Annotated in this window: 56 protein-coding genes and 4 tRNA genes (1 of these 60 running past the window's edge); 6 read left to right on the forward strand and 54 right to left on the reverse strand. The window is 39.8% G+C overall.

Annotated elements, in window-relative coordinates:
* The first annotated feature begins 372 nt into the window (after positions 1–372).
* A complete protein-coding gene (locus tag ACSYSF_RS05025; RefSeq protein ID WP_489868430.1) occupies positions 373–1,602 on the forward strand; it encodes a multidrug efflux MFS transporter in 1,230 nt (409 codons plus the stop codon).
* An 88-nt stretch (positions 1,603–1,690) separates the two neighbouring features.
* On the opposite strand, the gene ACSYSF_RS05030 is transcribed toward ACSYSF_RS05025, so the two are convergent.
* The 4 genes from ACSYSF_RS05030 to uvrC all read right to left on the reverse strand — a co-directional run bounded on the left by ACSYSF_RS05030 (position 1,691) and on the right by uvrC (position 6,367).
* The gene (locus ACSYSF_RS05030; RefSeq protein ID WP_489868431.1) at positions 1,691–2,314 is read right to left on the reverse strand and encodes a DUF1361 domain-containing protein; all 624 of its coding nucleotides are present in this window, start codon (positions 2,312–2,314) and stop codon (positions 1,691–1,693) included.
* A 72-nt stretch (positions 2,315–2,386) separates the two neighbouring features.
* Positions 2,387–3,088: a YigZ family protein gene (locus ACSYSF_RS05035; protein WP_489868432.1), complete on the reverse strand. Its 702-nt coding sequence runs from the start codon at positions 3,086–3,088 to the stop codon at positions 2,387–2,389.
* An 85-nt stretch (positions 3,089–3,173) separates the two neighbouring features.
* On the reverse strand, positions 3,174–4,484 hold the full coding sequence (obgE, locus tag ACSYSF_RS05040) for a GTPase ObgE (protein ID WP_489868433.1): 1,311 nt from the start codon (positions 4,482–4,484) through the stop codon (positions 3,174–3,176).
* A gap of 89 nt (positions 4,485–4,573) precedes the next feature.
* Positions 4,574–6,367 (reverse strand): excinuclease ABC subunit UvrC, encoded by a 1,794-nt coding sequence (uvrC, locus tag ACSYSF_RS05045; RefSeq protein WP_489868434.1) that lies wholly within the window; start codon positions 6,365–6,367, stop codon positions 4,574–4,576.
* Positions 6,368–6,487: 120 nt separating this feature from the next.
* On the opposite strand from uvrC, the gene ACSYSF_RS05050 reads away from it, so the two are divergent.
* On the forward strand, positions 6,488–6,613 hold the full coding sequence (locus tag ACSYSF_RS05050) for a hypothetical protein (protein WP_489868435.1): 126 nt from the start codon (positions 6,488–6,490) through the stop codon (positions 6,611–6,613).
* Positions 6,614–6,732: 119 nt separating this feature from the next.
* On the opposite strand, the gene ACSYSF_RS05055 is transcribed toward ACSYSF_RS05050, so the two are convergent.
* The 23 genes from ACSYSF_RS05055 to coaBC form a co-directional block, all read right to left on the reverse strand.
* Positions 6,733–7,977, reverse strand: coding sequence for an ABC transporter permease (locus ACSYSF_RS05055; RefSeq protein ID WP_489868436.1), 1,245 nt, complete (start codon positions 7,975–7,977; stop codon positions 6,733–6,735).
* On the reverse strand, positions 7,970–8,875 hold the full coding sequence (locus tag ACSYSF_RS05060; protein ID WP_489868437.1) for an ABC transporter ATP-binding protein: 906 nt from the start codon (positions 8,873–8,875) through the stop codon (positions 7,970–7,972). Before ACSYSF_RS05060 ends, ACSYSF_RS05055 begins: the two co-directional genes overlap by 8 nt.
* 126 nt (positions 8,876–9,001) lie before the next feature.
* Positions 9,002–11,824, reverse strand: a complete 2,823-nt coding sequence (locus tag ACSYSF_RS05065; protein ID WP_489868438.1) for an FtsK/SpoIIIE family DNA translocase — start codon at positions 11,822–11,824, stop codon at positions 9,002–9,004.
* 42 nt (positions 11,825–11,866) lie between these two features.
* Positions 11,867–12,382: a tRNA (cytidine(34)-2'-O)-methyltransferase gene (locus ACSYSF_RS05070; protein WP_489868439.1), complete on the reverse strand. Its 516-nt coding sequence runs from the start codon at positions 12,380–12,382 to the stop codon at positions 11,867–11,869.
* 124 nt (positions 12,383–12,506) lie between these two features.
* Positions 12,507–13,649 carry an AI-2E family transporter gene (locus ACSYSF_RS05075; protein ID WP_489868440.1) on the reverse strand — a complete coding sequence of 381 codons (1,143 nt, stop codon included), beginning with the start codon at positions 13,647–13,649 and terminating at the stop codon, positions 12,507–12,509.
* Between the two features lie 91 nt (positions 13,650–13,740).
* A complete protein-coding gene (locus ACSYSF_RS05080) occupies positions 13,741–14,769 on the reverse strand; it encodes a lactonase family protein (protein WP_489868441.1) in 1,029 nt (342 codons plus the stop codon).
* Positions 14,770–14,920: 151 nt separating this feature from the next.
* Positions 14,921–17,005 (reverse strand): glycine--tRNA ligase subunit beta, encoded by a 2,085-nt coding sequence (glyS, locus tag ACSYSF_RS05085; RefSeq protein WP_489868442.1) that lies wholly within the window; start codon positions 17,003–17,005, stop codon positions 14,921–14,923.
* A 1-nt stretch (position 17,006) separates the two neighbouring features.
* Positions 17,007–17,933, reverse strand: a complete 927-nt coding sequence (gene glyQ, locus ACSYSF_RS05090; protein ID WP_489868443.1) for a glycine--tRNA ligase subunit alpha — start codon at positions 17,931–17,933, stop codon at positions 17,007–17,009.
* A 367-nt stretch (positions 17,934–18,300) separates the two neighbouring features.
* Positions 18,301–19,881, reverse strand: a complete 1,581-nt coding sequence (locus tag ACSYSF_RS05095) for an amidase family protein (protein WP_489868444.1) — start codon at positions 19,879–19,881, stop codon at positions 18,301–18,303.
* 172 nt (positions 19,882–20,053) lie between these two features.
* Complete coding sequence (recO, locus tag ACSYSF_RS05100) at positions 20,054–20,839, reverse strand: DNA repair protein RecO (RefSeq protein WP_489868445.1); 786 nt, start codon at positions 20,837–20,839, stop codon at positions 20,054–20,056.
* 70 nt (positions 20,840–20,909) lie between these two features.
* Positions 20,910–21,818 carry a GTPase Era gene (era, locus tag ACSYSF_RS05105; RefSeq protein WP_489868446.1) on the reverse strand — a complete coding sequence of 303 codons (909 nt, stop codon included), beginning with the start codon at positions 21,816–21,818 and terminating at the stop codon, positions 20,910–20,912.
* 24 nt (positions 21,819–21,842) lie between these two features.
* A complete protein-coding gene (locus tag ACSYSF_RS05110; RefSeq protein WP_489868447.1) occupies positions 21,843–22,256 on the reverse strand; it encodes a diacylglycerol kinase family protein in 414 nt (137 codons plus the stop codon).
* On the reverse strand, positions 22,240–22,722 hold the full coding sequence (gene ybeY / locus ACSYSF_RS05115; RefSeq protein ID WP_489868448.1) for an rRNA maturation RNase YbeY: 483 nt from the start codon (positions 22,720–22,722) through the stop codon (positions 22,240–22,242). The genes ACSYSF_RS05110 and ybeY overlap by 17 nt, the downstream gene beginning before the upstream one ends.
* A gap of 2 nt (positions 22,723–22,724) precedes the next feature.
* Complete coding sequence (locus ACSYSF_RS05120; RefSeq protein ID WP_489868449.1) at positions 22,725–23,720, reverse strand: PhoH family protein; 996 nt, start codon at positions 23,718–23,720, stop codon at positions 22,725–22,727.
* A 90-nt stretch (positions 23,721–23,810) separates the two neighbouring features.
* Complete coding sequence (locus ACSYSF_RS05125) at positions 23,811–24,251, reverse strand: GatB/YqeY domain-containing protein (RefSeq protein ID WP_489868450.1); 441 nt, start codon at positions 24,249–24,251, stop codon at positions 23,811–23,813.
* A gap of 82 nt (positions 24,252–24,333) precedes the next feature.
* Complete coding sequence (gene rpsU, locus ACSYSF_RS05130; protein WP_002828392.1) at positions 24,334–24,519, reverse strand: 30S ribosomal protein S21; 186 nt, start codon at positions 24,517–24,519, stop codon at positions 24,334–24,336.
* A 121-nt stretch (positions 24,520–24,640) separates the two neighbouring features.
* Positions 24,641–25,522 (reverse strand): YitT family protein, encoded by an 882-nt coding sequence (locus ACSYSF_RS05135; RefSeq protein ID WP_489868451.1) that lies wholly within the window; start codon positions 25,520–25,522, stop codon positions 24,641–24,643.
* Positions 25,523–25,667: 145 nt separating this feature from the next.
* Positions 25,668–27,473, reverse strand: a complete 1,806-nt coding sequence (gene aspS, locus ACSYSF_RS05140) for an aspartate--tRNA ligase (protein WP_489868452.1) — start codon at positions 27,471–27,473, stop codon at positions 25,668–25,670.
* 1 nt (position 27,474) lies between these two features.
* Positions 27,475–28,779, reverse strand: coding sequence for a histidine--tRNA ligase (hisS, locus tag ACSYSF_RS05145; RefSeq protein WP_489868453.1), 1,305 nt, complete (start codon positions 28,777–28,779; stop codon positions 27,475–27,477).
* 291 nt (positions 28,780–29,070) lie between these two features.
* Positions 29,071–29,955 carry an N-acetylmuramoyl-L-alanine amidase family protein gene (locus ACSYSF_RS05150; RefSeq protein ID WP_489868454.1) on the reverse strand — a complete coding sequence of 295 codons (885 nt, stop codon included), beginning with the start codon at positions 29,953–29,955 and terminating at the stop codon, positions 29,071–29,073.
* 114 nt (positions 29,956–30,069) lie between these two features.
* Entirely contained in the window at positions 30,070–30,510 is a 441-nt protein-coding gene (locus tag ACSYSF_RS05155; protein WP_489868455.1) for a nucleoside 2-deoxyribosyltransferase, read from the reverse strand.
* A 128-nt stretch (positions 30,511–30,638) separates the two neighbouring features.
* Positions 30,639–31,805 (reverse strand): hydroxymethylglutaryl-CoA synthase, encoded by a 1,167-nt coding sequence (locus ACSYSF_RS05160; RefSeq protein ID WP_489868456.1) that lies wholly within the window; start codon positions 31,803–31,805, stop codon positions 30,639–30,641.
* A 15-nt stretch (positions 31,806–31,820) separates the two neighbouring features.
* Complete coding sequence (coaBC, locus tag ACSYSF_RS05165) at positions 31,821–33,023, reverse strand: bifunctional phosphopantothenoylcysteine decarboxylase/phosphopantothenate--cysteine ligase CoaBC (RefSeq protein ID WP_491737219.1); 1,203 nt, start codon at positions 33,021–33,023, stop codon at positions 31,821–31,823.
* A gap of 199 nt (positions 33,024–33,222) precedes the next feature.
* Between coaBC and ACSYSF_RS05170 the strand changes: the two genes are divergently transcribed.
* The 4 genes from ACSYSF_RS05170 to ACSYSF_RS05185 all read left to right on the forward strand — a co-directional run bounded on the left by ACSYSF_RS05170 (position 33,223) and on the right by ACSYSF_RS05185 (position 33,671).
* A tRNA-Glu gene (locus ACSYSF_RS05170) sits at positions 33,223–33,294 on the forward strand.
* A gap of 28 nt (positions 33,295–33,322) precedes the next feature.
* A tRNA-Glu gene (locus tag ACSYSF_RS05175) sits at positions 33,323–33,394 on the forward strand.
* 29 nt (positions 33,395–33,423) lie between these two features.
* Positions 33,424–33,495: transfer RNA gene (locus tag ACSYSF_RS05180), tRNA-Glu, on the forward strand.
* 87 nt (positions 33,496–33,582) lie between these two features.
* A tRNA-Ser gene (locus tag ACSYSF_RS05185) sits at positions 33,583–33,671 on the forward strand.
* A 270-nt stretch (positions 33,672–33,941) separates the two neighbouring features.
* Here the strand turns inward: ACSYSF_RS05185 and ACSYSF_RS05190 are convergent.
* The 27 genes from ACSYSF_RS05190 to ACSYSF_RS05320 form a co-directional block, all read right to left on the reverse strand.
* Positions 33,942–35,048 carry a GH25 family lysozyme gene (locus tag ACSYSF_RS05190; RefSeq protein WP_489868458.1) on the reverse strand — a complete coding sequence of 369 codons (1,107 nt, stop codon included), beginning with the start codon at positions 35,046–35,048 and terminating at the stop codon, positions 33,942–33,944.
* Between the two features lies 1 nt (position 35,049).
* Positions 35,050–35,367, reverse strand: coding sequence for a phage holin family protein (locus ACSYSF_RS05195; protein WP_489866924.1), 318 nt, complete (start codon positions 35,365–35,367; stop codon positions 35,050–35,052).
* Positions 35,360–35,812, reverse strand: a complete 453-nt coding sequence (locus tag ACSYSF_RS05200) for a hypothetical protein (protein ID WP_489866925.1) — start codon at positions 35,810–35,812, stop codon at positions 35,360–35,362. The genes ACSYSF_RS05195 and ACSYSF_RS05200 overlap by 8 nt, the downstream gene beginning before the upstream one ends.
* Positions 35,813–35,820: 8 nt before the next feature.
* Positions 35,821–36,126, reverse strand: a complete 306-nt coding sequence (locus tag ACSYSF_RS05205) for a hypothetical protein (protein ID WP_489866926.1) — start codon at positions 36,124–36,126, stop codon at positions 35,821–35,823.
* Between the two features lie 2 nt (positions 36,127–36,128).
* Positions 36,129–36,257 carry a hypothetical protein gene (locus ACSYSF_RS05210; protein ID WP_489866927.1) on the reverse strand — a complete coding sequence of 43 codons (129 nt, stop codon included), beginning with the start codon at positions 36,255–36,257 and terminating at the stop codon, positions 36,129–36,131.
* A complete protein-coding gene (locus ACSYSF_RS05215; protein ID WP_489866928.1) occupies positions 36,235–40,518 on the reverse strand; it encodes a phage tail spike protein in 4,284 nt (1,427 codons plus the stop codon). Before ACSYSF_RS05215 ends, ACSYSF_RS05210 begins: the two co-directional genes overlap by 23 nt.
* On the reverse strand, positions 40,515–41,243 hold the full coding sequence (locus ACSYSF_RS05220) for a hypothetical protein (RefSeq protein ID WP_489866929.1): 729 nt from the start codon (positions 41,241–41,243) through the stop codon (positions 40,515–40,517). Before ACSYSF_RS05220 ends, ACSYSF_RS05215 begins: the two co-directional genes overlap by 4 nt.
* Before the next feature lie 16 nt (positions 41,244–41,259).
* Positions 41,260–46,053, reverse strand: coding sequence for a tape measure protein (locus ACSYSF_RS05225; RefSeq protein WP_489866930.1), 4,794 nt, complete (start codon positions 46,051–46,053; stop codon positions 41,260–41,262).
* 14 nt (positions 46,054–46,067) lie between these two features.
* The gene (locus tag ACSYSF_RS05230; RefSeq protein ID WP_489866931.1) at positions 46,068–46,229 is read right to left on the reverse strand and encodes a hypothetical protein; all 162 of its coding nucleotides are present in this window, start codon (positions 46,227–46,229) and stop codon (positions 46,068–46,070) included.
* A 20-nt stretch (positions 46,230–46,249) separates the two neighbouring features.
* Positions 46,250–46,618, reverse strand: a complete 369-nt coding sequence (locus tag ACSYSF_RS05235) for a phage tail tube assembly chaperone (protein ID WP_489866932.1) — start codon at positions 46,616–46,618, stop codon at positions 46,250–46,252.
* Positions 46,619–46,773: 155 nt separating this feature from the next.
* Positions 46,774–47,379 (reverse strand): phage tail protein, encoded by a 606-nt coding sequence (locus ACSYSF_RS05240; protein WP_489866933.1) that lies wholly within the window; start codon positions 47,377–47,379, stop codon positions 46,774–46,776.
* A gap of 32 nt (positions 47,380–47,411) precedes the next feature.
* Positions 47,412–47,807 (reverse strand): DUF806 family protein, encoded by a 396-nt coding sequence (locus ACSYSF_RS05245; protein ID WP_489866934.1) that lies wholly within the window; start codon positions 47,805–47,807, stop codon positions 47,412–47,414.
* On the reverse strand, positions 47,804–48,280 hold the full coding sequence (locus ACSYSF_RS05250; protein WP_489866935.1) for an HK97 gp10 family phage protein: 477 nt from the start codon (positions 48,278–48,280) through the stop codon (positions 47,804–47,806). The genes ACSYSF_RS05245 and ACSYSF_RS05250 overlap by 4 nt, the downstream gene beginning before the upstream one ends.
* Positions 48,281–48,282: 2 nt before the next feature.
* Positions 48,283–48,612 carry a phage head closure protein gene (locus tag ACSYSF_RS05255; RefSeq protein WP_489866936.1) on the reverse strand — a complete coding sequence of 110 codons (330 nt, stop codon included), beginning with the start codon at positions 48,610–48,612 and terminating at the stop codon, positions 48,283–48,285.
* On the reverse strand, positions 48,605–48,907 hold the full coding sequence (locus ACSYSF_RS05260) for a head-tail connector protein (protein ID WP_489866937.1): 303 nt from the start codon (positions 48,905–48,907) through the stop codon (positions 48,605–48,607). The genes ACSYSF_RS05255 and ACSYSF_RS05260 overlap by 8 nt, the downstream gene beginning before the upstream one ends.
* Before the next feature lie 20 nt (positions 48,908–48,927).
* Positions 48,928–49,620 carry an Ig-like domain-containing protein gene (locus ACSYSF_RS05265; protein WP_489866938.1) on the reverse strand — a complete coding sequence of 231 codons (693 nt, stop codon included), beginning with the start codon at positions 49,618–49,620 and terminating at the stop codon, positions 48,928–48,930.
* A gap of 67 nt (positions 49,621–49,687) precedes the next feature.
* Positions 49,688–51,007, reverse strand: a complete 1,320-nt coding sequence (locus ACSYSF_RS05270) for a phage major capsid protein (protein ID WP_489866939.1) — start codon at positions 51,005–51,007, stop codon at positions 49,688–49,690.
* Between the two features lie 34 nt (positions 51,008–51,041).
* On the reverse strand, positions 51,042–51,617 hold the full coding sequence (locus ACSYSF_RS05275) for an HK97 family phage prohead protease (protein WP_489866940.1): 576 nt from the start codon (positions 51,615–51,617) through the stop codon (positions 51,042–51,044).
* Positions 51,617–52,708 (reverse strand): phage portal protein, encoded by a 1,092-nt coding sequence (locus tag ACSYSF_RS05280; protein WP_489866941.1) that lies wholly within the window; start codon positions 52,706–52,708, stop codon positions 51,617–51,619. Before ACSYSF_RS05280 ends, ACSYSF_RS05275 begins: the two co-directional genes overlap by 1 nt.
* Positions 52,708–52,887, reverse strand: coding sequence for a hypothetical protein (locus ACSYSF_RS05285; RefSeq protein ID WP_489866942.1), 180 nt, complete (start codon positions 52,885–52,887; stop codon positions 52,708–52,710). Before ACSYSF_RS05285 ends, ACSYSF_RS05280 begins: the two co-directional genes overlap by 1 nt.
* Positions 52,888–53,035: 148 nt before the next feature.
* Positions 53,036–53,305, reverse strand: coding sequence for a type II toxin-antitoxin system RelE family toxin (locus ACSYSF_RS05290; RefSeq protein WP_489866943.1), 270 nt, complete (start codon positions 53,303–53,305; stop codon positions 53,036–53,038).
* Complete coding sequence (locus tag ACSYSF_RS05295) at positions 53,305–53,517, reverse strand: DUF6290 family protein (RefSeq protein ID WP_489866944.1); 213 nt, start codon at positions 53,515–53,517, stop codon at positions 53,305–53,307. Before ACSYSF_RS05295 ends, ACSYSF_RS05290 begins: the two co-directional genes overlap by 1 nt.
* 62 nt (positions 53,518–53,579) lie before the next feature.
* Positions 53,580–55,430, reverse strand: a complete 1,851-nt coding sequence (locus ACSYSF_RS05300; RefSeq protein WP_489866945.1) for a terminase large subunit — start codon at positions 55,428–55,430, stop codon at positions 53,580–53,582.
* Positions 55,430–55,900 carry a phage terminase small subunit P27 family gene (locus ACSYSF_RS05305; protein WP_491737220.1) on the reverse strand — a complete coding sequence of 157 codons (471 nt, stop codon included), beginning with the start codon at positions 55,898–55,900 and terminating at the stop codon, positions 55,430–55,432. The genes ACSYSF_RS05300 and ACSYSF_RS05305 overlap by 1 nt, the downstream gene beginning before the upstream one ends.
* 651 nt (positions 55,901–56,551) lie before the next feature.
* Complete coding sequence (locus ACSYSF_RS05310; RefSeq protein ID WP_489866947.1) at positions 56,552–57,070, reverse strand: HNH endonuclease; 519 nt, start codon at positions 57,068–57,070, stop codon at positions 56,552–56,554.
* Positions 57,071–57,082: 12 nt separating this feature from the next.
* On the reverse strand, positions 57,083–57,562 hold the full coding sequence (locus ACSYSF_RS05315) for a hypothetical protein (protein ID WP_489866948.1): 480 nt from the start codon (positions 57,560–57,562) through the stop codon (positions 57,083–57,085).
* Positions 57,563–57,625: 63 nt separating this feature from the next.
* A protein-coding gene (locus ACSYSF_RS05320; RefSeq protein ID WP_489866949.1) for a hypothetical protein crosses the window boundary here: on the reverse strand, positions 57,626–57,671 show its 3' end. Its footprint extends 755 nt past the window's final position; 46 of the gene's 801 nt are visible here — the last part of the coding sequence; its start codon lies beyond the right edge, outside the window; it ends in the stop codon at positions 57,626–57,628.

Consider the following 57,671-nt stretch of genomic DNA (forward strand, 5'->3'; position numbering starts at 1 on the left):
TTATTATTATAACAGAAAAAAAGTACCACTAAATTGATAAATAAATGGATTAGTTTGTATAATTGTGAAATTTCGTACAACAAAATTCACAATTTATTCATAATTTCTAGGTACTATATAAATATCGACTTAAGGTTATAGAAAACGCATATAAATCTTAGTCGTTTCGCCCCCTCATAAGGCGAAGAGTTTTTACTTATTAGTAAATACTCACTTAACATATCTCTTATTAAACCTATAACAAAAAGGAGTTAGTTTCGGCTAACTCCTTTTTGTTTTGTCTAAATAAAAGTCGTAATTCAATACAGTGCAGGAAAAAGATAAAACGAGTAGAATAAAGACCTATAAGAATCCAATTTATAGGAGAACTATATGTTAAAAGAAAAATTAGCACAGTTGCCAACTTGGCGGCGTAATCTTTTCGTCCTCTGGTTTGGTGTCTTTATGACGGGAGTCGGCTTTAGTGAGGTAATGCCCTTCCTCTCCCTATATGTTGATAGTTTAGGAGATTTCACAAAAAATCAGTTAACATTTTATAGTGGTATTACTTTTTCAATCACGTTCCTAATGACTGCTTTAATTTCACCATTTTGGGGAAAGCTTGCCGACAGTCGTGGACGTAAATTAATGTTATTGCGCGCTTCACTAGGAATGGCCATTGTCTTTATTTTAATGGGTGCTGCTCAAAATATTTGGCAATTAATATTTCTACGCGCATTACAAGGTCTATGTGGTGGCTTTATTTCTAATTCCAATGCCATGATTGCTACCCAAACACCCAAAGAAAAATCCGGTTATGCCTTAGGTACCCTAGTAACCGGTGTGACCGGGGGCCAACTGATTGGTCCGTTCATTGGTGGTGTTTTGGCATCTTTAGTTAGTTATCGCTTATCATTTATTATTACGGGTATTATTTTTATATTAGTTTTCTTATTGGTGATTACACTAGTTAAGGAAGAATTTACGCCCGTTGCAAAGGGAAAATCTTTATCACGTAAAGAAGTGTTTAAGCAACTTTCTTACCCTAAATTAACAGTTGGTTTGTTCCTAACAACTTTTATCATCCAAATAGTTAACCAATCAATTAGTCCAATAATCGCATTATTTGTTCGCGAACTAAACAATGGCGCTAGTAGCACCACACTTTGGGCCGGGTTAGTTGCCGCCATGCCTGGAATTGCAACAATGCTGGCAGCACCCCGTTTTGGTCAATTAGGTGATCGGATTGGAACGCACCGTATTATGCTCATTGGTTTTACCTTAGCATTTATTTTTATGTTACCAACTGGTTTTGTAACAGCCGTCTGGCAACTAGCAATTCTGAGATTTATGATTGGAATTTCTGATGCAACAATGCTACCAGCTGTTCAAACCTTACTAACGAAGACAACCCCAGCTGAAGTAACTTCACGTATTTTTGCTTACAACCAATCTTTCCAATCACTTGGATCTGTTGTTGGACCAATTATGGGAACAGTCGTTGCGATGTTCTTTGATTATAGCGGTATCTTTATTGCAAGTGCCCTCTTAATAGTTGTTAATGCTTGTCTCTTTTTCTATCGTACAAAATCATTAAAAGGTGATAAAAATCTCAATTTATAAAACTTAAAGTCTTACGCTAAATACCCCGTAATGACTAGCCAAGTTGCTGATCATTACGGGGTATTTATATTTAAAATGATTGCGTATTTTAATCAGTGTTGATACGTCGCATCATGTGGTACAAAATTAATAGCGCAAATTGCAATGAGCCAAAAGATATAACAAATACCAAACTATGCATCGAAATAGATGTTGAAAGCAAGACCAAAACTTTATGCGGATCGCTAATTAATTCCCACGAATTAATACGTAAAAAGCGTCCCAGATAAATCCCGTACGCTGATACAAACGACAAAATCACATAAAATGCGAAAGTCCAAGCAGGTGGTAGCTTACCACAATACACCCGCCCAATCATGTGAGCTGATGATAAGCCAAATAACAACCCCATTACAACGCCAACCGCTAAAATAGCATAATTAAAAAATTGTGTTTCAGTCATTAAGCCGGTTCCAATTGAAGATAAATGGCTAAAATCAGTCACCATATACATCGCATTTGGAAAGAAAACCAACCACACAATCGTCAAAACTATCTTTAAAAAAGCGTGCTTATTTTGATTATTGATATATCTAATTACTAAAGCTAAGTCAAACGGAATTAACGCTAAAAATAAGTTCCAAATCAAGAAATTATAATTAGTTGGCACAAACCAAATGACTAAAAGCAAACTCAAAACAACTAAGTGTACTCTTAGAATATCCTTTTTCATGTTTTCTTCCAATACTTTTAATTAACTACAACATTTCATTATAGACGTCTCACTGTAAAAAAGGCTTAAACCTTATTTTAACGTCTCGGTTTTTGCACTAACATGCTGTTGATAAGGCACTTCAAACCAATTAATATCACCAACAGAAATCTCCACCTTACCTGCCAGTTCATCAATAACTGCACTTTTAAAAGCATCCATATCTTCATCGGCAATTGCAACTTTAACCGTTACTTCATCCGTATAAACCGTATCTAAAATTTCATATTCATGCTGATTTAACCAGTAAACAAGTGGTTCGTATTGACTATAAGAAACTTGTAAAGTTACCTCGTGACGCTGAATTGATTCAACGAGTCCACTTGCTTCAACACCTCCAACAACAGTCCCCGCATATGCACGTACTAATCCGCCCGCACCTAATTTAATACCACCAAAATATCTAGTGACCACCACGGCGACATCACGAATAGCATTATTTTTAAGAACTTCTAACATGGGCACACCTGCTGTACCGGCTGGTTCTCCATTATCAGAATAACGTTGCACTTCATTACGATTACCAAGCATGTATGCCCAAACATTATGTGTAGCTTTGCGATGCTCCGTGCTAATGTCATCAATAAATGCTTTTGCCTGCTCTTCATTAGCAACCCGGGCAATATTGACAATAAAGCGTGATTTTTTAATCGTTTGTTCCCACGTAATCTTATTATCAGCAATTGTTATATATTTGCCTAATTCGCTCACATGTTCAACCTGGTTTCCTGCCATATTTTTACTTCTCCTTGCATCATGATAAAAAAGCCCATTTTCGAAATATTATCAAAAATGAGCATTTTATACAGTTTTAACTTAACTAATCTTCATATTCAAATTGGAAGTCCAAAATTTGCACGGTATCACCATTTTGGGCACCAGCTTCATGTAAGGCTTCATCAACCCCCATAAATCTAATCTGACGGGCAAAACGCATTAATGATTCAGTGTAATTAGTATTTGTACGCTTAAATAAGCGCTCAATTTCATTACCTGACAAAATCCAAACACCGTCTTCATCGCGACTCAATTCAAATGGTGCTTCACGATCTTCAAATTCATAATTAGCTTGATCAGCATCTTCTTCACTCATACCCTTAGGTAAGAATGCAGGTGTTTCATCTAATAGGTCCGCTGTTCGGCGCAAAAGTGGTTCTATACCATCACGTGATAATGATGAAATTGGCATAATCTCCAAATTCTCTGGCACATTATCATCATTTCGTAATTGATCTTCAAACATCTCCAGTGCTGTTTGCGCATCTGGCATATCCATCTTAGTTGGCACAATAATTTGTGGGCGTTCCAACAAAGCTGGGTCATATGCAGCTAATTCTTTATTAATTTTCAAATAATTATCATATGGATCTTGCTCTGGATCAACACCAGACATATCAATCATATGCAAAATAACACGTGTTCGTTCCACGTGACGTAAGAATTGAATACCTAAACCGACACCTTCTGAGGCACCTTCAATCAACCCAGGCAAATCAGCCATGACAAAATCACGACCATCCTCTAAACGAACCATCCCCAAATTAGGAACCAAAGTTGTAAAGTGATAAGCGGCTACTTTAGGCTTTGCAGCTGTCACTACTGATAACAACGTTGATTTTCCAACAGATGGGAAACCGACAAGACCAACATCAGCTAATACTTTAAGTTCCAAAGCAATGTCTAGTTCTTCACCCGGTTCACCATTTTCAGCGATTTCTGGTGCTGGATTTTTAGAAGACGCAAACCGAATATTACCACGACCACCACGGCCACCTTGAGCAATTACTAAACGTTGACCTTTTTCAGTCAAATCACCAATAACTTGGCCCGTTTCAACATTCGTAATCGTCGTTCCCTGTGGGACACGAATAACTAAATCGTCAGCTGAACGACCAGTCATTCCCTTAGTAGCACCATTGCCACCTACTTGAGCTTTAAAATGACGCTTATAACGGAAATCCATTAGTGTACGAAGTCCTTCATCGACTTCCATGACAACTGAACCACCATGACCACCGTCACCACCAAATGGGCCACCCATATTAATATATTTTTCATGACGGAAAGAAACAGCTCCGTCACCACCTTTTCCTGCTTTAACAAAAATCTTTACTTGGTCGACAAACGCCATCGTTTATGACCTCACTTTCTTTTTAGCTCTTTAGCCAACTGTAAACTGTCGCATTTCATTTTACAGCACTTTCTCATGTTTGACTACCATTAGTCATCATGATGTTGCATGGCTGTTAATGATATTTTGATATTATTAGCAACTTTTTCTGATATACCTAGTTTTTTTAAATCCTCAATTGAGGCTTGAGCCATCTTATTCATTGAACCATACTTAGTCAATAACTTTTGACGCGTTTTCGGACCAACGCCCGCAATGCCATCTAACCTTGAACCGAGTGAACTTTTAGAATGTAATTGACGATGAAAAGTAATCACAAACCGGTGCACTTCATCTTGAATACGCTGCAATAAATAAAATCCCTGCGAATTAGGGTCAAGATGGACATGATCAGCACCTTCCTCCTTTAACAAGTCGGCTGTTTTGTGCTTTTCATTTTTAACCATAGCTGCAACCGGTATTGCTAAACCTAATTCATCTTCAATCACTTCTTTAGCGGCATTTAATTGAATGACCCCGCCGTCCATCAAAATTAAATCTGGTAAATCTGCGTGCTCTTTTAATAACCGTGTATAACGACGCCGAATGACTTCCATCGTTTCGGCGCGTTCATCAGCATGTTGCACACTTTTTGTTTTATATTTACGATACTTATTCTTATTAGGCACACCATCTTCAAAGACAACCATGGCGGATACCATATCCGCTCCTTGAATATGCGAATGGTCAAATGCCTCAATACGGTTAATTTTTTCAATACCTAAAGCATCTGCTATTTCCTGCATAGCACCCGTTGTTTTTGACTCATTCATCTCTAACAAGCGGAATTTTTCATCTAACACAATTTTGGCATTCTTACGTGCTAAATCTAATAAGGCTTTCTTTTCACCACGTTGCGGTGTGCGTACTGGAGTATCAAGTACTGCTGCAATAGATTCTGTATCAACACCATCTGGTACCAAAATTTCTTTTGGCAATACTGAATTTCGTCGATTATAAAACTGGAGTATGAAACGTGCGAGCTCTTCTTCAGGCGAATCAATAATCGCAAACAAGCGCTTTTCACGCTTCATTAAACGAGATTGCCTAATAAAGAAGATTTGTACTGATAGCCAACCTTTGTCCATATAAAAATTAAATATATCGCGTGGTGTCCCATCACGTGATATAATCTTTTGTTTCTCAACAGTTGCTTCAATAAATTTTAACTGATCACGTAAATCTGCAGCTCGTTCATAAGCCATTGATGCAGCCGCTTCAGCCATTTTTTTTTGCAGCATCTTACGAACATCTTTCGTATCACCATCCAAAAAACGTTTAATCCGCTTAATTTGCGCAGTGTATTCTTCCTCAGGCACCTCTTTATAACAAGCGCCCAGGCATTGACCAATATTTGCGTACAAACATGGTCGACCTTGATAACCATTACAGCGTCTTAGTGGATAGACTTTTTGCAAAAAATGTAGTGTCTCCTGAGCAGCATAAACATTCGGATAAGGACCAAAATAATTGGCACCATCCGAAGCAACTTCATTGGCTAACAATATTTGTGGATCACGTTCATTCGTAATTTTAATATAGGGATAACCAGTTCCCCGCTTTAATCGAATATTATAGTACGGTTGGTATTTTTGAATCAGCGTGATTTCTAGTAACAATGATTCTTTTTCTGAACTAGTAACAATAAAATCAAAATCAGCAATATTTGCGACTAATTGTTCAGTTTTACCTGTATGTTCACTTTTAAAATATGAACGCACTCTATTTTTTAAATTTTTTGCTTTACCCACATAAATGATTTTGCCGTTCTTATCTTTCATTTGATAAGATCCTGGTAAATCAGGTAACAGCATTAACTTTTGTTCAATATGTTTTGTTGTCATTTAGTGGCCTTTCCTTTTTTTGCTGGTAAAATCCTCACAGACACCACTATATTTCATTTGACTAATTATGAAGCAAACATGCTATAATTAGGCTAACTATTAATTAGGAGGTTCTTTTTCATGCCATTACAAACAAAAAGAAATGATGAATTAAGTCGTCAAGTAGACGAAGTATTCGACATCCCTGATTTGAACGACAAGGATAAAGATCGTTTTCTTGGAAAAAACAATCAAGAAGAACATTAACAATAATTATTTTAAAGAGGTTGGAACATCATTGTTCTGACCTCTTTTCATTTTAATTTCCTTATTTATCATAACAACCCCGTACCATTTTCTCAATAGCACAGGGTTGCATCATATAACTACATTTTATTTTTAACAAAAAGACCTTTTAAACTAAATAAGGCTGCCTTACCGATATTACCATCGTTATAGGTTAATACGTTTTGCTTGTATACTCGCAACCCGTATCGTGCCAACAAAACCAATGCGATTAGTTCAATCAACAAAGCAATTAGCGCTTCAGTCATACTAGCATATTGTAACCCTAATCGTGCCGGCATCAAAGTTTGGGAAATAAATGGTATATAAGATAAGACATTAATAAATGTATTATGTGGTTGTCCGCTTAAGACAAACGTCAAAATATAACCAACCATGGCTAAATAAGTTACCGGCGAAACGGCTTGTTGGACTTGACTTAGATCATTTACCATTGCTGAAACAATGGCTGTTAGAATCATGTACAAGAAAATACCTACTAGTGCTAATAATCCGGCCATGATAGCAAATTTAATATCAACACCAACCAACAGCTTTTTAATCATTTCAATATACTGATTATCACTAAAGAAAATAGCAGTTACGCCACCAACCACAACATAGACCAAGCCATGCGTGATGGCTAAAGCCGCAACTCCTAATAATTTACCAAAGAATTGAATCCCTGGCGAAGTGACAGCAAGTAGAATTTCCATAATACGTGATGATTTTTCGTTGGCAATTTCTTGTGAAATGATACCAACATACGCCGTTAAAAAGATAAAGATGAAAATACCTAACGCTGCTGACAACATTTGATTAGCTTGATTTGTCGCAACACCACCCTGTGACGATTTACCATCATTATGATAAATACTAGTTTTAAGCTTTGGATCACTCACTAAACTATTTAATTGCGCTGATGTTAGGTGTAACTTTTTAGCCTGTGCCAACATATGATACTGATTAAGCGTAGATCGCAAAGCATCTTCAGAAAGATTTTCAGCATCAGCTGACATTTTCAGTTGATAACCTTCCTCAGTCGTTTCTAAATAACCATCCACTTTGTCTGCTTTCAACGATTTTTGTGCCTGTGCTTTTGAAGGTACATTTTGATACTTGGCACCAATAGCCTCGTTTTGTTTTAAACTTTTGGTTAATGCCTGATTATTGATAACGGCAACTGTTGGTGAAGTGTGACTTTGAGTTGCATTAATCACAAATGTAATCCCAAAAATAACTAATACAATCAATAAAGGTGCTAAAACAATTGACCAAAAGCCAAATGTTTTAAACCGATTAACATACGTTTGTTTAGCAACTAAAAATAATTGATGCTTATTCATAAGTCACCTCTTTCTCAGTTACTTTACGTCTAAATATTTCATCCAAGGTTGGCGGTTGTTGTGAGAAAACCGGTACATAACCATCTTTAGCAACTAACTGAAAAACGGCCTTACCTGCATCAGGATCGTCTAATTTAATATGACGACCAGCACCTTCTGGTTGAATTTTACCAACACCGGGAATCGCATATAATTGTTCATCACTAACTGGTGATTCTAGATATAACTCACTCCGTCCAAATGATTCACGAATGCTGTTTAACTCACCACTTAAGACTGTTTTACCATGTTTCAGCATAATTAATTCATCAGATAACTGTTCAACCCCACTCATATTATGCGAACTAAAAATAATATGAGCACCATTTTGCTTAAGTCGGTCAATCTCATCCATCATTAATTGTGCATTAACTGGATCCAAGCCAGTAAAAGGTTCGTCTAAAATCAATAATGAAGGTTCAGTAATAACTGTCGCAATTAATTGTACTTTTTGGGCGTTTCCTTTTGATAGGCTTTGCACCTTATCAGATATTTTGCCGACCACGTCTAGCTTACTCATCCATTGTTTTAAACGTTGTTTCGCATCTGCTTTTTTCATACCATGCAATTGCGCAAAATAAACCACTTGTTGTTCAATGGTCATTTTTTGATATAAGCCACGCTCTTCGGGTAAGAAACCAATATTTTGTTTATCTTTATTTGTAATTTCATGCCCATTCCAGCTAATACTACCTTGCGTTGGTGGGATAAAATCTAGCATCATTCGAAATGTTGTTGTTTTACCAGCACCATTTTGACCAATCAATCCCATCACATGACCTGGCTTTAGAATCATGTTCATATCATCAACTGCAAGGGTATCACCAAACTTTTTAGTCAAATTTTGTAATTCAATCATTGCAAACTCCTGTCTTAACTTAACAGTCAATGTTTATAGGTTACCACACTTATTACTAACTTTTTAATACTTTAAACAAATAGACTGGAACATTTAAGTTCCAGTCTATTTGTTAGTTAGCGAAAACTATTGCGCATTGCGCTTAAATCGGTCCATCATTTCTGGAGTGAATTTCAATTCACGTGGTTTAGAACCATTTGATGGTCCAATTAATCCACGATCTTCCAACGCATCAATAATGCGACCAGCACGATTGTAACCCATACCAAAATGACGTTGGATTGATGAAGTTGAAGCACCACCAGCTCGTAATATGAACTCGAGTACTTCATCCCATTTTTCATCTAACTCATCACTTCCTGAACCATGACCACCACCGTCCAAGGCTTGAACTTCGGCATCTGAAACAGTCATTGATTCATCATATTGCGCACTACCCTGTTGCTTAATGAAATCAGTTAATGCTTCAACATCTTCATCAGAAATAAACGCACCTTGCACACGTTGTGGGCCATTTGAACCAATTGGCGCAAATAGCATATCACCACGACCAAGGAGCTTTTCAGCACCATTACTATCCAGAATGGTACGTGAATCCACTCCTGATGAAACCGCAAAGGCCATTCGTGAAGGTACATTAGCTTTAATTAATCCGGTAATAATATCAACAGATGGACGCTGTGTTGCAACAATCATATGAATGCCGGCCGCACGTCCTAACTGTGCAATGCGAACAATCGCATTTTCAACATCACCAGATACAGAAGAAGTCATCATCAAATCAGCCAACTCATCAATAATCACAACCAAATATGGTAGCTTCTGCGTAACTTCCCCTTTTTGCGAAGCATCACGTTTCGTGACTAATTTATTATAGCCTTCAATGTTGCGCACACCTTCCTGTGCTAACAACTTGAAACGCCGATCCATTTCAGCCACAACTTTCTTTAAGCCAAGTGCCGCCTTTTTAGGATCAGAAACAACTGGCGTAATTAAGTGTGGAATATCATTGTAAACTGATAATTCAACTTTCTTTGGATCAACTAACATTAACCGTACTTGTGAAGGTTTGGCTTGCAATAAGATTGAAGCCAAAATGCCATTAATCGCCACTGATTTTCCAGATCCAGTTGATCCAGCAATTAGTAGATGAGGCATCTTAGTCAAATCGACCTTAACAACTCCACTCGTAACACCACGACCAATTGGTACAATCAACGGCTTATCCGTATCAATACCAGCTTCTTCAACCATATCACGGAAACCAACCGTTGCCTGTTGGTCATTAGCCACTTCAATTCCAACAACATTTTTTCCTGGAATTGGCGCTTCAATACGTAACGATTTAGCAGCCAAAGCTAGTGCTAAGTCATCTGTTAGATTTTGAATCTTTGAAACTTTCACACCAACGGCTGGTTTAATTTCATATTGGGTAACCGTTGGACCTAGCACAACCTTTTCAACTGATGCATTTATCTTAAAACTCTGCAAAGTTTCGTGTAAGATACGTGCCTTTTCACTTAGCGCATCACGTTCTTTAGATTGATCAGTTGAGCCAATGTGTTGTAATAAATCAGTCGTTGGTAAACGATAATCCTTATCATCAATCATTGTACCTAAACCACTTGCATCAACATCAGGTGTTGGTTCAGTTTGTGTTGATGGTGTAACATGACGATTTTCTTGGTGTGTTTTGGCAGCCGAAACCGCTTTTTGTTGGGTTGGTTCATGAAGCATATCGACATGTGAAAATGATGATTCAGCCGTATTCACCTGATCAAAATTAGGTTCAGGTCCATAATCTTCTTCAGAAACATTTTCACCATAGACAATTGGTTCCACCGGATCAGCTGATTGCACCACACTTTGTGAATCAAAGCGTGACTGACTACTACTATAAGTAGGTGCTGGTTGCTCCTGTCGCTTTGTCTGATTTTGCGACTTGGTCTGATTCTGTTTTAGGGTTTGCCATTCATCTTTTTGTAGTAAGGCTGGGTCGACTGCCACACTTGCCTGCTTTTCTGGTTGTGAGTCAGGGGCAACAATCTCTGGTACCACAAATTGTGTTACTGCTGCTTCTTGATTCTTGTCAGATTCAGCTTCATCACTTGACTTTTTATTAAAATCAACTTTACCTGACGAAGTAGCTTCAGGCTCTGGTTGCTTAGCCTTTTTATCACGAGGGCTAAAAGGATCTTCATTAAAGAAATCCTTCATCGCCTCTTGTTGACGCTCTTTTTGATTACTACGGAACGTTTGAATTGATTCACTAACCTTTTCGTGAGCAGTGGTTGCTTGTGTTTGGACCAAGTCTCCTGCACCTTCTGCCAAAGTAAAGAAATTATCAAATACACTACGTAATGGCAACTTGAACATAATTACTAGACCAACCAATAACAAAATAATGGCAATAAACCATGAACCAAAATTCCCCGTTGCTACAAAGATATATTTATATAAAAATGCCCCAATGACACCACCACCGACTGGTGTCGTCACCGCATGATTATTTAAATCTTGATTAATCAATGTTTGGATTGTGGCAACATAATCACTATGTACATCCATGCGATTAAATAATAAAATCGATCCCATCAAAAGAATACCAACATAAAACAATGTAAATCCAATATAATGGTGCCCTTTAATCCGAGGCGGCCAAACACCATATGCCATCACAACTAAAAATGGTATTAATAAGACGATTAACAAAAATTGATATGAACCGCCAACAATTAGGCGAACTAAATTAGCTATTAATTTACCAACCAAACCAACTTTAAAAATTGCTAAGACAGATAAAATAACGGCAATTAATCCTGAAAACTGTGGTAGTCGTTTAATAAACCAATCTAATGTATCATTGCTCTGCTTCTTTTTACGATTAGTTGTTTTTCGTGGACGTCCTTTAGTTGTCTTTTTCCTAGCTGTACTCTTTTTATATGCCATATGAACCTCCTTTCTTAAAGATTAAATACCAGTATTTACAGTTTATTTAAGTTTATCGTAATCATAATCATGAGTTAAATCAAGATTTGGGAAGTTTTGTTGACGCAAAGCCTCATAAATAATGATTGATGCTGTATTTGATAAATTCAGTGAACGAATATGATCATCATTTTGTGGAATACGCAAAGCTTGATCAGGATGCTCTTTCATAAATGGCTCAGGCAAACCAGTAGTTTCCTTACCAAACAAAAAGTAATAGTCATGATCTGGATTCGTATAATCTGCTTGATGGTATGAACGTTTAGCAAATTTTGAAATCAAAAATAATTCATCCGTTTCTTTTAACGTTGCCATAAAAGCAGGTAAGTTCTTGTGAACGGTAATATCAACATTGTCCCAATAATCTAAACCGGCACGCTTTACGTGTTTATCATCTAATTTAAATCCTAATGGTTCAATCAAGTCCAATTTTGCATTAGTACCTGTTGCAGTTCTCGCAATATTACCTGTATTGGCTGGCATTAATGGTTCAAATAAAACAATGTGATTGGTACTCATAAAATAAATTCTCCTCTTCTTAGGTCATTTTAACCTATAACGTGATTAATGCATACAAAAACAAGTATAGCACGGTCTACAATGAACTTGCGCTATACTTGTTAAAATTTTCAATGTTTTAATACTAAGCGTCTTCTTTAAACAAGCCTGAACTCTCTTGCCACCAACTGTAAAAGCGTGAAACTAATACTTTTAGAATTGCATATCCCGGTACACCAAAAATAACGCCGAGAATACCAAAGATATTACCAGCTGACAAAAGTACTAACAAAACCGTAACCGGATGAATTTTTAGTGAAGATCCCAATAATTTAGGTGACACAACACGACCCTCCAGCGTTTGTTCAATCATAAAGACAATTAATACAGAAACAAGCATCATTGGTGAGATAAAAATACCAACAACGATTGGCGGTACCATTGATAAGAATGAACCTAAGAATGGGATAACATTTAGTAGCCCAGCGATAATTGCAATTAACCAACCATACGGCAAACCAATAATGGTATAACCAATGGCAAACATAATCATCACTGCAAAAGCCACTGAAATTTGACCACGAATGTAGTTTGAAATTTGCTTACTAATTTCCTTCAAAGTTGTTAAAAATGATGCCCGTACTTTTACTGGTATATATTGTGCCATATAATTTGGCATTTTATGACCATCTTTAAGCAAATAAAATAGTACAAATGGAAATGTTACAATCGCAATGACAACCGAAGATACGGTTCCCAAAACTGATGAAACCCCATGTAAACCTTTTTTAGCATATTCACCAGAAGAATTTGCTAGCCAATCGGAAATTTCATCATTAGTCGTATTAAACCATTTATTAATATTATGGAAATTTTTATTAGCTGTAACTTGATCAACCATCCGTACAATTTTATGCCAATATGTTGGCCATTGATTAATCAAGTCCATAACCTGACTACTAATCCATGGAATAAATACGGCCAATCCCCATACGATTAATAGCGCTAAAACAATAAATTGAATGGCTATAATTAATGTTCTAGATACATTAAAGCGGCGTTCAGCCCAGTCAACCATTGGATTAAGCAAGAAATAAAATACACCTGCTATTACAATTGGTGCCCCAACTGCCCTGAAAAATTTGCCAATTGGTTCAAACACGAATGAAATTTTATTCAACATGAACACAATTAGTAGAAATAATAAGATGACTAACATCGTTGAAACGACTTTATTATCTAAAATCCAACGATGAAAGTTTGTTTGACCTTTAGGCTTTTCTTCCATATTTTGCACTCCTTCACCGTTACAAAAAAACACCCTTCAAGGGCCATATATTTGCATATATAACTATTCGGGTGTTAATCATTTATGCATATTAGTCGACAAACAAGACACGAATTGCTTCAGGGACAGCAAAGTCTTTTTGCACAAGTGCTAACTTTCCTGATTCACTATCACGCGTATAAACTGAAACATTGTCCGTATTTTGGTTAGCTGCAATCAAGTAATCTTCTTCTGGATTTAAGGCAAAGTCACGTGGGAAATCACCCTCTGTTGAAATCCATTGAATGTGCTCCACGGCAGCCCCATCATCTTTAACTGCAAAAACAGCGATTGAATTATGGCCACGATTTGAAGTGTAAATAAAGCGACCATCTTTTGATAGATAAATGGCTGCACCACCATTATGAGCATCCCAATCTGATGGAATCATCAAAATTGTTTGCAATAACGTAAATGAACCATCTTCATTATACTTTAGAACTGATAACTCTGAAGATAATTCACCCAATAAGTAAGCGTACTTACCATCAGGACTAAAACGAATATGACGAGGGCCAAATCCTGCTTCAGTTTCAAAAGTAGCAACCAACGTTAGCTTACCTTCATCCGTCACATCAAACGTTAACACCTTATCAGCACCTAAGTCAGCAATCACAACGCGATTATCTGGCGTTAAGTTACTAAAGTGAACGTGAGTCGCCTCTTGTTCTGGACGTGGTCCCTTTCCTTCAGATTGATAAGTATCAACCAAAGTCAAGTTACCGTCTTGATCAATCTTATAAACGTCTAACGTTCCCTTATGGTAGTTTCCTGTATAAACCAATTGGCGTTCTTCATCAACAGCAACATAAGCTGGTGAGGCACCCTCAGTTAGAACTTCCTGTTGTAGCGTTGCTTGACCGTCGGTATAGTCATAAACTGCAATACCACCTTGACCATCAGCTTTATCAACAGCATAAAGTTTGTGTGCCTTACTTAATGCCAAATAAGTTGGTGAACCAACTTCAGCTACTAACTTTGTATTAGCTAATTTGCCCGCTTCAGTATCAAAATCTGCTGAGTAAATACCCTTTGAAACTCGCTTGGTATACGTTCCAAATAAAATATGTTCTAATACCATTAATTTGCCCGCTTTCTTTAATATCAATTTTTAAAATCGCTTTCATTATATCATAATTTACAAAAACAATTAAACCGGCTCACCTTTATGCAAATAAAAAAGGCCACGACAAAATTTGTCGTAGTCCTTTAAAGGAAATTGTCAAACAACGTTACTTTGATTTAACATCCAAAGCCATAAAGTTTGCAACTTTATCTGCTAATGCAGAAATATTTTGCAAACTTGCTAAGCGATTTGCTTTAACGGCTTCATCATCGACCATAACCATGGTCTCATCAAAGAAGGCAGCAATAGCTGGTTGTAGGCTTAGCAAAGCTTGTAGTAAACCATCTGTTGTATAGTCGGTTGCAGCTAATTTTGTTGTTTTCTGGTGCAATTGACTTTCAGCTTCATTTTCAAATAAGGCTTCATCAACTTTTGCATCAGTTGGGTTCTTAGTCGTCAAACGCATAACACGCGTCAATGATTCAACACCCTCACGGAAGTTTGCATCATCAAGATGTGCTAACAAGGCATCTGCTGATGCAAACATTTGTGTTGTATCAGTTAAACTACCTGTCGTAACAGCATTGATTACATCATAACGAACTTTTTGATCTTGCAAAGCTTTAACAACACGGTCTGTTAAGAATGAAATAACATCGCTAACAACATTTGTTAAGTTATCTGCAACTTCTTCAGGCAAACCAAAGTGGTTATCATTAGCCATAACTTCTTTAATTAAGTCATCTAAGATAACATCGATTGGCAAATGCCAGTCGTTGGCATGCAAAATATTAACAACTCCTGAAGCAGCACGACGTAATGCATATGGATCATTTGAACCAGATGGAATCATACCACCGGCAAAGAATGACAATAAGCTATCTAACTTATCAGCCAAAGCTAATACCTTACCCAAGTCTGAGTCTGGCAATTCACCGTCAGCAGAAATTGGCATGTAATGCTCACGAATAGCTTGTGCCACTGATGGTTCTTCACCGAATAGCAAAGCGTACTTCTCACCCATTACACCTTGAAGTTCATCAAATTCACCGACCATTCCTGTCATCAAATCAAACTTATAAATTTCAGCAGCACGTGCTAATTGCGTTTGTTGATCATCACTTAATGAAACATGTTTACCAATAATGGCTGCCAATGCCTTAGTACGTTGAGTATGGCTAGCAACTGAGCCTAACTTGGCATGAAATGAAACAACAGCTAATTTGTTATTATAGAAGTTAATATCATGCTTTTGGTCTTCATGATAGAAGAATTTAGCATCTTCCAAACGTGCGACCAAAACCTTTTCATTTCCTGCAATCACATTTTCTAGGTTTTCAGCATTACCATTACGAACTGAAACAAAGTATGGTAATAATACACCTTTTCCATCAATCACGTGGAAGAAACGTTGGTGTTCACGCATTGAAGTAATCAACACTTCATCAGGCAATTCCAAATACTCTGGATCAAACTTGCCCACAAAAGCTGTTGGATATTCAACAATGTTGTTAACTTCTTCTAATAAATCAGCATCTTTTTCAACGTGCCAATTATTTTCAGCTGCTAATGCGTCAATTTGCGCAACAATCTTAGCCTTACGTGCATCAGCATCAGCTTGAACGTAGACTTTCGCTAGATCATCCTCATAATCAACAGCGGTCGCGATTTCAACTGTTTGACCTAAGAAACGGTGACCGCGAGTTTCACGACCAGACTTAACATCTAAAATATCAAATGGTATAACGACATCATCTAACAATGCCACAATCCAACGAATTGGACGCACATATTCAAATGTATGACGTGCCCACTTCATAGTGGTTGCAAAGGTCATGCTAGTAATAACATCTTTGATACCTGTTAATACGTCAGCAGCTGGCTTACCAGCTTCAAACTTTGTGACATAAATGTACTCATTACCCTTAAATTCTTTAAAAGTAATATCATCAGTTGTCAAACCTTGTCCACGCACAAATCCCTGTGCCGCACGTGAGTAATTACCTTCCTTATCAAAGGCGGCTTTTTTAGCAGGTCCTTTAACTTCTTTAGTTAAATCATCGGCTTTATCAGCAACTTCTGAAATCAAAATTGCCAAGCGACGAGGTGTTGAAAATGGTTTGATATCGCCATATTGTAAACGATTATCCTTCATAAATGCTGCCGCACGTTCAACTAATTGATTAATAGCTGGTGTAACCAAGTGTGCTGGCATTTCTTCCAAACCTATTTCTAGTAAAAAGTTTGCCATGTTAGTTCTCCTCCTCATCAGCTGGCAAATACTTTGCCCGCAAAGCTTCATCCTTTAACAATGGGAAGCCAAGTTTCTTACGTTCATCAATGAAAGCACGAGCAACTGAACGTGCCATGTTACGAATACGTGAAAGATACTTAGCACGTTCTGTAACTGATACTGTTCCCCGTGCATCTAACAAATTAAAGGTATGTGATGACTTTAAAATATAGTCATATGCTGGGTGAACTAAACCATCAGCTAATAACTTCTTTGCCTCAGCTTCATATTCATTAAAGTGACGTAACAACATTTCTGAATCTGATTTTTCAAATGAATAAACAGAATGCTCGTATTCTGGTTCCTTAAAGATATCACCATACAAAACACCATTTCCCCATTCAAGATCATAAACAGTTGGTACATCTTGAATGTATGATGCTAGTCGTTCCAAGCCATAGGTGATTTCTGAAGTCACAGCATCAACTTGAATACCACCAACTTGTTGGAAATAAGTAAATTGTGTTACTTCCATGCCATCAAGCCAGATTTCCCAACCAATACCAGCAGCGCCCATTGAAGGATTTTCCCAGTTATCTTCAACAAATCGAATATCATGAGCTAATGGATCAATCCCTAAAGCTTTTAACGAATTTAAGTATAATTCTTGAATATTATCTGGTGATGGCTTCATAACCACTTGGAATTGGTGGTGTTGATACAAACGATTTGGATTATCTCCATAACGACCATCAGCAGGACGACGTGAAGGTTCAACGTAGGCTGCATGCCATGGTTCTGGTCCATTAGCACGTAGGAAAGTGTATGGACTCATTGTACCGGCACCCTTTTCCGTATCATAAGCCTCCATTAACATGGCACCTTGATCGGCCCAAAACTTTTGCAACGTCAAAATAATATCTTGCACACTCATTTTTGCGCTCATTGTGACAATTTCCTTTCTCTTAACCGGGCAAAAACACAAAAAAGCCCTACATCAACAATATAAAAATCGTTAATGTAGGGACGATAATATCGCGGTTCCACCCTACTTCTAGTATTACTACTAGCAGCTTTTTTCATTTAGTTTATTAACTAATGATGCCCCTTAATTAACATTAGACCATTCTCACATTATCAATGGTTTGCTGTGCTAATGATAAATTAATTCCTTCATTAGTATTCGTAAGCTTTACAATTTATAAGTTTAGCACGCCTTACTAACTTGTCAATATTCATAACAGCTTAAACCGCTTTTTAATGCCAAAATTAAAAAAGCATCCTTTTACAATACAAAAAGAATGCTCATTAGTTTATTCTAAAAACTTTAATTGCTGATGTTCTTCAAACAACTGACCAATTGACAACAACAATTTGTCTTGACCCTTAGCAGCTTCAAATTGCACGCCCAATGGTAACCCATTTTCAGAAACATAAGTTGGCAAACTAATTGCAGGTTCACCAGAAACATTAGCTAGCTGTGTAAATGGTGTTTTTGTCAAACCGTGTAGCCAAGCATTATAAATCAACTCAATCTGATCTTTATGCGCTAATTTATCAATATCACGTAATTGCGTTACATACTCTGGTAGATAAGCTGGATCACTATTTAATGATGCTGTTTCGGCTGTCGTTGGCGTCAAATACAATGGATACTTTTCATGGAAAGCAGACATCTGTTGATCAACCAAATCGTTTTCTGCTGCTACTTCTGCTAACATCGAATCAGGTTGTTTTTTATCTGCCTGATACAAAGCCCAAGTCATTGGTGAAACATCATCAAAGTCCATATCTTGTCCAGTCTTTTCTTTGATCATATCATTAGCACCTGTACCAGTTGGTGTCGACTCAGTATAGTAAGTCATCATTAACTTTTTACCATCAACGGGGGCATCTTTTTCTACTACCGTATATCCTTGATCACGCAAAAAGGCAACCGTCTCCATGACGGCATTAACAGCGTCCTCACTAACTGATGTACCAACAGGTGATTTGATTGAATAGGCAATTGGATATTGCTTCAAATCATTAGGTGCCACTTTAACCAATTCATGACGGTTCTCTTCATTAATCATGCCATCAAAGTAACTTTGTAAATCTCCAATATGCTTAGCATTAGCAAAGTTTACCGATGACGGTACCGTATCATCCCCCACAATAACACCTTGTGTTGGCTTCAAACCAATAACCCCTGTCCAAGATGCTGGTATTCGTAACGAACCACCGGCATCATTACCAGTCGTTAATGGCACAATGCTTTTAGCTAAACTTGCAACGCCGCCACCAGAAGAACCACCAGTATTGTAGTCAAGATTCCATGGGTTATGTGCATCACCATAAAGCATTGATTTTGTAACATTTGTTAAGCCAAGCTCTGGATAATTTGTTTGACCGATAATAATAAATCCCAATGAACGTACTCGTTTAACATAATCTGACGTCTCTGTTGCGAGCTTACCCTTAAGTGGGACTAAGCCACGTGTATTAGATTCACCAGCTAGTTGTTGACCAAGTCCCTTGATTAGGATTGGCACACCATAGAATGGTTGACCAGTATCTTGCAAAGCTGCTGCTTCTCTTAGCGCTTGTTGTTCACGCAAAGAAATAATCGCATTTAATGCCAGATTTTCTTTTTTTACTAAAGCTACCGCATGTTTAACTAATTGGCGACTAGTAACTTTGCCATCACGAACCAACTGTGCTAATTCACTTGCTGAAGCTTTACGATACCGTTCAGCAGAAATCGGCAAATCATCCCCTTCATCAGGTTGCTCAACTGCATTATCCTGTGCTGCTTTTAGTTGTTTTATTAAAAAGATACTACCAAGTACGGTCACTCCTAATAAAGCAGGTAAAATTAGGCGACGTGCACGACCATTATGTGTTTGACTCATTAAGATGCCTCCCCCTTAATAACGCAGAAATAATCATAGATATTAAACATCGACTTCACTTTTAGTGTAAGCGTTCCCAAAACATTAATCAACTAACAACCCATACTAGGTTGTAGTATCCAAAAAAGAAGTAATCTCAATAATATTGAAATTACTTCTAAAATACTTGCCGTCATTTATCATCTGTATGCAAATCTCGTTTTATCATGCGATTTTGCCAACTAGCTAACTGTTGAATGAATGACTTAGCTCGCAAATGAACCCCAACCTGATCATCATATAATTTATCCATAATACGTGCCATTTCTTGTTTAGTATATGGTTTTAGGTTCAATGACCCCAATTGTCTTAAGTCAATTGCTGTTAACTTAGACAACACACGTACAGCACGATTATCAGCATGCATACGATATGGATCAGCTTCCCAATGCTGTTGACAAAGTGTGCCATTATACTTTTCAGAAAAGTCTAATGGTAAATCACGACGACCACATATGGCACACTGCCCCCATGTTAATTGAATACCGAATACTGGTAATAATTGCAATTCAAAATAGTTGGCAATCCCTTGTGGATCCAGCCCTTTTTGTAGTTTTGTAACAGCCTCCGCTACTAAATCGTACCATTTTGTAATGGGCTGATTATCAACAAACGCAGCATCAATTAAGCCAAGAATATACGTCATATACGCATTTAAAACGATATCGGTCATTAAAAATGCAGTTGGTTTGGTTTCTTTAACATCATTAATAAAACTAAGACCGTGCGTATTAATGACGCCTTCAAATGTTGCCATACTTAAAGGTTGCATTTCAGCTGAAAATTGATAACTTTTACTCTTACCAAAGCGCACATAAAACATGCACTTACCAGCTTGCCGGGTTAGCATCTTAACAATTAAATCTTTTTCCTTATGGTCTCGCTGATATATCACAATTGCGTCAAAAACTTCTGTCATTTAATCACCTGTATTAATAGTTTAAGCAAAAGGGGGTTGCGACATAAAAGTCCAACCCCCTTTTCCTTAACTAAATATCTGAATCTTCTTTATAACCATATGATTGCAAAGCTTGTGGCTTATCACGCCAACGGTCTTCCACTTTAACCCATGTTTCAAGGAAAATCTTATCACCCAACAAACGTTCAATGTCCTTACGAGCACGAATTCCGATTTGCTTAATCATTGAACCTTGTTTACCAATGACAATATTCTTTTGACTTGGACGTTCAACAACAATCGTTGCTTGAACGTGCAAATGTTGATCATCTTCGCGTTCAATTTTATCAATAACAACAGCTACAGAGTGTGGCACTTCCTGTCTTGTCAATTCCAAAACTTTTTCACGAATCAATTCACTCATAATAAAGCGCTCAGGGTGATCAGTAATTTGATCAGCTGGGTAATATTGTGGGCCAGCTGACAAATGATCCATAGTAAATTGCAAAAGCTCTGGTACCCCTTCACCTGTTAAAGCAGATACTGGGAAAATTTCTGCAAAATCCATTTGAGCATTATAATCAGCAATTTGTGTCAAAATTTCAGCACGGTTAATCAAATCAACCTTATTGATAATTAGATAAACTGGTGTATTTGACTCTTTTAAGCGATGGATAATAAAATCATCCCCCACACCACGTTCTTGATCAGCATTAACTAACATCCAGACCATATCAGCTTCACGCAAAGCTGACATTGCCGTCTTAACCATGAAGTCACCTAACGCATTATGAGGCTTATGAATACCTGGTGTATCCATAAATACCATTTGTCCCTCATTTGTCGTATAAATACCATGAATTTTATTACGAGTTGTTTGGGCTTTAGGTGACATAATGGCAATTTTTTCACCAATCATCTTATTCATAAGGGTTGATTTACCAACATTTGGGCGCCCAACTAGTGCAATAAAACCAGACTTAAACTCTTCTTCGCTCATTAATATTCTCTCTATCTTTTTATTTTATCTAAATACCATTTGTAAGTTTGGTAATAAGTATGGTTGAAAAATTAGGACACCAATCACAACTGCAAATGCCGCTGCTGCCAATACGCTTCCTGACGCAACATCTTTAGCCACCTTAGCTAATGGATCATATTTTTCACCCACAATTAAATCAACAATTGCCTCAACAATTGTATTCAAAAATTCGGCACTGATCACTGTAAAGACGGCCACTGAAATCCACAACCAATCAGAACGACCTAAATCCACATAAATACCGACAATTAAAACAACACACGCCGCAAAAACATGAAAACGCATATTTCGCTCACGTACTAATAACTCCCCAATTCCAGCCAAAGAATGACCTAAAGCCTGAAAGAAATGAGAATTTTTTTCAACTTGTTTTTGTTTATTATCTTTTGAGTCCATAACTATCTAAAATTTCTCGTTGTAAATCAAACATGATTTTTTCATCTTCTTCACTACGCATGTGGTCATAACCATTAAGGTGCAAGAAACCATGCACTACTAAAAAGCCTAACTCACGTTCATAAGAATGTTCCAAATACTCAGCTTGTTCACCAATTTTATCAACTGAAACAATAATATCACCAATATTCTTAGCAATATCTTCGTCCATTTCTTCATCCATTAACAATGGTAAATCATCACCATCATCTTCAATGGCAAATGAAATAACATCTGTTGGTTTGTCTAAACCACGATACTCACGATTGTATCGTTGAATTTCATCATTGTTGACAAACGTAACTGACATTTCTGTATTATCAGGCAATGAAATATATTTACCTGCATAATCCAAAACGTTATTTACTAACTCAATTTGTTCCTCAGGAACACCTGGTTTTGATTGATCAATTATTGCTAAATCCATGTTTAATCCTTTGTAGTTGTATCTTTTGCTGTTTGCTTCTTTGCGTCATATTCATCATAAGCATTAATAATCGCTCCCACAACCGGATGACGAACAACATCATCAGCGCTGAAATTAACAAACGCAATATGATTAACATCCCCTAGTATGTGTTGTGCTTGTACTAAGCCTGAACGTGTTTTATTAGGCAGATCAATTTGTGAAATATCACCATTTACCAACATTGTTGACCCAAAGCCTAACCTTGTCAAAAACATCTTCATTTGCTGCGGTGTTGTATTTTGCGCTTCATCCAAAATAATAAATGCATTATCCAAAGTACGACCACGCATATAAGCCAACGGTGCAATTTCTATTGTTTCACGATCCATTAATCGCTCAGTATGCTCTTTACCTAAAATAGCATATAGCGCATCATAAATTGGTCGCAAGTATGGATCAACTTTTTCCTTTAAATCACCAGGCAAAAAGCCAAGACTTTCACCGGCTTCAACAGCTGGACGTGTAATGATAATACGTTCAACATCACCACGTTTAAGCGCTGCGACAGCCATAACAACAGCCAAATATGTTTTTCCAGTTCCAGCTGGACCAATTCCAAAAGTCACATCGTTTTGGCGGATTGCATGAATATAACGACGTTGTCCATAATTTTTCACCCTAACAGGTCGACCTTTAGCATCACGTAACAATGTTTCAGTATACATATCTTCAAAATATTCAATTGTACCGCGCTTTGCCATATTAATAGCGGAAATGATGTCAGCTGAACTAATTTTAACTCCGCGTTTTATTAGAGAAGTTAACGCAACAATTACCGCTTGTGCTTGCGTAACATTTTCATCAAGACCTTTTATCGTTAATTGACTGCCCAATACGGATAAATTAACAGTGAGTCCTTCTTCTATCAACCCTAGATTACTATCTTGAGGTCCTACCAAACCAATTTCTTGTTCTGCATTTTCAAAATAATAATTTTTTTCAACTTGATCTGTCAACCGCTAATTTCCTCACATTTCAAAAATTTGATTAGTACATCTACATTATACGCTAATCATCTATGTATCGGGGAAAACCCCGTGTTTAAATTATAGTAAAGACTGAACCTTTTGGCTAACCATTTTACCATCAGCCTTACCTTTAACCTTTGGCATCAAGGCACCCATAACTTTTCCCATGTCAGCTTTACTAGTTGCACCAACTTCAGCAATCGTTTCCTTCACAATTTTCTCGACTTCATCTTCTGATAATTGTTCAGGCATATATTTATTTAAAACATCAATTTGCTTTTGAATACCAGCTGCCAAATCATCACGATCAGCTTCTTTATATGAAGTCATTTCTTCAACACGTTGTTTCATTTCGCGTGACAAAACGGTCATTTCATCTTCTGGTGTCAAATCATGCCCAACATTAATTTGTTCGTTTGACAAAGCTGACTTAACCATACGAATAACACTTAAGGTTTCCTTGTCTTTGGCTTTCATTGCAGCTTTCATGTCTTCTGTTAATTGTGCTATTAGTGTCATCATTCCACTCCTGTTTTTTATTTATTATAACATCAAAAACAAAAACCGGACTATCTACTAGGATAGTCCGGTATAGGTCGTTTTACCGACCCTTCTTGTTCTTGCGCTTACGTGCGGCCTCAGCCTTCAACTTACGTTGTACTGATGGCTTAATGTAAAATTCACGCTTACGGTATTCTTGTAGAGTACCGTCCTTTGATACACCACGCTTAAAGCGACGGAGAGCATCATCAAGAGACTCATTCTTACGAACAACAGTCTTTGCCATAATGTTTACCCTCCCTTCACGTGTGAAGATTTCAACTTATATTTAATATATGTCGCACACTTTGTTCTTTACTATCTTACCAAAAATAGAATAATTGTCAATATTTTCTTTAAATTTGTAGCTATAACTTTGGCTCATAAAAGCCACCAAAGATACGTTCAACACGCCAAAGTGAAGCCCATGCGGATGGATCAGCTCTAAAAATAGCTTCGTGTAATTCGTATTGCTCATACATCGAAATAACCGTAAACAAAATTTCTTTATTATGATGGTTATAACCACCCTCAGCATGGTGAACAATGGTAATCCCACGATGCAATCCGTCTTGAATTTCTTCAATAACTGCATCAGGGTTTTCAGTCACAATCATCACCTGCATTTTTTGCTGTCTTGTATAAACAAGATCAATGACACGTGCATTAACGACTAAACCAATCCCAGTAAATAGCGCATATTGCACGCCGAACATCATACCAGATGCAACTAGAATAAAGAAATTAAACGTTAAATTAACAGCACCCATTTTTGCGCCAGTTTTACGCCGTACCATGATACCAATAACATCTAACCCACCAGTTGAAAGGCCATTACGCAATGCAAACCCAGTACCAAAACCATTCACGGCCCCACCAAAAATTGCCATTGCTAGTGGGTCTTCGGTCCATAATTGCTTTGGTTGTTGAATCCAATTCATTGCAATTGCAGCTAGAAGAATTGCTAATCCTGTAAAAAGAGTAAATCGTTTACCAATTTTAAAATAAGCAAGCAATAATAATGGCATATTCAAAATCACTAACCAAATCCCTACCGGAATACTAATATTGAAAACCCGGCTTATCAAGGTATTTAACAATTGCGCTAATCCTGTAAAGCCGGAAGAATAGATATGTCCCGGTGTCCAAAAGAAGTTCAAGGCTACTGCTGAAGCCAATGCGTAAATCATGGCACTTCCAGCACGTGTTGAATATTGATGATGGTTTAAATACTGTTTTATCTGGTCCATTATTCCTTTTCTTTCATTTTATGCTACAACTAAGTTTATCTTTGTTATTAATACGATAGACAAGTATATCAAAATAAAAAAATAACACAACAAAAAATTGCCTTACAAATATAACAATTTCGTAAGACAATTTAAGGATTATTTTTTATTCTTCAGCCATATTAGGAGCTGTCACGTCAGCATAAACTGGGGCGGTCAACTTCAAATCACCAACAACTTGTGCTTCAGCAACAGGTGTAGGTGCTTCAGTCATTGGCTCAGTTGCCTTAGAATTCTTAGGGAACGCAATAACTTCACGAATGTTATCTTGACCAGCCAACAACATTGCCAAACGATCAAGTCCCAATGCAATTCCACCCATTGGTGGGAAACCATATTCCATACCCTCAAGTAAGAAACCAAATGCTTCATGAGCAGCTTCCTTGGTAAATCCTAATGCAGAAAGCATCTTTTCTTGAACTGACATTTGATGAATACGAATTGATCCTGAACCCAGTTCGTAACCATTTAATACCAAATCATATGACTGTGCGTGTGCTTTATGAGCACCTTCAGTTGTCTCCAGTAATGGCAAGTCTTCTTCATTTGGCATCGTAAATGGATGGTGAGCTGCAATCCAACGCTTTTCTTCTGGTTGGTAATCGAATAGTGGCCAGTTAACAATCCAAGCAAATGCCCATTGACTTTCATCAATTAAATCAAGTTCTTCAGCTGTACGACGACGTAGTGCATCTAGTGTTGCGGCAACAACATTTTCATTATCAGCAGCAAATAGCAACAAGTCACCAGCTTTAGCACCCGTTTCGGCTAACAAAGCTTCTTCTTTTGTCTTTAAGAATTTTGCGATTGGTCCAGTGATACCATCTTCATTGACCTTCAACCAAGCAAGGCCCTTGGCGCCAAAACGCGTCACATATTGTGCCATTTTATCAATATCTTTACGTGAATAGTGATCGGCACCACCTGGGACAACAATTGTCTTGACTTGACCGCCATTTGCAATGGCATTTGCAAAGACACCAAATTCTGAATCAGCCATTAATGATGATAAATCTTGTAGTTCCATGCCAAAACGCATATCAGGTTTATCTGTTCCAAAACGACGCATTGAATCAGCATAGTCTAACACTGGAATATTAGCTGTATCTAAATCATAATCAACTGTTTTCTTCATAATTGCAGCAACCCATTCAGAAACTAAAGCCATAATTTCGTCTTGATTCATAAATGACATTTCAACGTCTAATTGCGTAAATTCTGGTTGACGATCACCACGCAAATCCTCGTCACGGAAAGCACGTGCAACTTGATAGTAGCGATCAAAGCCAGCACCCATCAACAATTGCTTAAATAGTTGTGGTGATTGTGGTAAGGCATAAAAAGAACCTGGATAAACACGTGAAGGTACCAAGTAATCACGCGCACCTTCTGGCGTTGACTTAGCTAAATATGGTGTCTCAATGTCAATAAAACCATGGTCATCTAAGAATTCATGAGTTGCAGCTGTAATTTTTGAACGGATTCGTAAATTACGTTGCATTTCAGGACGGCGCAAATCCAAATAACGGTACTTCAAGCGTAGTTCGTCTGACACGTTAATATCATCTTCAATGTAGAATGGCGTTGTTTTTGACTCTGACAAAATCTTAGCATCCGTCACTTGGACTTCGATTTTACCTGAACGTAAATTATCATTAACAGCTCCTTCACCACGTGATTTAACCGTTCCAACGACTTCGATGACATATTCTGTACGCATATCCTCAGCAACTTTTAGGGCATCTGCATTAAATTCGTTAGAAAAAGCTAACTGCACAATACCTTCACGGTCGCGCAAGTCAACGAAGATTAAGCCACCTAAATCACGGCGCTTTTGTACCCATCCTTGTAAGGTAACTGTTTGTTCTAAATAGTTTTCGTCAATTAATCCCGCATAATTTGTACGTTTCATTTTATTCCCCGTCCTCTTCATCATTCATATATTCCGGCAAGTTTGTATACAACTCAGCTAGTTTCAAAGTTGTTTCTTTACCAGTCTTCATATCTTTAAAATTAGCACTTTGGTCTGCCAATTCACGCTCACCAATTGTAATCATATAACGTGCTTGTAAACGATTAGCTGACTTAAATTGGGCTTTTAACTTACGATTCTCATAGTCACGATCAGCACTGTATCCAAATGAACGAATTGCTTGAATCATTTGCATGGCAGCGACATCAGTACCCTCACCTTGATTGGCAACATATACATCTAATGTACTTGTTGTTGGTAGTGGTGCATTTTCTGATTCTAGTAGCAGCATCAAACGTTCAAGACCAATCCCAAAACCAACACCAGCCATTTCAGGACCACCAAACTGTGAAACTAAGCCATTGTAACGACCACCACCAGTGATTGTCGACCAACCGTGGCCCAAGGCCTTAGCTTGTGTCATAACTTCAAAAATTGTGTGGTTATAATAATCTAATCCACGCACAACAGTAGCATCAACTTCATAGTCAATTCCTAACGCATCAAGATATTGTTGGACTTTTTCCCAATGTTGTTGTGCATCTTCAGTTAGGTAATCCAAAATTGATGGTGCATTTGCAACAATTTCTTGATCCTTGTCATCTTTTGAATCAAGTACACGCAATGGATTCTTTTCTAAACGTTCTTGTGAATCATGTGATAATTCATCAAAGTGTGGCTTCAAAAAGTTAATCAAGGCTTGACGATAATTTTCACGTGATTCTTGATCACCTAATGAATTAATCTTAACTTTCAAATTGGCGATACCTAATGTTTGGAAGAAGTCAACAGCCATCGCAATTACTTCAGCATCAAGGGCTGGTGATTCTGAACCCAAAGCTTCCACACCAATTTGATGGAATTGGCGCATACGACCAGCTTGTGGTCGCTCATAACGGAACATTGGACCAATGTAGAATAACTTATATGGCTTAGCATGTTCAGGTCCATATAGCTTATTTTCAACAAAAGCACGAACGACACCTGCAGTTCCCTCGGGACGTAATGCAATATGGCGATCACCCTTGTCTTTAAAATCATACATTTCTTTTGTCACAACATCTGACGTATCACCGGCTGAACGTGCAAAAATATCAAAATTTTCAAAAATTGGTGTGCGCACTTCTGCATATTGATAATCACTAAACAACAAACGTGCTGTTTCTTCAACATAATGCCATTTAGCTGAATCACCTGGTAATAAATCAGCTGTTCCCTTAGGCTTTTGGAATAATTGTTTTGCCATCTTTTCTTCTCCCATCATTTATAAAAAATAAAAAACGCCCCTAACGATATACAAATATCGTCAAGGGCGCTCACATCAAGCACGGTACCACCTTGGTTTTGGCTAAAACCGTAACGTGGTTCAACGCACAATCACTGTGACCTTAAAAGTGTCCCCTCAATTATCACAACACGGACTTACACCTGACTCCGCTCGCTTAGCTTGTTCCGATTGAGTTTGCTTTCTCATTGGTTTTATTTCAAAATATTATACTTTATTATCTTATAGTTCTAAAATGCCGTCAAGTTAGATTTATTGTGCTTTTTTGACACGCTCTGTCAAATAATTCTGTATACCAACTGGTACAGCTTTAGCAACTTTATTTTGGTATATTGGCGACTTAATATATCTGAAGTCCTTTTTGTTATTCATATATCCACTTTCCAGCAAGATTGCCGGTACCGTATTATCACGAATAACTAAGAAATCACCATACTCAACACCCTTGTTAACCAATGGCAAATTCATCGCTTTATTAACATTCTTCGCCAGAGCATATGACCCATTATTTGGGTGATAATAGTAGGTTGTATATCCAGTTGATTGATTCTTTACAGGAGCAGAATCAAAATGGAATGATAAAAATAAGTCAGCATGATTATCTTCAGCTACTTTTGGAATTTTAGCTAAATAAACTAATTTATCTGTATTTCGTGTCATTATAACTCGGGCACCTTGTTTTTCAAGTTGCTTTTTAACACGTTTGGCTAACTGTAACGTATATGTTTTTTCGTATTTTTTATTAATTGATAACGAACCAACATCACTGCCACCATGACCGGCATCAAGGACAATCGTTGCTTCAGATAGTGGTGTGACCTTTTTAAGTGGTTCTTTTCGTTTTAATAACCAACCGGCTACCCATCCGGTTGACTCATCGTCACGTCGGACTTGATACCAGCCTTCTTTTTTTTCAATAATTTGTAGATGTTCACCCTTTTTTAAAACTGACAAAGGTTTACCATCAATACCATATTGCTGGCGAAGGGTTAAATTAGGAATTTGAACTGTTATTTGTTGTTTATGTAACATCACAATGGTCAATGAAATGGCTGTTGTTAACATGACAATCACGATTATAAGTGGTGCCCAAAACTTCATTAACCATTGCTTCAATACTTGAATTACTTTTTTCACGATTGAACCTCATGTTTTGCTTATATGACCATAATTTTACCCTTTTTTCTAAAAAATAGCGATGCTCAGGTAACAAAAAAATAGCCATTATCTAAATAACAGCTATTTTCCTAATTAAAATGTTTTTCCTGTCCAAATATTAGCAGGTAATTTGTCAAAGTCATATGTGCTAAGTTCTGCAACATCAGTAATAAAAGCATGCGCTGGTGCCGAAATCATCAAATTAATAGCACCTTCCTTTTCCTTTACCAAAATAACAGGTTTATGCATGGCTTCTGAATAACCAATTTCCCATGCTGTACCGGGATCTACATAATCATTATCATAATCAATGACTGCCACAACTACCTCAGCAGAATCCAAATGTTCTTTGTCACCCTTATAAATAGCCGTTGCCCATTCCTGTGAACCAAATTCAAATTCGTCATGAACTTCAGTTCGTGGGCTAAAGAATTCCACCACTGTTTCATTCTTAGTCAAGGCTTTCTCTAATCGTTCAATACGATTGATTTGTTCATCGTCAAAAAATGGACCAGCTAAATATACGCGCTTCATAAATTTATCCTCGTTTATATCATGATATTCTTAACACATGATAATTTTATCGAATAAATAACGAACAATCAATTAAATTTTGAATTATATTTGAATAATTTAAGAACTTAATTAATGAAACATCCGTTTTAATTACAAATATACTGACGTTGTTCGTTTTCTATTCCACTCAACACAAATTGTGCTGGATCCTTTTTAGTATCTAATTCACGATTATCAGCACCCTTTAACTGATTATTGAAAATTTCTTCATATTCTGGAATTGTAACTTGATGACGCTCTGCAAGCAAATCTGGTATTTGCTCATGCACTAGACCACTTTTGAAATGAGGACGTAACGTCAATGAATAGAATTCTCCTTCAGCCCCTGAACCGTATGAGAACATACCAATCCGATCCCCAGCTTGCAAAGTGGTTGAGTTGTCCAATAATGAATATAAACTCAAGTACAATGAGCCTGTATATAAATTACCAATGCGCTTATTATAAACGCGGCTAGCTTCAAATTCAGTCATCAATTGTGCTTGCTTAGCTTCACTAGCTTCGGGCAAAACATCACGTAAAGCCTTTAATCCCATTTTGGTAAATGGCAAATGGAAGGCAAGTGCTTTGAAATCATTTATCGTGCGTTTATTTTTTTGCTTATAACGTGACCAAACAGCTTTGAAAAAATCTTGATAAATGTTAGATGAATATTTACCATCAACACGTGCTGTGTCAGCATATACTGGCCGCCAAAAATCCATCACATCACGTGATAAATATTGACTATCTTGATTAATTTCGGCAATTGCTGGGTTAGCTGAAACCAACATGGTCATGGCCCCACCACCCTGGGTTACTTCACCACTGGTACGTAAACCATAACGAGCAATATCTGAGGCAACAACTAGCACTTTTTCTTGGGGATGCAACGTCACATAATCACGTGCTTGCATCAACGCAAATGTTCCTGCATAACAGGCTTGCTTCATTTCAATCGTTCTAGCATATGGATTAATTCCCAACAATCTTTGCAAATAAACAGCACCTGACTTTGAGTTATCAATACCAGATTCTGTTGCAAATAAAATCATCGTAATGGCTTTACGATCAGAAGCCGTTAACATCTCATCAGCTGCATTAGCTGCCATTGTAACCACATCTTGAGTTGGTGGAATTACAGCTTGTTGCGTTTGCCCGATACCAATTAAGTACTTATCTGGTTCTTCATCACGCACATTTGCCAATTCGACCATATCAATATATTGATTTGGTGAAAAGAAACTCATTTTATCAATTCCAATAACTGTCATTTTAATACCTGCTATCTATTCATTCACTGCTTTACTAATTTTTTGTATAATTTCGCGAGCTACCGCTAATTTACTTTGTAACGGTAGTGTTTCCGGTTCTTTGTTTCTAGTCAAAATGGTTACTTGATTGGTATCATAACCAAAACCAACTTGATTTTTTGAAACGTCATTGGCAACCAACATGTCAGCGTTTTTCTTTACTAGCTTGTTTTGTGCATACTCTAAGAGATGCTGTGTCTCAGCTGCAAAGCCGACTAAATATTGATTTGTCTTTATTGAACCTAATTGAGCTAAAATATCAGGATTTTCAACCAACGTCAACGTTAATTGACCTGAATCTTGTTTTTTAATTTTATTTATTGCTGTTTCAGCCATACGGTAATCAGAAACAGCTGCAGCCATAATCATCACGTCTGCTTGTGGCAAAGCTGCCATCATTTGTTCTGACAACTCTTGGGCTGACTGAATATGAATTGTCTCAATACCAACTGGATCTGGTAAGGTCGTTGTTGCTGAAACTAGCGTAACATGAGCCCCTTGTTCAGCTGCTGCTTGCGCTAAGGCGTATCCCATCTTACCGGATGATCGATTTGAAATATACCTAACCGGATCAATGGGTTCAACTGTACCTCCTGCAGAAATCACAACGTGTTTATTTTTTAAAACACCTTGCTTTTGATATAACGCTAACTCACTATATGCTAAGATATCGGCGGGTTCAGGTAATCTACCCTTCCCGGTGTATCCTTCCGCTAAAAAGCCATCAGCTGGCTCAATGACAATATCACCGTCGGCTTTAAGTTGCGCTAAATTCCTTTGTGCTGCGTGCTGGAAATACATATTTTCATTCATTGCTGGTACAACAATTAATGGTGCGTGTCGAGCAGCTAGTACCGTACTAGCGGCGTCATCCGCAATACCATTAGTTATCTTAGCAATGAGATTTGCAGTTGCTGGAACTACAAAAAAATAATCAGCCCAATCTGCTAACGCAATATGGTCAATCGTTGAACTGGTTTGTTCAGCAAATAAATCAGTTAAAACTGGTTCATTAGTTAAAACAGCTAAAGTTTTAGGTGTGATAAATTCAGTTGCTGCCTGGGTCATCACAACTTTAACCTGCGCATTGGCTTTAATTAGTAAACGCGCAAAAGTTGCCGCTTTGTAAGCCGCAATGCCCCCACTAATTACCAAAACAATATTTTTTCCTGAAAACATTTACTGTTCTCCTTATATTCAAAAATCACAACAGAATAAGTTTACCACTTTTGTTCACTTTATTTTATACCCGTCATTTTAACGATATTCCATATTAATAGCAATATTTCTGTTCTTTTCTCAAATAAAGTATTGCATCTATTTAATTCATCTGGTATATTAATAAACGTTGTTGAAACACAACTTTTATTTAAATCATGGCTCATTGGTCAAGCGGTTAAGACTTCGGTTTTTCACACCGACATCCAGGGTTCGACTCCCTGATGAGCTATTAGTTTCGACTAACATTTTATATTTATGGCTCATTGGTCAAGCGGTTAAGACTTCGGTTTTTCACACCGACATCCAGGGTTCGACTCCCTGATGAGCTATTAGCTTCGGCTAACATTTTTATATTTATGGCTCATTGGTCAAGCGGTTAAGACTTCGGTTTTTCACACCGACATCCAGGGTTCGACTCCCTGATGAGCTATTCATTTAAGAGCTAAGGACTTGTAGGTTCTTAGTTTTTTTATGCTTGAAAGACATATTAAATACCAGTATAATAAATTATTGTTATGGAGCTATGGCAGAGTGGTAATGCAGCGGACTCGAAATCCGCCGAACCGGTGTTGAGCCGGCGCACGGGTTCAAATCCCGTTGGCTCCTTATTAGGTTTTAGCAAATGCCTTTATAAGTGCTGTAATCGTTGTTGTGTCAATGTTTCTTGACCACTTCATTTTTTGGCAAATTATGCCCTTTTTGACTTTTTAGTCATTTATTTGACCCTGTACCAATTAGGTACACTTGTGTTTGCTTATGGCTTTATCTTACCAAATTTTCTTGGCAAAGCACACACTTTTCTACTATTATAATGTCCCTCTTCATTTGGGCACAAAAAAAGACCTTACCCAGTTATTTGAGTAAGGTCAATTTTTTTTACTTATTTAACAGCGCATCGGCATTGTACCAAATCACGCCATATCGTCCTTCAACGATACCCGCACCATTTGAACTAGTGTCATACTGGTCAATTGTGCCATGGTCATAACCAGTCATGAACTTAACTTGGTCACCAACTCTTGTGGCTTGGTAGTTACCACGGGTCACATTATCCAACATGGCAAGTGGGATACCGTTGGTTGTCCAATTAGCATCCTTACCACCAGCCATGTCGTAATTGATGGCTTGCCACATGCCGTTTACATAAGCAATTTTGTCAACACGGAAGCTCTTATAAGCCGTGAACCTGTTACCAGCATTTTTAAACTGATTGATTGCTGAGGTATCTGCCTTACTGGTTACCGTCTGACTTGGGGTCACATTTGGCACAACAGCCGTCTTATCAGTACCCGCTGTAAAGAAATCGTCGTACAATACTGAAACGTCAAATCGACCCAATGAGCTCGCAAAGGTTTGGTTTGAACTCCACTGATAAGCGTGTTCCGTGCTCCAGAGCCCCATTGCCTTTGAGGTATCATACAAATATTGTGCTGGCCAAGCCTTTTCACCTGCTGGGCTCACAACGATACCAGAAGCACCTGTATAAGTCGTGGAACGATACCCACCATAACGGGCAACTTCATTTTCAAATGCCGTTGCAACTGGTTGCATGGCTGAGCCCATTGACAGCTGATTTTGGTTCTCAATATCGACCGCCAATACAGCCCCAACAGGTAAGCCATCCGACTTTGCCATGTTGACAGCGTAATCCGCCTCTTGAATAGCACCAGCAACCGTTGTCGCATGTAAATAGTGATAACCGTTGATGTATAAGCCGGCTTGTTCAGCTGAAGCAATGTTACCCTTTGCCGTGTAATCGTGGTAGCCAACACCCTCACTGATTTTGGTTGTGACAGCTTTCATACCGTATGTGTTTCGCATGTAAGTGAACTCTGGGGCAGTCATTTGCCCATTGTGGTTGGAAACGTCCACCATATCAATACGGGGCGTACTTGCTGAGGCAGTCCCAGCTGAGATGTACCCAATACCAGCAACCGCCAAAAAAGCACCTGCTGTAACAAGTGCCCGCTTTAAAATTTTCATGTTATTTGAGTCCTCTCTTCATCTGCGTTACTGCCCATTCGATGGCGTCGTCAATTTGCTTAGCGGTAAACAGATGTGCCTTATCCAATTTCATCAACTGCTCAGTAATCAATTTGACCGCTTGTGCTTTCTGCTCTGCACCCCCAGAGAACTCGTCTTCTGCCCACACAACTGCTTTATAAGCCATATTGAGCAATTGGGTGGTTGGTGTGTTGCCCTTGTAATGTGCCACCAGTAGCCCAATGACCAACATTAAAAGCGCTGGAGCAATACCCGACTGCCACAACGCTTGTCCGAAACTGATTAAATTATTACTCATGCTCCCTCTCTTCGTGTAATTCTTGTGCTTCCTCGACGAATGATTTACCAGCTGTTTCTTTTATCGGCAAATTGTGCACATGTATGGCAATTACTTCCCCCGTGCCGTTACCCCCAAGCTTACGATAGCTGTTGTACAGATAATCGAAGTTGTTCAGCTCATCGATGGTGATACTCTGCTTCGTGAGCAAATTATTACCCAATACGTCTAACTTATTATGCAAGTCAGCAACCTCTGCCGACTTTAGTGCATCCAACTCCGCTTGTAAGGCAACATGCTGTTCGTGATACGTATCAATCAGGGGCTGATTTGCCTCATCAATTAATTTGGTTAAGCGGTCTTGCTTGTGCTGTTGCCACATCTTAAACAATGGTTTGATAAATGGTAACCCACAGGCTAAAGAAATGATGGTCAGTACCGCAATCGCCTCATTTAAACCATCCATGTGACCCCTTACTTGGCTTCTGTGCCATCGTCCTCAGTTGCTTCTGCATTATCTGCTGTTTCAGTACTTGCCTTAAGTTCAGCCAAAAATGCGTCTGTTTCGCTCCAGACACGGTCTTGGAAGTCCCTTAAAGCTTGGCGGAACTCGGTTGTATGGTCAACAAACACTTGTTCTTGTCCATATGAGATACTGTAACTGATACTTGAAGCACCAAGGGCATCAATTGAGCCCGTGAAACGCACGTAAGTTGTTGATGAGTCCGTATCATCAGTCCTTAATTCGGCACGCAATTCGATTGTCTTTTCAATATCCATTGTTATTTATCCTCGTTTTCCTTGGCTTGTAATTGTTGTTGTAATTCAGCATTTTCAGCTTGTGCCGTCGCAAGCTTAACTTGCAACGTGGCAATTTCCACGGCTAAATTACTGATTATTTTGTCCTTCATTCCTTAACTCCTTTACTTCGTCTGACAGCTCCTGCACTGCCTTGTATAAGATACTCGTGTAGTCATAAAGTGAAACAGCGTTCTCATCTTCGGTTAACATGCGTGGGTCAGCCTCATCGGAAATAACACCGATTTCTTGCTTATCGTTCTTCACGTATGTCCGCACCTTCGTGTTATTAACAATATCAAGGGCGCAATCGGTGAAGGGCTGGATATCGCTTTTAGCTGAACGTGAACTCATGGCGTTGAAACTTGAAGCCCGCATTGGGTAATACGCTTGTAAATCACGACTGGTAACACGCACTTCGCCCCCTTGGTAAGGCGACAAGTACAACATCTTTGAGCCACCATCTTCGTCAATGGCAAGAATTTGGTTGTACTTCAAACGAATACCCAACCCATGCCCCTTATCGGTCGGATTACCATAATAATTCAATGAGCCCTTCATATTTGCTGAGATATGAGAGTCATTGTTACCCAATAACTCCAGTTGGGCACGGTCGTTTGTGCTGTCGTAAAAACCTTTTGCCGATAACTGTAAATGGTTATCTTGCTTGTTGATGACACGACCGGTATCAGTCGTCCCAAGATGACCCGTGTCACCATACAACACTTTCGCATTCAACGTATTGATGTTCGCCGTGATGAAGTTGGCAATATTTCCCGACAATTTAGCAACATCCAAATTGATGATTTGAGCACTACCAACTGAAGCATTACCCATTTGCGCCTGACTGATTGAAGCGTTCTTGATAACAGAGGCATCAATAAATGCTTTACCATTAATCGTGGTATCAGTGTTGATGACCAACTTTTTACCTTGAATGACTGTACCAGAGGTGTCCCCATTGATACCTGAAATAATGCGACCTGCATTATCTGCGATACCCAGCGCCCAATTGTCTTTTGCAAGTTTCAAAACGGTTTGTGTATTCATACCTGAGTAAGAACCAGGCATATAATCTTGTGCTTTTGCGGTAAAAGTCAGCATTGGCTTAGATAAGTAAGCATTCGTGCCCTCTCGACACTGGAACGAAATTCGTACATATTTGGCTTCCTTAGGTACTGCCACATTATCGAATGTCCTGTGCGTCCACACATTGGTGTTCCCATTCCAGTACTTCAAGACATTTAAATCAGTGTCGATGGTGTTATGGTTGGCATCTTTGAAAATCAGCCATAAACTGGTGTAATTCGTGTTGGTAACCGTACGGACGTCCCATGACATTGAAATCACTGTACTGTCATTGTTACCTGGTACGGCAACATCTTGCTCAAAGTATGAATACCATTTTGTTGTGTCATTACCTGCATCAGCTGGGACATTAACACCAACCACCGTATTGCCCTTGTAAAGATAACTGCGGTAGAAGTTGTAATTCTTCCCATTTGCGCCGTTGTTGGCTACATTCCACCCCTCTAAGTCGGGGCTGAAATCGGAGTTAAATAGCTGATTGGGCGTTGACACACTTGCCAATACCGCACTTGCCGATTGCTCAATTGCCGACTTGTAACCACTGGTGACACTGCTTACTTGTGTGCCGACATAATCACGTAATTGGGTGTTAAGTGTACTATCGCCGTTTTTGCGGTCATTAACCTCTTTGGTGATTTGGTTAGTAGTCTGCGTTGATGTGGTAGTGATGTCGTTCTTAACGTCCGTGATTTGGTCTTTAAACAGATTCGTCAACTGCACCCGAGTGGACTCAACCAAGTTGTTATTGTTATAAACACCAGCCGTGTATGAGCCAATTGTTGAACCAAATACAAGCATTGGCTGGAAGAAATAAGCATTCGTGCCCTCTCGTGTTTCAAAACGAACATCAACTTGTTTGGCATCAATTGGGATAGAAATGTTTTCCCATTTCATCACGTTGTACTGATTTAAGTTGGTATCGTTCCAGTTACCCATGGTGTTCTGATTTAATGAAGCTCCGTTTGCATCCTGCCAAATTAACCAGATATGACAATATTGAGCCATCTTACGAGTATTAACTCGCCAAGATAGGGACATCACATCAGTACTCAATCGGGTACTTGGTAACTGAACCGTTTGTGATAACCTCGCAAATGTACTATCAGGCGCATTTGTCGTATCAAACCCAATACCATGCGAACCGTATGAAACATATGACCGATATGGCGCTCTACTACCCGTATCAGCTTGTACATTCCAGCCTTCTAAATCTGGTGTAAATTCACTGTTATTGAACTGGTTGACTTGCCCCATATCATTGAGTTGGTCAGTCACGTTCTTAATTTGTGACTTAAAACTTTGCTCCGTCTGCTCATTAAGTGACGTGTACTCCTTGGTAACGCTGGTAATCTGCGTTGATACTAAATCTTTAAGACTTACTTCAAGATTTTTGTCGCCAGTCTTACGGTCAGCGATTTCAGTGGTAACCTGCTTAGCCGTTTGCGTTTGCTGGGTCTGCAAGTCCTTAATGTCACCATCATTCGAAGTAACTTGCGTTTGTACCCCCTGTGCTGTGGTAATAGCAGTCGTGGCATCCTTTTGCGCCTTATTAGCCTTATCCGTTGCAGAAATAGCTAACGTCTGCCCATCGCTTGCTAAATCTCGCACTGCTTTAAGACCAGTATCGGGGTCATTCACGACTTCGGTAATACCGTCAATATCCTGCGATACTGCTGTTATTTTAGTCGTGTTATCACCAATTAGCTTATCAGCTCGGGCTTCTGCATCGGTCACCAGCTTGGTCGCTTTAGCCTCGATACGTTGCCTATCCTCGGTTGCCTCTGCCAGTTTCGCACTGGTATCGGTGTCAATCTGCTGAATTTGCTTATCGAGGTCATCACGTTCAGTCTTAGCATCTGCCAGCTCTTTATCATACTTTGTGCGGAACTCCTGATACTCTTTTGCCTGCTTGTCATTCAAGTCGTCAGCATATGCTTGGGCTTTTGCAATGGCATCATCAACGGCTTTGGCAATCATTTCTTCCGTTTTGGTTGATACCAACTCCACCCATTCGCCATCTTTGAAGACCATGATGTAAGTGGCATCACCGACTTGCTTAAACCATAAATCACCCTCTTTGGGGTGGCTGGGTTCGTTTGTTTGGTAATAATTCGTGTTCTTACCGTTTGAACTGATAATTGCCGTGGTGGCATCTTGCCGTATCTTATTGATTTGGCTTTCTAATGCATTAAATTGGTTCGCATTGGCATCGGTAAATGATGTCTTACTTGTCCCCACAACAATGCTGGTTACTCGTTCAGTCATGGGGTCGAAATGTAACTCATTAACGACTGCTTGCACATTGATACCAAATTCAGGGACATAAACGGTCACCGTATCCGTTAATTCAATGGCTTCAAGGTCTCTGAACTCCGCTTGATAATTTGAACTGTCCCGCAGGCTGGTCACATCAATTTCAACAGTGACGGCTGGTAAATCAACCCCCGTATTTGCTGATTGTGTGAACCAATTCTTGGCTTTGGCATCAATTTTTGCCTTAATCGAGTCATCTGTTTCATTTTCTTCAATGGTAACTTGTTCACCCATGTCGACATGTTGTAAATAAATGTTGGGGTAATTACCCAAGTTCTTACTGTCGACATAATCACCAGCAATGAAATAATCATCACCATCACCCGACTTGGTAACTGTTGGGATAATACGAGTGACGACATTACTCATATCAACCGTGTAAGTTAAGCCGTTGATGTTCTTGCCCAGTCTGAAGCTGGTAAAGTTATCACGCCCACGCCTCGAAAGCATGGATACTGTACGGTTATCACGTTTAAGCTCACCACCCCATATCTGTAAGATTGAGCCCTCTGTCCCAGCAATGGCTTCCATGGGGTTCACGTATTGCAGTGTGCTATCACCCTCATGCTGTAAATCAGAGATGAAAGTGAACATGTGTGGTACGACAGTAGCTTCCTGCAAGTGCGTCATGGCATTTTGCCCATTACCCTGTAAATGGACTTTCTTAACCATGTTGTGGGTTAAATCATACGTGATATGGTCGGCTTCAATCTTAATTGAGTAACCAGCAATATCCAACTCGGTATTTACGATACGGAACGCTTGGGCATCATCATTTTGATTGGGTTTGGCCAGAATGATACGACCAACTTCAATATCTTTATACCGCTTGCCAGATACGGGGTAACTTGCGGTTAAGGTGAACAACCCATTGCGTTGCTCTTGTACATCTGCCTCATATAACTCAGGCAGTGCCCCCAGTCCGTTATCATAAAAATCAACCTCATCCGACTTGTATAAAATCGGTATCATATCGTGCGCCACCTCGTTTCAATTGTTGCGGAACCATTACTTAATTGCACCGTGTTATTACCTGCCTTCAGAACTGGATAAGCCCCCACACTGATTAAGTTATTATCATTCACATACGTGCTCCCCTCGATGTGATAAGCGTCTTGTAAATCAGCATCAATAATGATATTTGACTGCACATTCTTCATGCTCAGCTTCTTACCATTGACCGTTAGTACCGTCTCCCCTTTGACAGTAATGGTAATAATTGGCTTACTGGGGTAATTCGTTGGGTTGTTAATCGTCACACTGTCCCCCGCTGGTACTGCGATATTACCCGTTGACTTCAAGTACTTGTAAGGCGCCACATTAAGCGTTATGGTGAGTTCCCGATACCCAGCTGAATAACTGGGGCGGGTCATCTTAGAAGCCTCTGTGCGGGCAACCTGGTATGTATAATCGGGGTCTGAATACATGATGAAATCTTCATACTTCCCAGTATCGAGGTGTGCCATGAACTTACGAATATTGGCTTCAGCACTTGCTCCCTCAAACCCAAGTGTTAAATCAATTTGACGATTGTTATAAGCCCCATCATCAAATAAAAGAGCCCTGTCAATACCAACAGGGCTTGTGTTTTGCGTAATACGTTTTTCGGGTATTGTCGCAATGGGGTAATTTAAAATTTTTGCGTTTAATTGGTCACTCGTCAACTGGTGACCTAATACGAAACTTCCGACTTCCAATATCTCTTGTCCTTTCTTAACCGAACGCCCTCTTCTTAGCGTTGGTCTTACGTGTGATACCATCTTCAACAGCTTTTTGTATCTTCTGTAAAGTCGTTGGGGTCACATCGGCATTAACGTTAATGTTAATCTCATAAGTGTCCCCGCCAGCGTTACCTTGTACAGCTGATAACAGTTGTTGCAATAGGCTGTTCTGGTCGTTTTGCCCATTAATGCGGGTATTCGCCTCTGCCAGCAATTCGTTAGCTCGTGAGTGCTTCTCAGCTGATAAAGGTATAACCATTTCAGGCATATTCTTTTCAGCTACCTCATACAAGCCGTGGGTCGAGATGATACCGCCATTTTCATAACCGTGACCATTTCCCAAAAATGACAGGCTTGAGCCATAACGGTGCTTTGCATAATTCAAACCAGCCAGCAAATTATCATAACCATTCATGATATTATTGTGACCAGCTAAGGCATAAGCGCTAAACGTGGTTGGCTTAACTTGCATCAAACCAGTGGCACGTCCATCAGCCAAACCATCAGTGCCCCCAATTGCCTTAGGGTTTCCACCAGACTCGGTATTGATTTGACGCAATACTCTTTGCACCATTGAGCTTGATGTTGACAAGTTTAACTTTGACAATGCTTTCTTGACATCATCAGACCATGACTGGACGTTACCATCGACCCCACCCGACTCACTGTCGTTAAGAGGGGCGATAAATTTCTTAATCCAGTTGAACATGCCACCAGTTTGCTTTTTAATGAGCTTTGCCAGTGGGCTATTGGTCTTAACAGCAGGGGTATTTGACCCACCGCTTAAGCCAAAGTCCAAGAAAGTTGTGGCTCCTGATGCGTTACGATTGCGGTACGTGTGATAAGCATGGTTGTTGTTCCAGTTATATTCTTCACCAGAAATCTTATTACCCTGCACACCTGTGACCATAGCGACGTGATTACCAAATTCAGAACCGGCACCATATACGGCAACAGAACCAACCTTTGGCTTGCTCATATGCCTGACAGGGGCATTTACCCAATCACGTCCATCACCTAAGTGACTGAATTTGCTTGATGAGACCCCTAAGTTAGCAAGGCGACTCGCTACGAAACTGACACATTCTTTAAAAAAATAGCCAAACGGGTCAGAACCACTGTCAGCCCCTCGGTTCTTCCAACGGTAGTCATTACCTTTGAAACCACCATCAGCACCTGCTTCAGAAGCCTCATTTGCCATTGCCCATAAGGTCTTCCACCAGCTTTTGGCTTGGTTCTTTGATTTCTTAAAGAAACCAGCTCCGATATCAGTGAAGATACCAGGTAACCCTTTGGCTTGTGGGTTAAATTTGCCCTCTAAGGTCTTAACAGGATGAGCGACCGCATTGGTGATAAACTTAAACATCTCAGTGAATTTCTTAACACCATTCTTAAGTCCTGACCATGCGTTACCTGCGATACGTCCAACACCACCAGCCAAGTTCTTAATACTTGACCACCAGCCGGTACCACCTGCAAAGTGAACTGGTTTCATGCCCATTAACATCGCTGTTTCTGAGGCTGACAAGACTTCTGTACCTGGTGCCAAGATGCGTTGTGTGTTACGACCCTCAACTAGCTCAGAAGCACCATTTGGGTGTACCAACATTTCTTGGTTATTGGTCTCAGGCGAGTCATTCCCATCGTTTAGAACTGCCAGTGTTGGCTTATCGATTGCTTTACGGGCTTGGTTCAACACACCTGTACCAGTTGCAAAGTGTACTGTTGGAATATGACCAATCGCATGTTTTGAGCCACCAAAATCATGTATCAAGCCGTTGATACCATCAATACCTTTGTTAGGCAATTTGATGACCGCATTAATACCGTCCTTGGCAAGGGTCTTCATGCCGTCCCACATCTTTTTAAAGCCCTTTTTAATAGCTGACCATGTGTTACTGAACGAGTTCTTTATTTTGTTAAGCACGTTATCAAATGTGTTCTTGATACTCCAAATAGCATCATGTCCAATTCGCTTCATGCTGTTCCAAGTGTTGCTAAAGAATTTACTTATCGCACCCCATGAGCGGTTCCATGTACGGCTGATACTGCTTAGCATGCTTGACATGGTCTTTTTCAACCAGTTAGCCATGTTGGTGAAGACCTTTTTAATGCCGTTCCAGACCTTGCTGAAGACTTTAGAAATAGCGTTCCATGCCGTTGTCCAAAGTTTCTTTAAGGTATTCAGTACATTGGTAAAGTTCTTTTTGAAGTTGTTCAAATACCAAATAAATAACTTCTGCATGCCTTTCCATATCTTACTGAAGACACTGGTTATGAGGTTCCATGCAGTCGTCCATGTTTTCTTAAGTCCGTTAAGCCATGTGCTCCATGCCTTAGCAATAGCATTCATGAAGCTGTGCCATGCTTTATTCAGACTATTTTTAAACTTGTTCCAACTGCTGGTTATCCCGTTCCATGCATTCTTAAACCACTTAACAACGCTACCTGCAAATTCTTTTGCTGATTTGACCAGACTATTAACGAAATTGCGGAACTTTTTGTTATGCTTGTACAACTCGGTAAAGGCAACGACAACCGCTGTTATTGCTGTTACCAACAAAATTAACGGGTTCGCCTTTAAGAAATTGAATGCCAGCTTAATACCCTTACCTGTGGCTTTAGCCGTCTTGACCAGTCCAGTCATGGCTAACTTAGCCCCTTTGGTAACGATTGAGGCAGTAAACTTCAACCCTCGCTTAATACCTCGCCCAGTCGCTTTAACAGCAGTGCCTAATGCAGAAAAGGTTGCTTTGGCTCCCTTGGTAATAATTGAGGCTGTAAACTTCAACCCTCGCTTAATACCTCGCCCAGTCGCTTTAACTGCATCTGAGAGCTTCTCTAAGCCCTTGTGTGCAATGCCGTCACTGTCCTTAAAGGAATCATACATACCCTTGGTAGCCTTGCTCATAGCGCCCATCATGGCGATTGGTGCCGTGAGCTTGTTAGCTATCATGAAACCAGCAATAAAGGTACCTGCAACTTTTGGATGTTCCGCCATCAATTTAATGATTGGTGTGGTTATCGTGGCAAAGGCTTGCAATGCTGACCCCAGTACCTTAATCGTATCGGCTGACTTTTCTTTAAAGTTACTGAAGAACTCTTTAATATCAGTCTTGTGAGTCTTCGTCCATTTACCCAACTGTTGCACCGATTTGGTTAAGCCTTGTAAGACACCGTCCAATACCTTACCAGCATCCAACTTATTGCCACCAAATGCTTCGGTGATATCACTTAATGTCTGCGTTAAGGCTTTACCAAGCTTACCAAATTCTTTGGTAGTATTTTTATCCGTGACCCATGTCGAAATCGAACTGACAAGCGGGTTCTTCATCTTGTAAAATGGTTTCTCAATCTCACCTATCAGCTTAGGCATGGTTGAGGTAATAGTACGGGTCATACCTGGAATAGTTGCCCCAAAATTCTTAGTGGCTTCCTTATTCTTTTTAGCGGTATCTTCCAGTACTTTATTCATCGTCTCTGATGAAATCTTACCCTGACTAATCATGTCGTTTAATTGCTTCATGGTTAGACTGGAGTTGTGTGTGACGTCTTTTTCATAATCAAGTAAGGCAGGCTTTAAGGCTGGGAACACATTAGTGAAACTCATGAAATCCTGAGCCGATACTTTACCGTTAGCCATCATCTGCGACCATTGCTGACCAAAATTCTGGATAGCGTCATCGGAAGCACCAAAGGCATCTTGTAATGTCAAGGTTGCTTTTGATAAGGCAAGTACATGGTCTTTGTTCTTGTCGACAGCGTAAAACTGGGAAGCCAACCCGTTAACCATCTCAGCCGAATTCTGGGCAGAGGTTGCCAACTCGTTAATACCCTTAACCATCGACTTGGCACCGCTATCGCTACCAGCCAAGGTTTTCCATTGGGCATTCATCTTGTCCTGCTGTTCCAGATATTCATTACCTGATTTAACAGCGTCACCGATGTGCATGGTCATGCTCGTCCATGCAGAACTTGCTACATTCGATAAAATTGAGGCAGTAAAGACTGCCTTGAAGATAGAATGGGTCTTGGTGGCTTGCTTATTAGTACCCTTGATTTTCTCCGTTAATCTAACAAACGGGTTGGGACTGGTACGCCTTAACTCTGAGTTCAATTCTGAGACATCATGCTTATTCTCAGCCAGCTCTTTACCTGTACGGTTTAATGCCGTGCGTTGCTTACTTAGAGCTGTCTCAGAAGCGTCACCTGCTTCCGTCATACGCTTTAACTCAGCTGATTGCTTTTCATACAGCTCAGTTTGTTGCTTAATGGTTTTATTTAAACCATCTCGCTTAACTTCGTTGGCTTCATACTGCTTACCCTCAGCTTTTAAGCGTTCAACATTTGAATCCAGCTCTTGGCTGTTCTGCTTAATTTCCTTGTTGAGCGAGTTAATACCCGACTCTTGCAGTTCGTAAGCTCGCTTTGCCTTTTCTTGCTGACCGACCAAACTTGTTAATTTGCGTTCTGCCTTAGCAATATCTGAACCATACTGGTCATACAGCTTTGAGCCCGACTCAGTTGCACGGTCGACTTTACTTTGTGCATCACGTAAGGCATTAAGGACGCTCTCTTGCTTTTCAACAGTTGCCGACAGTCCTTTATACTTGGCCTCTGAGGCACCAACCTCATCACCAGAGCGCTTTAACTGGGACTCCATTTGATGCCATTCGTTGGTAGCACCTTTAACCGCATGTTCCAATTTATTAATTGACTCGACGGCACTGGTTTCGTCAATCGTAATCTTCGAGGCTTGTATCTCATCAACTTGTTTTTTCGCCAATTGTTAACCCCCTTTCACCCCATGTATTGCCTTGCTAACTCTGCAGGGTCGACCATCTTGTTATTTTCATCTGCTGATAGAACCGCCATGAGCTCTTCATAATCAGTGTCATCAATATCATCAAGTGACCAATGCAATTGTTGTAAGGCATCTTTTTCGAATAACCGCATATCCATCAGGCGGTTATTGTACGTAATTATTCGTTCTCTTGGGCTACTGCTAAACCCTCGCCAGTGGTCTCTTCAAGAGTCGCTGTAATATCCTTGTCTGACATACCCATAATGCGCATCGCAACGTATTGCGCAATATTGATAACCTCTTGTTGTTCCAAGTCTTCAAGGGTATCAATTTGCTTATCTGATAAATGCAGTGTGCTGGTTAAATATTCGATTAATTCGTCTAACATCTCGGTCATGGCATCGAATACTTCCAGACCCTCATGGTCTTCGGTTACTGTTTCCATTTCCGCCATTGATTTTTGGAATGCGTATGTTTTCTTCAAGTTCTTAACTGAGCCCTTAACTTCAAATGGCTTCTTTGCAAGTTGTTCTACTTTGATATTCATAATTATTTTTTCCTTTGTTTTTTGACATAAAAAAAGAGGAAGCCAGTAAGCTATTTACTGACCTCCCCCGAGGTATTGGGCTTCTCACCCCATTCGAATTGGCTTATTGAGCGTCAATTGTTGCTTCCTTAACCTTTGGAGTAACGTTTGTGACCTTAGGCTTTGGGGTTACTCGCTGAATAACCACCAAATACTTCGGCTAACATATCTTCTTTCTTAAATGAGTCATCGCCAGAATAGAAGATTTTAATACCTTGTCCGTTCCAGTCGTCATTACCAAATGATTGATAAGTCAATGAGTCATCAACACGTACTTCAGTATTGGTGTCTGTTTGCAAATTCAATGCTGTCTCAATCATTTGACCATTTGAGAAGCCATAGAAGTATGAGTTTTGGCGGTCAAGAGAGCTTGACTCAACAATTAAAGCTACTCTTGGCAAGTCCAAACTTTGCACATAACCTCCCTTACCATCGCTGACACGTCCTAATACCTTAGCCTTGATGTCCCAAGGCAAGTTGTTCCAGACACCTGCAACAGATGGGAATGACTTTGATTTCGTCGTATCTTGTTGCCCGTCATCACCATATACCGCTTGTCCAGCAGTAGCGATATTGGTAATGTTTGCTGACTTAGTACCTAAGTCTTTTGAATTTGAGATGTAAAGCCCTGAGTCTGATAACCCTGCTTCACCTGAAATAATTTTATTTGTATCCTTGTCGATTAAAGCCAGATACGTATGTTTTAGTCCAACTTGTGCCATGTAATTTTATTTTCCTTCCTATTTAAAAGGGGTTAAGCTGTGTAGCCTAACTCCTCCAATGTCATTATTTTGTTAATTGATATCACTTTGATTGTTTGTTGTGTCTCAGTATTTGACAAGTCAAGGTATCGTGGTTGGCTGTAACCAATCGTCCACCCTGCTTTTTCTAATGCTTTCATCAGCTTTATTTCCACCAGCAACATATCTTCTGTCAGGTCTGTGCCATAAAACAGTTGCACATCTGCACCAACTCGCACAGCATTAAACGTCATATCACCCGTTTCGTCTATATCTGACTGGGTCTCTTTGATTAAGATTTGTGTGGTTGCGTAATCATTGATGTGCTCTTCAGGTATGCTGTCCGTAAATACTTGAAAATTGGGAAAAGTCTGTGAGACCACGTTTTGTATGCTATTCACTGGTGTCATTTACTCTTCCTTTCGATGATTTTCTTGTAAGCCTGAGCTTCTGCATTCAACATTTTTTCTTTAACTTGTGGGTCATTGCGTAATTTATTAATGGCCTTATCACCATTAATCGCAACTTCACCAGGATGCTTATAGTTGTACCCTGCCTTTGAGTACATGGGAAATCGGGTACCATTCTCGATAAAGTTGGCAATGTATGCCTTCTCTTTTTCAAACCCGACTATTGAACTACCGTCCTTACGACCATCCACATTGGTATCCTGTGAAATAACACTATCCGCCAAGTGGGGGTTTTCGCCAGTGATGCGGTTACGATAATGGTTATCGTGGTACATCTTTTCCAACTCATCAGCGAATACATCAGCACCTGCTTTTGTAACCTTCGCTTGGTCTTTTAACTCCAAGTCGGTTGTGATTGCTTTGGCATCGTCAACAATGTTTTGTAACGCTTGTTCAAAGGATACTTTTACCATCGCTATGCCCTCCGTTTCAAGGTAATGAAGTCATACGTTATCACGGCATTAGCATCATCTGAACTGTAATTAATCACGTCGTACTTGGTATCGCTAATCTTTGCCATTAGATATTCAGCAACGGCTGGATTATGTCGTACAGCAATCAAAAAAGAATGCTCCAACTCTGTCCCAGTTAGTTGGTACTGCTGGTTAAAGGTACGTTTCTTAGGGGCATACCATAAAGTTACCTTGGGTACAAACTCTTTTGAAGTTGCCCCAGTATGTTCATTCTTAACCGACTCAACTGCGCCCAGTGTCACCTTTTTGTTAAAATCAGAGGGTTTAAACATGCTGAACCCCCTTTATATCAACAATGCCAGTGATTTGCTGAAGCAGTATCATTTGACCATGGCTGTATCCATCTGAAAAAGCTCTATCGTAATAAAGCGATGTGGCAACTGAACTCACTAACCGATTGAATTGAGGTGCGACCGCCAGTACATCATCAGCCGATAACCCTGAGCCAATTGCGTTAGTAAGTAGCGACACGGTGTCAGTAATCAACGTGTGTAACGTGGTCAACTCCTCATCCGTCTTATCAATATGCAACTCATCAGCCAATTGGTCGGCGGTAATTAATGCCATGATTGGTCACACCCCTTTCTTTATTCAGTTGGCTTTGCGGTTACTGTAACAGCGACAGTTGCTGTCTTAGAACCGTCCTTGGTTGTAACAACCACATTGACCGTACCAGCCTTAACACCAGTGATATTACCGTTGTTATCGACTGTGGCTGTTTCAGCATTGCCTGATTTCCAAGTAACCGTCTTATCTGTTGCATTTGCTGGGGCAACCGTTGCCTTAACGGCGACTGAGGCACCCTCTTCAACTGAGACCTCATTTGCATCAACTGATACACCTGTGACATTAACCACTGGTGTCTTAACCGTCACATTTGCGGTTGCTTTCTTAGCTTGGTCACGTGTGACAACATTAATGGCAACCGTACCAGCCTTAACGGCAGTTACCTTACCTGTCTTAGCCTCAACTGTTGCAATCGTGTCATCTGCTGAGCTAAATGTAATGGCTTGGTCAGTGGCATCTGTTGGGGCAACGGTTGCTTTAAGCGTTGCTGAAGCACCTACATCAAGCGTTAAGGCTGTCTTATCAAGTGAGACCCCTGTAACTGCTTGTGCTAACGTTTTGAAATCGGGTACGGGTGTACCTTCTGTTTCACCTGCATAAGCCACCGCATAACCGGTATAAGTTGTGTTGGGTGCTAACCCTGCGATTGTGATAGGTGAGTCAACACCAGATTGAACTGCCTTACCATCTTTTAATAAATCGAACTTTGACATTGACCCTCCCTATTCTGCATCAATTTGTGCTTCCTTAACCTTAGCGGTTACTTTCTTAACGGCTGGTTTAGCCTTTACTCGCTTGAAAAGTCAAGAACTTTCCGGCGTGTGTGTCTGCTGATTGGAAGTCGGCACGTAATGCAACAGCAAGCTTCTTACCAAACAAGTCATCATCTTGCCACTCAACTGAGACATCTGAGCGCAATGCTTCAATAACAAAGGCTTTGATATCTCCAACGAATGCCTTAGCTTCACCAGCTTCACCCAGAACATCATCAGGTACAACGACTACTGGAGCACCCAACAATGCCTTACCTGATGGAGCTGTAATTGAGTCTTGTAACAAGTAACGTCCGTCAGCGTCCTTTAACTTATCAATTTCAGCAAAGAATGTCTCTGAAACGGCAAACATACGGTTGTAATTTGATAAGTCGTGGTTAAAGGCGTCCTTAATGTCGTCCACACCTGCAACAGCTACGGCTGGGGCTTTTTGTAGCACTTCACCAATCTTATATTGCTCAGTTAATGCCTTAGCTTCTGCGACATATGTTGATACGACCCCTTCAATTTCAGGCGCATCTTGCAACATTTCCATTGATACAGGCAATACACCACGATATGTCTTTGCCTTATAGTCAACCTCTTGTAAACTCAAGTTTGCAATTTCTGGGTTTTCAGCCAACTCTTCAGCAGTAGCTAAACGGGCTGTGTTCTTTGCCAACACTGGTAGCACGCCGACACCAGTTGATACAGCTACCCGATTAACATATGATGCCAATTGCGTTGGGTCGGTTGGTACCTTTTGAATGTCCAAAATTTGCTTTGGAATAATAACGCCACCCTCGGCAGTTGTTAAACCATCACGGACTTCGCCAGACTTTAAGAATGCTTCGAATGCATCTAAGTTATCACCAATTTTTACTTGCATGTTTTCCATATCTCCATTAAATTCTGAACGCTTTTCCTCTTTAGCGTCCTGCTTATCTGCTGAGTTAATTTCTTCAGCGTCCTCAGGGGCATCATCGTCTGCAATGTCACCACCGTCGTCGATAGGGGTGTCATCAACAATATCACCCTCATCATCATCATCACGCTTTTCTTCGTCTTTATCTGCTGTTTGAGGGGTCTCCGAGGCTCCCTCAGGCGTTTTATCACCATCATCAGCTTCTTGGTCGACCGGTAAGTTAAGTGCCTCTGTGAGCGTGTTAATTTGCTCTGACAGGGTCTTAATATCGGCTTCCAGTTCTTTTACTGCATCCATGCCAGCTTGTACATCGGCGATATCTGTATTTTCGTCTTCAGCACCAGCACGAACCTCTTCAATCTTTGAAGCTAACACTGATTTCTTACCAGCCAAGGCTTCGTTTAATTGGTCAAGTTTTGCCATTGGTTTCCTTTCGTTAAATAAAAGAGGGCATCGGTTAAATGTCCTCGTACGTCTGTAAGGCAATTAATACCTTTTGTTTCAATTGTTGGGTCTTGGTAAATTCTTTAAAACTGCGAGTTACTTCGACACTGGTGCCATCATATGCGGGCACTGATACAATTGATATTTCTCGCATCGTGGCAATTTTTGATATAACTCGGGTTGGCTTACCATTTAGTTGCTTCCAATGCTCACCGCCTGGGGCGACAGTAAATCGAAATGACAACCCTTTAAGATTGCCGTTCTTGATTTGCGTGTACACATCGTGCCCCACTGTCGTATCAGGTATCTGAAGTATGAAATGCAAGCCAGTATGGTCAATCGTCAGTTTTAACGTACCTGCGTCAACTCGTCCAAGTACGTCAGCAAAATCATGGTTAAATAATGCCAGTGTCTTACTCGTATCAACATCATCAAGGGCACCCGCTTGGATAACTTCCGTAAATGGTAAGTTGGTACTGGGTGTGTCCCAAACAATCGCATAACCTGCAACTTCACCAATAAAACCCGCTTGTTGTGATGAGCGTATCTCAGCATTATCAAGGGCAACGGCTCTATATTCTGTCTCCATTAAATAAGCCCCCTCTTTTGTAATAGCTGGTGAGCCTCATCAGTTGATACGATACCTTCATGCACCAAGTTAATAAGGTTGGTAATTGACTTTTTGCCTGAGTAATCAGTAATTGACTGCATGTCAAGATTGATACCACCACCCAGCTTGTAATTAAGTTCTGCCAAAAGGGGTTCAATATATCGATTTAACCCATTAACGTATAGAGCTGAAATCATATCCAGTGAACTTTGTTGGTCACCTTGCCCATTAAGATATGAGTCAGGCACCCCGAATACTTTAGCGATTTGCGTGCGACCCCAGTCAATACTGGTTAGGTACTTCGCCACATCTGCATTAATTGATACGGTACTAAAAGAGGCGGTCTCATCAAGAATAATGGTGCGACCAATATTATCACCTGAGTTGGCACTTTCGAATTTTTTGCGAACCGACTCTTTAGTTTCCTCGGACATTTGCCCTGCTTCTGGTAGCTTAAGTAACCCAGTGGGTGCAATAGCGTTTGTCATCGTTGCCAGACTGAGCTTATTAGCCTCTGATTGGCGTTGTAACTCGGGCGTTAAGGACTCAAGTGGTGAATGTCCCAGTAAGCTATCAATGTAATTCGTACCATATGCCATGATGCGAGTATGAATAATGTCTTGCTGATTAAATACACCAGTGATATTAGTATCGTTAATGTGATAGGTAATAATCTTGGTCACATCATCTTGATTAATTGTGACATTGGCTGGGTTAACAGGTAACAATGCGACTGGTATACCCTTTTCACGCTTGATAACTGCGATTGCATTACCTGATAGCAACAGGTTCAGTAAATATGTTTGCCAGAAGCTGTAACTGGGTACGTCTTTGCTGGGGTTATTTAACAGCTGTATCATTGGGGAATTACCTTGAAATTTTGCACCCGCAATATCAGCACTGATAAGGCTGGTTACGGCATATAAATCGCTGTTTTTTAAGGCAACACTTGCATCAATTAAATGATTGGGTGTGGCTGTCCCATTGGTAATAATAAAGGGTAAAGTTGAACCCGCTGAGATACTTGTGCGAGTTTCCTCAACGCCAAATAAATTTGAAAATAAGCTCATTATTGGTCACCCTTAAGCTTATTAACTTCCTGAATTGCTTGCCCAAATAGTAGGCCGACAAAGATAAGTGATAATCCTGTGACGATTAAGCCGGCAATCAATGCCCAGAAATAAAAGGCAACATTAAAAGCAATCAGTCCCGCCATGAATAACGTAAATGGTAATAACTTCATCAACATTTGTTAGCTCTCCTTTCTTTTAATATTTAAATGCTTTGTTCTCTCAGTAGTAATAACGTGGTTGCATACTAACTTTTTGAACAGTGTGTACAACAAATTGATTTTATGGTATAAAAAAAAGAGCCCTCAGTTAAGAGAACTCAATTAATTATTTTTGATGGTACACGTCATCACGCTTACTTGTCTTAACCACAAGTACTTTAAACTTTTTATCCTGAATATCAGCAATAATACGGTACTTACCAACTCGGTAACGCCACAATGTTTGTAACTCACCTTCAAGGGCTTTGCCTAAGCGTCTTGGGTTATCTGTACCTTTAATGTTTTCTTGTAGATATTTAACAATTCTTCGTTGAACTTGCTGGTCTAACTTCAAAAATTCTTTGTAAGCTTTTTTGTCAAACTCCCAATAATACATTATCCGAATACCTGCTTAATAACTTCATCAGCTGGTACTGTTTCATTATTTTCGTTTAACACTGCAATTGCGTCCTTATAGTCTTGCTCATCTTGTACACGTTCTGCCAACGTCTCACGAATATAATCAGCTGTTGTTATACCTTCGAAGTCCGCTGATTTAGCTATCGCATCACGTAAATTATCATCAATACGAACAGATAAAGTTGCCATACCTATCACCTCACTTTACTTGATGTGTTAATTATAACACACGTGATTACAATTGTAATCAGTTAAAATGTGATGTTCTTGTAATACTCGTCAATTTGCTCGGCACTCATACCATCAAACATTGATTTCTTTTTTGGTGGTTCAATATTCGAAAAGTTGTCAAACCAATACATCCCCTCATACAGGGCATCAATTAGTGAGTCAACAACGTCAATCTTGGCAGTATTTTTGTTCTTGTCAATTTTATATCCTGACACGTTACCGACTGTAATCGCATTCGATAGCCCAATCGCCATAACCTCATCATCAAACGTGGTTATTTGACCCCTGATGATGCCGTCACGTAAGAACTTGGTTGGCTCATACAGCTGAGGTATCGTCTGCTTAACTGGAATACTCATTATCTCGGGGAATACCTCGTCAAGTTTTTCAATAAAAGACTTGCTGTTCCACGCATCGTACAATAATGCTTGCACATTTAACTGGTGCAATTCAATGAACTCATTGAGCCACCAGAAAACTTGTTCTTGGTTTACCTGCCCGAATGGGTCGGTACTGATGGTACTAAAGCCCAGCTCTTGGGAATGCTCATAATTGATACCATCCTGCTTTGATTTGTTAGTGATACTGCCAGCTTTTTCCCACGGTATGAAATAATGCCCGTACAGGTGGTACTTGTGGACGCCATCATCGTCAGTATAAGGAAAAACAAACCCCACTGAAAAATCGTCATTGGTTGCTGAGAAGTCCAGTCCGATAAATACTTCCCGACCATCAATATCAAAGTCATCTGCTGAGATAACTGTTTGTTCAATCTGCTGAGCAGTAAGAAAGGCGTCATCTTTGGCATTCACAAAGCGGTTCATGTTCTTGGTGATAAAGTCATTGATTTTACCCGTCGCCCTTAACTCATCACGTTCAGCAAGTAGCTTACTGGTGGCTGATTGGCGCATCTCTGGTAACTCAAACAATGGGTTGCTTTTTATCCATGTTGCGGGGTCGTCAACCTCGTCATTATCGTCTTGTTGCCAAAACAGGAACAGAATGTTGTCAATATCGGTATAATGCTCCTCTTCGAATAGCTTGCTGAACCGCTTGTAATCTTGGTACATGGGACTCCGCAAGTCGACCCCTGCCGTTGAGATAAACACGATTTGGGAATAAGGCATAAAGGCTTGCCCTGATGTAATTGAATTAATAAAAGCACGGTCTTGAAATAGATGGTACTCGTCAACAATGGCATAAGAAAAGTGGCCGACTCCATCACTCGGTGCTGATTGTCCTGATAGCTTACGCATCAAGGTGGCTTGTGAGGGTATAACCATCTGCATTTTATTATCCTCGACTTTAAGCCGTTTTTGGACTGCTGAGAATCTGTCTTTTTTTAATGCTTGCCATTGACTGCGCATATAACTGTATAGGGCTTCTGCGTGGCTGGTATCAGCAGAAGCAACTGCCAATTGACGGTTATGCGTTGGCTTACCAAACAGGAAATTATAAAGTGCCAGAACTGCCATAATAGCGGTCTTCCCATTCGCCCTTGCCATCGAGATAACTGCACGGTCAAACCTTTTTGCACCCGCTTGACGTGGGTCAACCCAACCCTCCAACAGTCCAACAATGAATTGTTGATAAGGTGCCAACACAAAGGGCTCATTTGTGTTTAAATCACGCAATAATGACCCAAATTGGATAACTGCCATTGCTCGCTTTTGGTTGTATTCATAAGGGAAATCATCATCCGTCCACTGCCGTTTTAAGTCCAGCAGTTGCCGATAACAAGCCCGTTGAATTAAGTCACCAGCCACTTTATCGCCTGATAAGACAGCTCTGGAGTAAGTAACTGTTGGGTCATCTGGGTACTTATCGAATACATCGTCAAATTTGGTTAAATCAATTGCTGATAAGTCCATTACTTACCTCCGAATTGAGCCATGATATCCTTGAAATCTTCTGACCCATCGTCTGTCATGGTGTCGACCAGATTTGACCTTGACTGCGGTGTTAGTCCTATTTCCCCACCAAGGGTTTTCATTTTTTGCATGTTATCAGATAGGACGTCAACACTGGGATTTTTGTACATTCGCCCGCTGTCCGTTGTATAGGTGGCACCATGTTCTTTGATATCATCATATGACTTCCTGAGTAGCTGGTAGGCAATGCAGTAGGCTTCTAAACTCGTGCGGTCGATTGATGTGACAAGTCCGGACTTGTTTAATTGTGGTACAAGTACGTGCCAGAGCCTCGAGGCTTCACCTGATAAATGCCTTGGGGCAGTTTCCTGTAACTTATCAACCTTATCATTGACTTCGTGTAATTGCTCCGTGTGTTGTCGTTGCTCAGAACGTTCTGAGTTGATATTTGCTTTGGTTTTTCTTGGCATGGGTTTGCTCTCTTTCTTATTTTTTATTTGGGTACAAAAAAAGACCCCTGCGGTAGCCATTGGGGGAAATGGTACCAACAAGAGTCAGTTTTTATTTTTAATGTTATTGTCAATCAGATAGGAGGTCAAATGACATGGGAAATGGTAAGTAAGCAAAGTCAGCACTTTTTAGCACCCATTGCCGTCAAGATATCGTTTAAGACTGCCTTTATATCAACGTTTCCGCCTCAAAGCAAGGGGGCAAAAGGCACTTTGACCAAATTGTAAACGTATTTTTTGAAAATCGTTCCAATTCGTTGTGCTAGTTATCCTCTTAAAACGTTGACAGGGCGGGGTTTGTAAGACTTTTATGAGAATGATGTTTCACAAGATTATTTTGAAGTGGGTGTCAAATTGCGTCGACTTTGCAACGGCTTATTCGTTAGCTGTTTGGCTCACCATTTCCCTTACACCTTAATAACGTAACCCGATACTAACTTTTGACATGGTACCTGTTAAATCCCATCATGACAGGCTTATGACTGCCTTTGGTCTCGGTTGCTTATGGCTTACTGACATGCCTTACCTGCTTACCACCAGTCCTTAACCCATCATGCCTTACCTGCTTATGGCTTAGTACCTGCATGGCTTAGTACCTTAGACCATCATGCATTACTCGCCCAATCGTTCCTTGATGACCTTGCGCCACCAGTCCTTACTGAGGTGACGTAACACATCGCTCTTACCTTCCTTAATCATCTTGCGTTCAATGGTCGACTTGATTTGATGCTCTCGTCTGCTGAGTAACCAAAGGTTGTCATGGTCATACCATTCGTCAGGTGGTAACAGACTCCGCTTAACAACGTGGTCGACTTGGGTATCATTGTCGCCAAGTACCTTACCTGTTATGGCTGACTGGTAACCATCTCTCTTTCTGATGTAGTTGGCGGTGTGTACCCATCGTTTGCCATGATAGAAAGCCACGTCTGCTTCTGACCTGGTCTCATTGTAGCGCTGTTGTGATACCTGATTATCATGTCTCTCTCGCATGGTGCCCTTGATGTTATCTTGTAACTCTCGCTGGTAATGCTCCCTTTGTTTCATATTTGCAATCTCATGAATGGAACAGAACTTCTTGTCGACTGGGATTAGCTCATGGCAGTTGAGCCAATTACATCGATGCATTTTCATCAGCATACCTCCTTAACAATAACGCAGTGGAAAATCTTTACCATCGACTTCGCATTTAAGCGTCTTCCTGATATCACCATTTGTCACCTTGGGTTCATCATTTAAAATGAGCTTGTCACCCTCGAAGCGTGTGCTGGTTGGGGTCTGGGTTATCTTACCAATTAATTGACCATTGCCATCGGTTGCTGTGATGGTGGTCGTGTCGCCCTTGGTGGTTATCGATAAAGTGCCACCGGTTTGCTTTGTTACTTGCTTCGGTTCAGCTGGTGCAGTTCGTGAATCTGTATAAGCCATGTTGTCGGCCATGCTCTGGGTGAGTTGTGACCTCATTTCAGTTCTTAACTGATTGACCTCATCGGTAATACTGTGGTTCAATTCATCTTTCATTGTGGTTAACTCTTCATGGATTTTCGCATTGTACTTATCAAGTTCCCTCGATGCATTAACTTGGACTTGGGCAAGTTGTGATACTGTGACTTTTGGTTCCATCATCTGGTACTTCCTTTCATACTTAAACCACCCGATGTTATTCGGATGGCTCTGTTGCTGTTGTTGTTAAATTAATTCGTTCAATTTGTTGATAAACCTGTATGCCTCTTTT

This window comes from Weissella sp. ESL1139, from assembly GCF_058506735.1.

Bases quoted from the DNA above. Each gene is read 5' to 3' on its own strand.
- ACSYSF_RS05025 (WP_489868430.1), top strand. From the start codon at position 373: ATGTTAAAAGAAAAATTAGCACAGTTGCCAACTTGGCGGCGTAATCTT.
- ACSYSF_RS05030 (WP_489868431.1), bottom strand. From the start codon at position 2,314: ATGAAAAAGGATATTCTAAGAGTACACTTAGTTGTTTTGAGTTTGCTT.
- ACSYSF_RS05035 (WP_489868432.1), bottom strand. From the start codon at position 3,088: ATGGCAGGAAACCAGGTTGAACATGTGAGCGAATTAGGCAAATATATA.
- obgE (WP_489868433.1), bottom strand. From the start codon at position 4,484: ATGGCGTTTGTCGACCAAGTAAAGATTTTTGTTAAAGCAGGAAAAGGT.
- uvrC (WP_489868434.1), bottom strand. From the start codon at position 6,367: ATGACAACAAAACATATTGAACAAAAGTTAATGCTGTTACCTGATTTA.
- ACSYSF_RS05050 (WP_489868435.1), top strand. From the start codon at position 6,488: ATGCCATTACAAACAAAAAGAAATGATGAATTAAGTCGTCAAGTAGAC.
- ACSYSF_RS05055 (WP_489868436.1), bottom strand. From the start codon at position 7,977: ATGAATAAGCATCAATTATTTTTAGTTGCTAAACAAACGTATGTTAAT.
- ACSYSF_RS05060 (WP_489868437.1), bottom strand. From the start codon at position 8,875: ATGATTGAATTACAAAATTTGACTAAAAAGTTTGGTGATACCCTTGCA.
- ACSYSF_RS05065 (WP_489868438.1), bottom strand. From the start codon at position 11,824: ATGGCATATAAAAAGAGTACAGCTAGGAAAAAGACAACTAAAGGACGT.
- ACSYSF_RS05070 (WP_489868439.1), bottom strand. From the start codon at position 12,382: ATGAGTACCAATCACATTGTTTTATTTGAACCATTAATGCCAGCCAAT.
- ACSYSF_RS05075 (WP_489868440.1), bottom strand. From the start codon at position 13,649: ATGGAAGAAAAGCCTAAAGGTCAAACAAACTTTCATCGTTGGATTTTA.
- ACSYSF_RS05080 (WP_489868441.1), bottom strand. From the start codon at position 14,769: ATGGTATTAGAACATATTTTATTTGGAACGTATACCAAGCGAGTTTCA.
- glyS (WP_489868442.1), bottom strand. From the start codon at position 17,005: ATGGCAAACTTTTTACTAGAAATAGGTTTGGAAGAAATGCCAGCACAC.
- glyQ (WP_489868443.1), bottom strand. From the start codon at position 17,933: ATGAGCGCAAAAATGAGTGTGCAAGATATTATTTTGACGTTGCAAAAG.
- ACSYSF_RS05095 (WP_489868444.1), bottom strand. From the start codon at position 19,881: ATGAGTCAAACACATAATGGTCGTGCACGTCGCCTAATTTTACCTGCT.
- recO (WP_489868445.1), bottom strand. From the start codon at position 20,839: ATGACAGAAGTTTTTGACGCAATTGTGATATATCAGCGAGACCATAAG.
- era (WP_489868446.1), bottom strand. From the start codon at position 21,818: ATGAGCGAAGAAGAGTTTAAGTCTGGTTTTATTGCACTAGTTGGGCGC.
- ACSYSF_RS05110 (WP_489868447.1), bottom strand. From the start codon at position 22,256: ATGGACTCAAAAGATAATAAACAAAAACAAGTTGAAAAAAATTCTCAT.
- ybeY (WP_489868448.1), bottom strand. From the start codon at position 22,722: ATGGATTTAGCAATAATTGATCAATCAAAACCAGGTGTTCCTGAGGAA.
- ACSYSF_RS05125 (WP_489868450.1), bottom strand. From the start codon at position 24,251: ATGACACTAATAGCACAATTAACAGAAGACATGAAAGCTGCAATGAAA.
- rpsU (WP_002828392.1), bottom strand. From the start codon at position 24,519: ATGGCAAAGACTGTTGTTCGTAAGAATGAGTCTCTTGATGATGCTCTC.
- ACSYSF_RS05135 (WP_489868451.1), bottom strand. From the start codon at position 25,522: ATGGACCAGATAAAACAGTATTTAAACCATCATCAATATTCAACACGT.
- aspS (WP_489868452.1), bottom strand. From the start codon at position 27,473: ATGAAACGTACAAATTATGCGGGATTAATTGACGAAAACTATTTAGAA.
- hisS (WP_489868453.1), bottom strand. From the start codon at position 28,779: ATGGCAAAACAATTATTCCAAAAGCCTAAGGGAACAGCTGATTTATTA.
- ACSYSF_RS05155 (WP_489868455.1), bottom strand. From the start codon at position 30,510: ATGAAGCGCGTATATTTAGCTGGTCCATTTTTTGACGATGAACAAATC.
- ACSYSF_RS05160 (WP_489868456.1), bottom strand. From the start codon at position 31,805: ATGACAGTTATTGGAATTGATAAAATGAGTTTCTTTTCACCAAATCAA.
- coaBC (WP_491737219.1), bottom strand. From the start codon at position 33,023: ATGTTTTCAGGAAAAAATATTGTTTTGGTAATTAGTGGGGGCATTGCG.
- ACSYSF_RS05190 (WP_489868458.1), bottom strand. From the start codon at position 35,048: ATGAAAATTTTAAAGCGGGCACTTGTTACAGCAGGTGCTTTTTTGGCG.
- ACSYSF_RS05195 (WP_489866924.1), bottom strand. From the start codon at position 35,367: ATGAGTAATAATTTAATCAGTTTCGGACAAGCGTTGTGGCAGTCGGGT.
- ACSYSF_RS05200 (WP_489866925.1), bottom strand. From the start codon at position 35,812: ATGGATGGTTTAAATGAGGCGATTGCGGTACTGACCATCATTTCTTTA.
- ACSYSF_RS05205 (WP_489866926.1), bottom strand. From the start codon at position 36,126: ATGGATATTGAAAAGACAATCGAATTGCGTGCCGAATTAAGGACTGAT.
- ACSYSF_RS05210 (WP_489866927.1), bottom strand. From the start codon at position 36,257: ATGAAGGACAAAATAATCAGTAATTTAGCCGTGGAAATTGCCACGTTG.
- ACSYSF_RS05215 (WP_489866928.1), bottom strand. From the start codon at position 40,518: ATGATACCGATTTTATACAAGTCGGATGAGGTTGATTTTTATGATAAC.
- ACSYSF_RS05230 (WP_489866931.1), bottom strand. From the start codon at position 46,229: ATGGATATGCGGTTATTCGAAAAAGATGCCTTACAACAATTGCATTGG.
- ACSYSF_RS05235 (WP_489866932.1), bottom strand. From the start codon at position 46,618: ATGAATATCAAAGTAGAACAACTTGCAAAGAAGCCATTTGAAGTTAAG.
- ACSYSF_RS05240 (WP_489866933.1), bottom strand. From the start codon at position 47,379: ATGGCACAAGTTGGACTAAAACATACGTATCTGGCTTTAATCGACAAG.
- ACSYSF_RS05245 (WP_489866934.1), bottom strand. From the start codon at position 47,807: ATGACACCAGTGAATAGCATACAAAACGTGGTCTCACAGACTTTTCCC.
- ACSYSF_RS05250 (WP_489866935.1), bottom strand. From the start codon at position 48,280: ATGGTAAAAGTATCCTTTGAACAAGCGTTACAAAACATTGTTGACGAT.
- ACSYSF_RS05255 (WP_489866936.1), bottom strand. From the start codon at position 48,612: ATGTTTAAACCCTCTGATTTTAACAAAAAGGTGACACTGGGCGCAGTT.
- ACSYSF_RS05260 (WP_489866937.1), bottom strand. From the start codon at position 48,907: ATGGCATTAATTACCGCCGACCAATTGGCTGATGAGTTGCATATTGAT.
- ACSYSF_RS05265 (WP_489866938.1), bottom strand. From the start codon at position 49,620: ATGTCAAAGTTCGATTTATTAAAAGATGGTAAGGCAGTTCAATCTGGT.
- ACSYSF_RS05270 (WP_489866939.1), bottom strand. From the start codon at position 51,007: ATGGCAAAACTTGACCAATTAAACGAAGCCTTGGCTGGTAAGAAATCA.
- ACSYSF_RS05275 (WP_489866940.1), bottom strand. From the start codon at position 51,617: ATGGAGACAGAATATAGAGCCGTTGCCCTTGATAATGCTGAGATACGC.
- ACSYSF_RS05280 (WP_489866941.1), bottom strand. From the start codon at position 52,708: ATGAGCTTATTTTCAAATTTATTTGGCGTTGAGGAAACTCGCACAAGT.
- ACSYSF_RS05285 (WP_489866942.1), bottom strand. From the start codon at position 52,887: ATGTTGATGAAGTTATTACCATTTACGTTATTCATGGCGGGACTGATT.
- ACSYSF_RS05290 (WP_489866943.1), bottom strand. From the start codon at position 53,305: ATGTATTATTGGGAGTTTGACAAAAAAGCTTACAAAGAATTTTTGAAG.
- ACSYSF_RS05295 (WP_489866944.1), bottom strand. From the start codon at position 53,517: ATGGCAACTTTATCTGTTCGTATTGATGATAATTTACGTGATGCGATA.
- ACSYSF_RS05300 (WP_489866945.1), bottom strand. From the start codon at position 55,430: ATGGACTTATCAGCAATTGATTTAACCAAATTTGACGATGTATTCGAT.
- ACSYSF_RS05305 (WP_491737220.1), bottom strand. From the start codon at position 55,900: ATGCCAAGAAAAACCAAAGCAAATATCAACTCAGAACGTTCTGAGCAA.
- ACSYSF_RS05310 (WP_489866947.1), bottom strand. From the start codon at position 57,070: ATGAAAATGCATCGATGTAATTGGCTCAACTGCCATGAGCTAATCCCA.
- ACSYSF_RS05315 (WP_489866948.1), bottom strand. From the start codon at position 57,562: ATGATGGAACCAAAAGTCACAGTATCACAACTTGCCCAAGTCCAAGTT.